Raw genomic sequence first — 56799 nt, forward strand, 5'->3', positions numbered from 1 at the left:
CCCGTCAGTGTTGTTTTGCCGACACCAATCATTCCTGCTGTAATAATCACCATAATGGCCCCTCTTTATTTTAGAATTAACAGCAACCATCATACTACAAAATATTGTGGATTCCCAATATTTTCTTTGCTAGATTTAGTAACAGTGAATAATTAAACTACTAAATTGTTGAGACTCTAACTCTTCAATAATAAAATGAAAGCTAGTATGTAATGGAAAGGGGGACTGTTAGTCATGGCAAAAATGACGGAGAATCAAATTAGAGAACAACTAGCTCTAGCTAAGCAACAGGGAACCTTGATTGAAGTTCATAATTTACCGGGGGATGATTATTTCAACGTTGGTTTCGTGGTCGGCTTAGATCCTACGTTTTGTATGCTGATTAGTATTGATTGGGACGGTAAAATTAATGGTTTAATCGTTGTCCGGGTGGCAAGTATTCTTTATACTGAACGACAGACAGATTACTTGGTGACCGTCTCTGAAAAGACAAAGGTGGCTCACCATTATCATTATTTTGATATTTGGCAAGTTCAGCGTTTCCTCGATAAGCATCCTCAAATAACGCAAGGAAACCTCTTAGGAAATGTATTACGTGATTCTTATGAACATGACCTACCAATTGTGGTTGGCACACGGAAGTATAAGGGAAATGATGACTTTATTGGACGCTTGGCTGCTCTGGACCGGGTCAAGCTGACTCTTCACTATTTTAACGAACATGATCTATCATCATTATGGGAATACTCAGTTTTACTTGCACAAGTTGATTATGTTCGAGTGCGGGGTTCACAAGTGGCAACCGGGAAACAAATTTTAAAGGATATTTTTCCTGAAGAGTGATTGAATCACAACGCCAAATATTATAGAGTTAAAAGAAACATAAAAGATTGGTGAGGTCGAAATGGGGAAAAAAGTAACAATTCGCGATATCGCTCGACTGGCTGGTGTTTCAGTAACGACGGTTTCGCAAATCTTAAATGGTAAGGGGGCCCGTTTTAGCAAGAAAACTCAACATCGGGTATTAAAATTGCGTGATCAGTACGGCTATGTTCCAGATTTTAATGCTCGGAGTTTAATCTTGCAGAAGTCATCTAGCATGATTGGGGTTTTGGTCCCAGATATTAGTAGTCCATTTTTTGGAACCTTTGTTAAGGGAGTCCAGCAAGTTGCCCAGCACGAGAAAATGGTTCCATTGATTTTTAGTGCAAACCGAGATCCAAAGCTAGAACAAGAGTATCTTTCTCAAATGATTGCTCGTTCCATTGATGGATTGATTATTGCTAGTGCAACGATGACGACCGATACCATTAGTCGCCTAATTGGATCCCGGGAAATTCCTTATATCCTATTTGATAAAAACTATGCCCAACACGGTACTCGAGTGTTGACCGATGATTACCGTGGGGGAACGTTGGCTGCCCAACACTTGGTTAATTTGGGGCACCAACGGGTGATTGCTTTAAAGCCTCGCCAGCAAAGTGAGAACTTTACCCAGCGAATGAAGGGCTTTTATGATACTTTGATCAAAAATAAAGTTAATTTTGATCAAAAGCGGGATGTGATCGTTGCCTCCTTGAGCCGTCCTGGTGGTTATGCGGCAACCGCGGCTGTTTTGGCCAGTGGTGCTACCGCCGTTTTCGCTGGGAACGATGATATGGCAATTGGGTTGCTACGGGGCCTAACAGAACGAAAGATTAGGGTTCCTGATCGTTTATCAATAATTGGTTATGATGACATTTACATGGATGAATATGTTTCACCACGTCTAACGACAATTCACCAGCCGATTCTTGATCTAGGCATCCAATCGGCAAAAATGTTGTTAAGTAAGATTCATGATGACCATTCTTCTGAACAAATTCGCCGTTTCCCGGTTAAATTAGTTATTCGACAGAGTACTGGTCAACCAAGACAAAATTAAGGCTATTAAGGGCGAGCGTAGGCAATAGCGTTACGTTTAACATACTGGATAAAAAATGGGGTTTTTCAATGAAAGCAGAATACCTAATTAAAATTATTCTTCCTACTTTTGTGATCTTTGCAATTCTCGTTTGGTTGACGATTATTCATTTAATCACTGGCTTTTGGTTATACTTACTTTGGATTCTGGGCTTTGTGGTTGCCAACCTCTGGGTAACCCATGTTACTGCTAGGCACAGTTATCATCGCTTAAAGAAGCGTCGCGAAGCAGAGAAGAAGGATCCGCATGCCTAAGTTGTCTAAATTGTTTAATTTTCTTTACCGGTGCGGGATCATGATGATCTTATTTTTGCTGATTCAAGTACCACCGGTTGCCATTAGCATTGCCAACCGTCACCCACATAATTTGATTCTGACGATTCTTTTAGTGGTTGCCTTTTTAGCGCTATTTTTCTTTATTATTAATTGGGCAAGGCAACTTTACCATCGTTATAATCAGTTACCAGTTCGTCATAATTTACGGTTGGAAATGATATTAGGTGGTTACTTAGTTTTATTAGCCGGAATGTTAATATTTGGACGATTGAATTTGATGTTTTTTCATCAGACCGAAACGGCAAATAATCAGGCAATTGCGGCTATGCTTAACCATAATCAGCTAGCAACCGTTATTTTTGTTATCTCTGCTTGTACATTGACACCGATTGCTGAAGAATTAATTTTCCGGGGCGTATTAACCAATCTTTTTTTGCAAAGTAATTACTTTTGGCCTAAAGTTGTTTTGTCCGGAATTGTCTTTTCTTGTGCCCACATTAGTTCAAATGTGATTAGCTTTTTAACCTATTGTTTTATGGGGATGGTCTTAGCTTATATTTATCGCCGCTCGGGTGATTTACGTAATTCCATTGCTCTCCATGCTTTGAATAATATGGTAGCAATTGCAATGTTGTTAAAAGTTTAAATAATCCTTGTAATCGCTTACACAAGGTGGTATATTAAAAGCGTGGAAGGAAAGATAGAAAGAGGCCATGATCCGTCATGGAATCCTCTCACTAGTTGAAGCGCCGAAGGAAGTTATGGAGTAGGCAAGCAGCAACGTAAGTGTGACCAGAAATATCAATTAAAGTTTTGAATTAAGTTCTATAATCAGGTCACCAGGGTGCACTTCAACGGTGGTTATAAGTGCGACTTTGCGGAAGTTTAGAATCAAAAAAATGTAATGTAATTAGTTCCAGTGCAAAGTGGCAAGATTCCTTCCGTGAGTTAAAAGGGAACACAGTCGGGTGGACTGGGTTCCCTTTTTGTTATAATTAAACTTAATCGTAGAGAGGGGAATTAAATGTTTTTATCAACTGAAGCATTTCCGCAGGCTCACCGGATCCTAGGAATTGTTAATGCAACCAGTCATCTAATGTTACCAAGTGAAGAGATTGATTCTTTTGAATCTTTTGATCAACTTTATAGCGATGTTGAAGAAAAGATGAAACAACGAGCAGCTGCTAAAAAAGCAGACGGAATTGTTAACGTGCGTTTTAATACTATGGTAGCAAATGTTCAAGTAGCGCCAAAATTTTTAGTAATAACGGGTTATGGCACTATGATTCAATTATTGAAGAATTAAAAATGAACTGGACAAAACTATCCATTAAAAAACAAAAAAACGTAGGATATTTATCCTACGTTAAAAAACAAAGCGGGTAACGAGAATCGAACTCGCGACGCAACCTTGGGAAGGTTGAGTTTTACCACTAAACTATACCCGCATTACTAGCCTAATTAACTTACTAAGCTAGTATATAACGTTTCTGACTATTTGTCAGCCTTTTTTGTTGATTTCTTAGTAGTTTTTTTCCTACTTGTTTTTGCCTTGGTTGCCCGCTTTTTAGTGGTTTTGGCTTTAGCAGTAGATTTCTTAGACCTACTTGTCCTTGTTCGTGTTCTTCTCGTCTTAGACTTTTTGCCCTTATCGTCTTCGTTTTCATCTTTTTCCTTACGGGGAACGGCCTTAATCATCTTTGTTTCTTTTTGTCGGAGAACGGCTCGTCCGTTTAATTCGTTGACACCACTCTTATCGGCAGGGTCAAAATCATGAATAGAAACCATGATTGAGTTATTATAAACTTTTTCAACAATTCCCGTAAAGTCATGATCCATTGGACCGAACTTTTTACCCTTTACAACGTCACCAATTTCAAAATCAGCCACTAAGTCTCACCTCATTATTAATTGTGGTCGTACGTAATACCGGACTAGTTTACACTCTTTGGCTATCATTTTCAAGTAATTAGTCATCTAGCCTTCAGAATAGAAGAATGCTAGAATAAATATTGGAAGTTATTGATAGGGGACTTCTTGATTTGAAAAAGCAAAAGGTGATTATGAGTTAAGCTTGTTTGCGTTGTAGTGGGAAAAGTTAGATTGTAGGCGAATATTATGTTGAGAATGATTGCAATTATTATGGTATTACTATTAATTATCGCTAACCATTTTGGAAGTCGGGCAAAGCAGGAGAAACATGTTAGTGACTGGCTTGTAATTGCACGGGTATGCTTTTTTGTTTTATTAACGGTAGTCATTATTCACCTTATTTTGACCTTTAAGGTATATTGGTGGCTCAAAACGCTTGGTATCATTTATTTGATCCTGGTAGATATTCTAATGGAAACAAATTTTCGTTTAAAAAGAGAAACCTTTGGGAATCCTAATCGTTCTTATGTTGTGACAGCAGCGTTAGTAGTAGCTTTGCTAACGATCATTGGTTGGTTCTAGGAATTAAAAAGGACTCTTGCAATTTTTGGTAAATTAGATATAATATGATTGTTGCTTAAATATGTAACTACAAGTTGCCCCAGTGGCGGAATTGGCAGACGCGCAACGTTCAGGTCGTTGTATGGGTTTCCATGTACAGGTTCGAATCCTGTTTGGGGCATAGAAATAAAATTTAGTTTTTAAGAAGTGCAGTTCCCAATAAAGGAGCTGCACTTCTTTTTAACTTATAATAATTAGAGTATGAAATTCCTCGGCAGTGTTAGTAATTCCCTGATCTTTTAATGAGCCAATTTACTTCGTCAATTTTATCCTCAAGGTCGGGTTTATCAATCAATTTTGACTTTATCTTTATCAGGTTGCCCAAGCCATCAACACCAAATCTCAAAATCACACTGTGCAAGAATGCTTCCACCAATGTTTAGCTTTACAGGTATATTGCACTTGATTTGATAATTTAAGTCATTAGGATTGCCTATAAAGGTCTTGCAATTATTGAAAATTAATATATAATAAAACGTGTTGCTTAAGTAAATAGCTAATTAAGCAAATTGCCCCAGTGGCGGAATTGGCAGACGCGCAACGTTCAGGTCGTTGTATGGGTTTCCATGTACAGGTTCGAATCCTGTTTGGGGCACTGGATAAGCCATCGAATGGAGTTCGGTGGCTTTTTGTGTAGTAAAGGGAGTGGTTCATCGAACCACTCCCTTTACTAGTTGATCAGTTAATCTTATTTAAAACAGCTTGCATTGCTGTTGCTGACTGTTGCATTTTAACCAGTTCATCAGCAGTTAATGGGTATTCGATTACCTGACCGATTCCTTGACTATTAATAACAGCTGGGGAACCCAGGTAGAGACCATGAATACCGTATTGTCCATCTAAGGGTGCTGAGATGGGCAAGACAACATTACGATTTTCAATGATAGCACTGGTAATGGTAGCCAAACATTTGGCAACTCCGTAAAAAGTAGCCCCTTTATTACTAATAATTTTGCCACCAGCTTGGTGAACAGCAATTTCAAGTTGATTTTTGTCTTTAGTATTAAGATGAAGCTGTTTTGTCAGTGGCTGTCCATTAATAGTAATTTCATTGAAAGCGGCGAAGGAAGTATCGCCGTGTTCGCCGAGTACCTGAGCATCGACCGCATTGACCGAAATATTGAGACGGTGAGCAAGCAAAACACGTAATCGCATTGAATCAAGTGATGTTCCAGTACCGATTATTCGTTTATGAGGGAAACCACTCAGGCGCTGGGTTAAGGTAGTTAAAATATCAACTGGATTGCTGGAAATAACGAAAACACCATTGAAACCACTAGCAACGATTGGGTTGATGATGGTTTTAAAAATTGCGACGTTTTTGTTTACCAGGTCTAGCCGTGATTCACCCGGTTGTCGTGCCACTCCAGCCGTAATTACAACAACGTCAGCGTTCGCGGCATCCGTATATTTACCGGCATGAATTCGTACCGGACTTGTCAGGGGGGTAATGTCAGCGAGGTCAAGTGCATCACCATTAGCTTTTTGCTGGTTACGATCCACGATCACTAATTCATCAATTTCGTGAGTCGACTGGAGTAATGAAAAGGCGAAGGCTGATCCAACTGCGCCATCACCGACCAGAACAACCTTATGGCTATAATTATCAAGCATTTGTTTTACCTTCTTTATTTTATGATTTATTCCGTCTTGAGAATTATATATAAACGTTCTTTTAGCCTTAGTGAAGTTTTAACACTAAGTTAATAATATGAGCTTGAATGACGATTGATGTCGGTTTTCCATTGATTCTTAACGATAATTTTAACATAATGCGGGATAATGATATTTCTTAGCTGAGATTTCTTGTATTTAGATTAAAGTTTGTTATAATTAGTCAATGTAAATGCCGTTAATCAAGGAGTAGTAATGGTTAGACACTTATCAGCGACCCTTTATTAGTGAGAGAAAGGGACCTGTTGACTACGAAGGCGTGCCTTGTAGGTAGATAATTTGATAATTAAGAGTGGAATTTTCATTCAATTAGAGTGGTACCGCGGGTAAATAACTCGTCTCTAGTAAGCTTGATGCTTATTAGAGACGTTTTTTCATACTAAGGAGGAATATTATGGACGAAAAACAACAAGTCGCAAAAGCCCTTGCCACTGCCTTACCAGACATGGACGTGGCAGAGATTGAAGGAAAAATTGAACGGCCGAAAAATGCTCAAAACGGAGATTATGCTTTCCCAACGTTCTTTCTTGCTAAGACGCTTCACCAAGCGCCACAGCAAATTGCTAAAGATTTAGTTGCCAAGGTAGATCAAAAGGGCTTCAGTAAGGTGGTAGTGGCTGGCCCGTATATTAACTTTTTCCTTGACAAGGCAGTAGTTGGTTCCAATGTACTAAAAGAAATCTTAAACGATCCTGCTAATTATGGGAGTCAAGACCTGGGACACCAAGCTAATGTGACGATTGACTATTCATCACCAAATATTGCTAAGCCGATGGGGATGGGCCACCTGCGTTCCACAATGATTGGTGAAGCTGTTGCGCGGATCTTGGAAAAGGTTAATTATCACTTGATCCGGATTGACTACCTTGGTGACTGGGGTACTCAATTTGGTAAGATGATGGCTGCTTATAAGATGTGGGGCAACCAACCAGAAATTCAAAAGGGCCTGAAAGAAGATCCGATTGACACTTTGGTTAAGCTTTACGTTAAGATTAATACCGAAGCCGATGAACATCCAGAATACACCGATGATGGCCGTGCCTGGTTTGCCAAGTTGGAGCATGGTGATAAAGAAGCTTGGCGACTTTGGCACTGGTTCCGGGAGATGTCTTTACAGCGGTTCCAACGAGTTTATGACATGTTAAATGTTCACTTTGATTCTTTTAACGGTGAAGCCTTTAGTGCTCAAAAGATGGATGAACCAATTCAATTGCTGCGTGACAAAGGTTTACTGAAAAAGAGTCGGGGTGCTCAGATTGTTGACCTTGATAAGTATAAGTTGCCGCCATTGTTAATCATTAAGTCCAATGGAACCACAACTTATATCACCCGGGACCTAGCTACAGCCCTTTACCGGAAGCGAATGTATGGACACATTAAGTCACTATACGTTGTCGGTGCCGACCAGGATACCTATTTCCGTCAATTGCGGATGGGTCTAAAGGAAATGGGCTTTAACTGGTGGAACCAGATTATCCACATTTCGTTTGGGCTGATGAGTTTGAATGGTTCCAAGATGTCCACTCGGCGGGGGAATGTGGTTTCCCTAGAAGATGTGTTGAATGATTCCGTTGATTTGGCTCGAAAACAAATTGCCGAAAAGAATCCTGACCTAAAGAATGCCGATGAAGTTGCTAAGCAGGTTGGGGTTGGTGCCGTAATCTTCCATGACTTAAAGAATTACCGACGGAATGCCGTTAACTTTAAGTTGGATGAAGTGGTAAAGTTTGAAGGCGAAACTGGTCCGTATGTTCAATACGCTCGTGCTCGTGCTGAGAGTATCTTACGAAAAGGTGGCATTCGGGACTTTAGTGATGTTGACTTGACTAAGGTTGGTGATTCTGCTTGGGACCTGATTAGCTTCCTTGGACAGTATGGTGAAGCCATTCAGCGGGCTGCAGTTAACTATGATCCATCTGTAGTTGCCAAGTATGCACTGGAATTAGCTAAGAAATTTAACCAGTATTATGCTCATAACCGGATTCTCGACAAGGATGATAGTCAACCAGCCCGGTTAGCCCTGACTCAGGCAGTAAGCGATGTTTTAAAGTCTGCCCTGAATCTACTGGATATCCAGGCACCAGATGAGATGTAAGAATTAAATTTAAGATAAGGAAGGAACTAAAAGCCGACCTTGTTTAACATAAACCGGTCCACAGATAAGTTAAAAATCTGTGAACCGGTTTATTGTAACTATTGGTTATTTTTGGTAAACAGTGGGTTTTAATATTCCAATATAGGGAAGATTGCGATAAAGGTTGTTGTAATCAAGACCATAACCGACTAAAAATTCATCAGGGGTTTCAAAACCAATAAAATCGCCCTTGATGTCTACTTGACGACGAGCTGGTTTATCTAGTAATGCGCAGATTGCAATATTTTTGGCACCCCGTTTTTTAAGGAGTTTAACTAGAAAGTTCATGGTTAAACCGGTGTCAATAATATCTTCCATGATAATTACCGTTCGCCCTTGAACGTTTGATTTGAGATCCTGAATAAGCTTGACCCGACCGGTTGTATTAGTACCGGCATAGCTGGAAACGTCAACTAGGTCGAGGTTAAGTTTGAAATTTAATCGTTTTAACATATCACCGGTAAAAATCATGGCACCGGTTAATACTGAGACAACTAATGGGAACTGATCCTGATACTTAGTGGTTATTTCTGTTGCCATAGTGTCTAGCAGATCCTTAATTTGGTCTTGGGTAATTAAAACGCGTTCAATGTCGTTGTTCATAATGTTCTCCTCTTTTGCTTGGATTAGTATTATTAAATGCTTTTCCATGCTGATGCCCAAATTTTACCATAGAATAAGCTAAAATTTAAGACAAAAGCTAATTATAATTATAATTATCATACATAATGTTCGGATATTATAAAATGAAGAAAATGGTAAGGATTGTTAAAGCCCACTTAAATTTTATGGTGTTCGAACGGGATTATGCTAAAATTGCAATCAGTTAGTTAATGAACTGGAGAAATAAAAATGAAACGTGAACCACAAAATGTATCTTTTAAAGAAAAAGTGAAAACGTGGTTGAAGACAATGTGGGCGCGAATTTGGTCCGCCATTAAACAAATAGGACGACGGATGCGTAGTTGGGTGAAGCAATTTTGGCATCGCTTTCAATTGACAAGGTGGATTATTGTCATTTTCCTAGCTGCTTTCTTGGTGATGAGTATTCATTTGACCTTTGTTGCTAAGACGGCAGACGTTAGTAACCTTAAAAACCGTTTAGAGCGGTCCACTATTATCTATGATCGTAATAAACAATCGGCTGGTAGTCTTTATGCCCAAAAAGGAACCTATGTTGGTCTCAACCGAATTTCCAAAAACGTTCCCGACGCGGTCTTGTCTACAGAGGACCGTAACTTTTACCATGAACATGGATTTTCAATCAAAGGAATTGGTCGGGCTGGTTTCCTATTAATTAAGAATAAGCTTCTCCATCGCAATTATATTTCTGGTGGGGGTAGTACTTTAACTCAACAGTTGGTCAAGAACGCTTTTCTTACTCAGCAACAGACCTTTTCCCGCAAGGCTCGAGAAATTTTTATTGCTGTAGAAGTGGAGAATCAATACAGTAAGAATGATATCTTGACGATGTATCTCAACAATGCGTATTTTGGTCATGGTGTCTGGGGAGTACAAGATGCGGCCAAGCGTTACTTTGATGAAGATGCTACTGAATTGACGGTACCTCAGGCTGCAACCTTAGCGGGAATGTTAACCTCCCCGGGAATTTATGATCCGATTGACCACCCAGCTGCTACTAAGCAGCGGCGTAACCTTGTTCTTCAATTAATGGTCGAAAATCATAAGCTAACTCAGACACAAGCCGACCAGTACAAACAGGTGCCACTGGACGTTACAAATGGTTACGTGCCGAATGATACCTATAAGTATCCATACTTCTTTGATGCAGTGATTGCCGAAGCCGAGAGTAAGTATGGAATTTCTGAAAAAGACATTATGAACGATGGTTACAAGATTTACACAACCCTAGACCAAGGGCAGCAACGTTCGATGCAACAAACCTATGATGATGACGATAATTTCCCAGCTAATTCGTTTGATGGGACTAAGGTCCAGTCGGCTTCAATTGCCTTGGATCCGAAAACCGGTGGAGTAACGGCCGTTGTTGGTGGTCGAGGCAAACATGTCTTTCGGGGGTTTAATCGGGCTACCCAAATGCGGCGGCAGCCAGGTTCGACCATTAAACCGCTCGTGGTTTACACACCAGCCCTTGAACATGGCTACTTTTATGATTCAACCTTGCAAGATAAAAAACAATCGTATGGCACCAACAATTATACGCCGAAGAACTATGATGACACTTATAGTGGAACTGTTCCAATGTATAAGGCTCTTTATGAAAGCTTAAATGCGCCAGCGGTCTGGTTACTTAATAAGATCGGTGTTAACCAGGGCTATGCAATGGCTCAACGCTTTGACCTGCCAGTAGAAAAGAGTGATAAGAACTTAGCTTTGGCTCTTGGCGGGATGACTAAGGGAGTTTCACCGCAACAAATGGCGCGGGCCTACGCGACCTTTGATAATGAAGGACAAATGCCAACGGCTCATTACATTACTAAGATTGAAGATGCCTCTGGACGGGTAGTGGCACAAAATAAGGGTAATAAGACGAAACATGTCATTTCTGCCAAAACGGCTCGGGAAATGACCAGTATGTTGATCGGGGTTTATGATCATGGGACTGGTGAAACGGCCAAGCCAGCTGGTTATACCGTTGCCGGGAAAACCGGAACCACTAATTCTGGTGTTAAAGGTGATGAGTCGAATGACCGGGATAAGTGGATTGTTGGCTATACACCAGACGTGGTGGTGGCTACCTGGGAAGGATATGATGATACTAATAAGGAGCACGTCTTAAATGATATTTCTGAACATAGTATCAATGCCTTATTTAAAAATGAGTTGACCGGGATCCTAGATAATACACCAGGAACTAAATTTACGGTTAAGGATGCCCAAACACGGGCCACTAATAATACCGAAAACAGGTCGGGTGGTTGGAAAGCATTATTTAATAATAATAGTGATATGTTCAACCAGTTTAATCAATCTGTTAATAGTTTTGGCAACAAGGCTAAACAGTGGTGGAATAGCGTTAAAACCTTATTTTGATTAAAACTATAAACATGATACAATTTAACAAGATAGATAGTATAAAGGAGACTAATAATTATGGTTGTAAATATTTATGACACGGCAAATGAAATGAGTCGTCAACTGGTCAAGACTCAGGAGTTTGTGGGTTTGAAGAAGTCCTTTAATGCATTGAAGAAGGACAAGGATGCCTTTGATTCCTTCAAGAAGTTTCAGCAGATGCAAGCTGCAGCTCAACGTAAACAAATGAGTGGTCAAAATCCAAGTGATGACGAGATCAAGGCTATCCAAACTATAGCAAAAGAAATCAGTGGTAAGAAGGCTGTTCAAGACCTGATGAATCATGAACGTCAGGTTGACCAGATGCTCCAACAATTGAATAAGACGGTTACGAGCCCAATTCAAGACTTGTACAGCGAAATCATGCCACAAGCTCCAACAGATAAGGATAAAAAGTAATTAATAAAAACTAAGGTTGGTGGGGATTACCAACCTTAGCTTTTTTAATTTTTCGTGAAGATGCAGTTAACATTTCCTTGACAATACTGGATCAGATGGGGAAGTGTGGTATATTGGATGAGTGAAAGTTTTCGAAAAATTAATTCTAAGGGATGTGTTTTTGTGAAGTCCAAAAAATTATTAGCAATTGTTGCTGGAGTGGCACTAATGATGCCTTTAGCAGCCTGTGGCAATAAGGCAGTTGCCACAACCAGCGGCGGTAAGATTACCGAGAGTGAATATTACTCTAGCATGAAGCAGACTAGTCAGGGTAAGCAGGTCTTACAACAAATGATTCTGGATAAGGTTCTGCAGAAGCAATACGGTAAGCAAGTTTCAGACAAGCAGGTAAATGCCGAATACAACAGTTACAAGTCACAATATGGATCCCAATTTAATACGGTTCTTCAACAAAATGGCTTGACGGAAAAAACTCTTAAGCAACAGATTCGGTCTAACCTTTTGCTTCAGGCGGCGGTACGAGATTACTCTCATATTACTAACCAACAGATCAACAAGCAGTGGGCTAAATATCAGCCAAAGGTTCAGACAGCTGAAATCCTGGTTGGTTCTAAATCAGAAGCACAGAGTATTATTGATCAGCTAGACAGTTCTAGCAATAAGTACAAGACCTTCAAGAAACTAGCTAAGTCCAAGTCTACTGATAGTTCTAATAAGAACAATGGTGGACGGGTTCCTGCTTTTGACAATACTGATAATCAACTTGATTCAGCATATAAGAAAGCAGCCTTTAAGTTGAAAACCGGTGACTACACTTCCTCACCGGTTAAGACTGACGATGGTTACCAGGTTATTTACATGATCGAACACCCAGCTAAGGGTAAGAAGAGTCAACACATCAACGACTTACGTAACCAAATTGTTCAGGAGAATATGAATAATAGCACCTTCCTGCACAAGGTTGTCGCTAATGTTCTGAAGAAGGGGAACGTTTCCATCAAGGATAATGATGAAAAGAACATTCTGGATGATTATCTCAATTCCAACGGTACGACTAATGGTAATTTGGGAAATAATCCAACCTCTGCTTCTAACAATAATAACAATTGATTGGTTAGGTTATCGGTCTAATCTAAAAACATAAAATAGGTCTCCAAAGTTCGGTTAAACCAAGCTCTGGAGACCTATTTGTATACTATGTATCTTATATTTAATTCTGGTGAAAGGACTAGTACCACAGCCCTTTTATCTACCTATTTGAACAGCTATTATTACCGATTTAGTTTAGTCAGTCGCTGACTGATCTTTTGAATCCGTCCAATGCGGGGGCGACTTTTAAATTGCCACTTATCAAAGGCCCGGTTAACTCCGGTTACAAAATGATTAATACCGTTCATGGCATCTTGTAACTGTTGTAGGTTAGCTCTGAGAGCCTTAACTTGATTATTGAACTGTTGAATAGTAGTAGCTAAAGATCGTAATTTTTTTACCATTACTGATTATCTTCCATGTGGTCAATGATTGACTGCTGAATTTGCTTGTACTTAGCATCGTCGTACTTACTAGAATTATCCTTAAAAATCATCTTGAAGTCATCATGGTCGGAATAACGGGGAACCAAGTGAATATGAGAATGGAAAACGGATTGATAAGCAACCTTACCATTATTGTTGATAACGTTCATCCCTTTAATGGCCGGATTAGACGCCTTAATAGCCCGGGCAATCTTTGGTAACCGAGAAAAAACGGCTGCCGCTAGTTTATCATCATACGCGAAAAGATCGGGAACGTGTTTCTTAGGTACCACTAAGGTATGACCCGGCGTGCCCTGTGAAATATCGAGAAATGCTTTCACAACATCATCTTCATAGACCGTATAGCTTGGAATTTCACCGGCAATAATCTTACAAAAGATACAATCAGTCATTGTATCCCCTCCTTTGTTAATAGTTACCTCTAGTATAACTTATAATGAGACTTTCTTCATTGCTGAGGGTGATAAACCGGTATGTTATAATAAAAAGTCGAAAAACAAGAAAGTAAAAGAAGGGAAGATAATGGCACTCGAAATAAAGCACCTAGTTGGCGGCTATTCCCAAATTCCGGTTTTAAAAGACGTCAGTTTAGATGTTCAACCCGGCGAATTAGTGGGCTTAATTGGTCTCAATGGGGCTGGGAAATCTACAACCATAAATCATGTCATTGGAATTCTGCGGCCATTTTCTGGGGAAATTAGTCTTAATGGTCTGAATATTCAAGACAGTCCAGAAGAATATAAAAAGCAGATTGCCTATGTTCCGGAAACGCCAATTCTCTATGATGAATTAACATTACGCGAACATTTAGAATTGACAATGACTGCGTATGGCCTTAATCACCAACGAGCTTGGCAACGGGTCCACCAACTATTGAAGACTTTTCGCCTTGCCAATAAGTTGGACTGGTTTCCAGCTAATTTTTCCAAAGGGATGAAGCAAAAGGTGATGATCTGCTGCGCATTTATGACTAATGCTAAATTGTTAGTCATCGATGAACCCTTTTACGGCCTTGATCCGTTGGCTGTCCATGACCTTCTAGAATTGATTGAGAAGCGAAAAAAAGCCGGTGTGGCGGTCTTGATGTCAACTCATGTGTTAGACACTGCCCAAAAATATTGTGACCGTTTTGTCTTATTGGCTAATGGTAAGGTTCGGGCTCATGGTACTTTAAATGAACTACGCCAGCTTGGTGATCATTCGGGGGAATCCTTGGATGAAATTTATCTGCACCTAGCAAGGGATGATCATCATGAATAGGTTATTTGTACAACGGCGGCAACGTCACTTTATGTTGCTATTAAAGTACTGGCGATTGGTCTTTAATGATCATTTTGTCATTGCCCTTTTCTTCTTATTTGGAGCACTAGCTTATGGATATTCACAATGGCTTCCGCAATTGGGCCCTCATCTCTGGTGGAGTCGTTGGCTTTTGGCAATCTGGTTTACCTTGCTAGCCCAGTTGGGTCGTCTGGCAACCTTGCTTGAGCGTCCCGACCCGGTGTTCTTATTGCCACAGGTTAAAAGTATGCAGACTTATCTCCGACAGGCCAGTCAGTACAGTTTAGTTTTAGCACTGTTAATAACGGCAACCGGTACCTTTGTAGCCTTACCGTTTGCCCTGACGACTGAACGGTTAACGACGACTGAAATTGTCATGATCTTTTTAACCTTCTTAATAGTTAAGGCTAGTTGGTTGCGTTTGTCACAAGCCCGAATCAGTCAAGAGGGTCGTCGCCACCAACGATTACTGCGGACTTTACAGTGGTTATGGCCATTGGTGGTTGCCCTAGTAACTTGGTTAGGGACTCCCTTAATTGGTTTGATCCTGGCAGCAGTCTTTGAGGTTGGCGTAATGACTCATCACTTGAGCCTTGATTGGCGACTGGCCATTAATGCTGAAGCCGATCGAATGTACAGCGTTTACCGCTTCTTTAATCTCTTTACGGATGTGCCTGCAGTAGAGGGTAAGGTGAAACGCCGAACTTGGGCTAATGGCCTGCTCAAGCAGTTAACAATCGCTGGACATCCCTGGTCCTACCTCTATGCCCGGGGCTTTATTCGAAATGCCGATGTCAGTGGGATTGTTAGTCGGTTGACCCTATTGGCAATGGTCATCGTTTTCTTAGTGCCGGTCGTCTGGCTGAATAGTATTTTAGCAGTCCTGTTTATTTATCTAATTGCAACCCAACTGATGCCGCTGTTTGACCAGTATGATGGTAATGTCTTTACCCATCTTTACCCGGTTAGTTTTGCTCAGCGACAAGCCGACTTTCAATCATTGTTAGTTAAAGTGACGACCCTAATAGCAGGATTAATCGTCCTAGCTAGTCTAGGCTATCATCTGTCTTGGAGCCAGTTAGGAATTAATCTGGTGATTGCGGTTGTTGAAGTATTATTGTTGACCCGATTTTATTTTCGAGTACGAATTAAAAAATTAAGCGAGGAAAATTAATTATGCGTGTTAAAATAAAAAATGGGCGGAACCACTAATTGCAGCTCATCCGGAAATGATGGTAACTGATGCCGCTAATTGGAAGGGTAAATGGCAGCAACGTTTTGCCAAGCATCAGCCTATCCAGCTTGAAGTTGGGATGGGGAAAGGGCAGTTTATCATTGGAATGGCCAAGGCTCACCCGGAAATTAACTTTATTGGTCTAGAAATACAACGGACGGTAGCGGCGATTGCGTTAAAAAAGGCTCTTCAAGAAGATCGTCTCCCTAATCTTCAGCTAATCTGTGGGGATGGAAGTGCCCTTGATACCTTCTTTGAACCGCACGAAATCGATCGTCTATATTTGAATTTCTCTGATCCATGGCCCAAGAAGCGACATACCAAGCGGCGCCTTACTTATAAGACATTTTTGGCTAACTACCAGGATATCTTGAAACCCGGTGGTGCAATTGAACTTAAAACCGATAACATGGGCTTTTTCGAATTTTCTTTATGGAGCATGAATAATTACGGAATGAAATTTGATGGGGTTTGGCTCGATTTACACAATAGTGAAGAAAATGAACATAATATTGAGACAGAATATGAACAAAAGTTTGCGGCCAAGGGCCAACCAATTTATAAGTTAACTGCCCATTTTGAATGATTACCGTCAACTGACAAAAAATTAAAGAGGCCACGTGGCTACCCGATAAAGGCTACCACGTGGTCCCTTCTTAATTTTCAGTTCGTTTAAGTTCGAGCAGACTGCCAGTATAGGCATCCGCCAAGAAGTCATAATTAACGAGTTTATCGTCTTCACGGCGGGTCAGTCCTCCGCGATAGGCGTTGGTCTTAACGGCAAAGCGTTGGAAGGGGACCATATGGTGATCGATCCAGCTACCAGTGATTTGTCCTTCGCGTGCAAAATCGTTATGTACCATTTTAAGAATCCGACCAGCTGAAATTGGCCGATCTCCAAAAAGCTTACCGATGATAAAACCGACTATCCCAGAAGCTCCTAAAGTTAAAGGAATTATCCAGGGGTTAGCGGGAGTATTGGAATCGTTCATAAATTAAATTACTTCTTTCTAACGTATTTGGCGATCAGGTAATTTAAGATAACGCTCGTATTTTAACATATTACGATCACGAACATCAACTTAACCATTTTGCTTACTTTTAATAAGAAAAATGCTATAATAATAAAAACTAACTGATGGAGGAATCGTCAATGGAAGAGCTACCAGTGATAAAGGAAGATCAATTGCAAAAGAAAATCGCTAGAGGGAAGTACGTTCTCTTTTTTAGTGCGGATTGGTGTCCGGATTGTCATTTTATTGCGCCAGCGATGCCCGCAATTGAAAAGGATTTTAGTGACTATGCCTTTATCCACGTTGATCGTGACCAAAACATTGATCTAGCTGCCGAGTTAAATATCTTTGGTATTCCCAGCTTCGTGGTCTATGAAAATGGCCAGGAGATTGGTCGTTTGGTTAACAAGGAACGGAAAACAAAGCAACAAGTGGAAGACTTTTTAAATAATTTGAAGTAAAATGAAATGGCGGTAAGGGACCGTCATTTTTTGATGGTTCTTAAAATTCAAATTGTGGAAAGGAACATTCGATGTTAATTTCAAGTTACAATCCTAACGAGATGGGCGATATTCTTGTAGTAATCACTGCTCCCGATGAAAAGAGCCAGCGAACGGTGATTAGAGATGATGTTGCCCAAATTACTAGCCAGAAGGATAATAAACTACTCGGCTATAATTTTATGCACGCCAGCACTATTTTGCCGGAATTGCAAAAAGAAAATGGCCAGGTTTTCCTTAATAAGGCAGCCGTTGCTAAGTTAAATGCTAAACTAGCAGCGGCCGGCTTTGACCAGCAATTGACGGCGGACTTAACCCCTAAGTTTGTGGTTGGTTATGTGGAAGAGCTGAAGGATCATCCTAAGTCTGATCACTTGAAGATTACCCAGACACGGATTGGTCAGGACCAAACCGTTCAAATCGTTTGTGGTTCTCCTAATGTTAAGAAGGGGATTAAGGCGGTCGTCGCTCTTCCTGGTGCCATGATGCCTGATGGTAAAATCATTTGGCCGGGGGCCCTAATGGGGGTTAAAAGTGATGGTATGCTCTGTGGCTTTCGTGAATTAAAGATGAAGAATGCTCCAGATAAGAAGGGGCTTTGGATTATTCCGGATGACTGGCAAGCAGTTGGTGAAGCGGTTGACTTTAAGAAAGCTGATACCTTCTTCCCAGCAAATTAATGAATTATTAGTGAAAGCTATTGCCAAAATATTAGAATGCTTTATTATTATTGAGGGACCGGATTAACGGTCCCTCAATAATCTTTTAAATAGAATTAATGGTTGAAAGGAAACTGGACTGATGGAGAAGAAGACATATTATTTTGTTGGAATTAAGGGGACCGGAATGGCTTCCCTTGCTCGAATTTTACATGATAAGGGCAATACCGTTCTGGGATCGGATATTGAAAAAGAAACCTTTACCCAAGGCCCATTACTAAAAGCGGGCATTAAAATCTTGCCGTTTAATTCCGCCAATATTAAACCAGGAATGACGGTTATCCAGGGTAACGCCTTTGGTGACGACCAGCCCGAGATTAAACGGGCCCATGAATTAGGGCTAACGGTAATGTCCTATCCGGCAGCCGTGGAGCATGAGGTTACTAGCCATACCAGTATTGGCATTGCCGGGGCTCATGGTAAAACGAGTACAACCGCACTATTAGCCCACGTCCTTGATGCCGTCGAGCCGACCAGTTATTTGATTGGTGACGGGGTTGGCAAGGGTAGTGCTGATGATCGTTTCTTCGTTTTTGAAGCCGATGAATATCGTGATCATTTTCTAGCTTATCACCCGGATTACGCGATCATGACTAATATCGATTTTGACCACCCAGATTACTTCAAGAATATTGATGATGTTCGTCAATCATTCGAAACCTATGGTAAACAGGTCAAAAAGGCTATTTTCGCCTGGGGCGATGATAAAAACCTTCATCGGCTGAACGTCAATGTGCCGATTTATTACTATGGTACTGGAGACCAAGATGATTTCCGTGCCACCAACATTAAACGGACACCAGCTGGTTCAACTTATGATGCATACTTTCACGATCAGAAGTTAGGTACTTTTACTATTCATCTCTATGGGGAACACAGTATTCTCAATAGTTTAGCTGTTTTGGCCGTTGCCTACATGGAACATGTCAATATGGCTGAAATTAAGAAAGAGTTAGCTAATTTCAGGGGTGTTAAGCGGCGCTTCAGTGAAACGGATGTAGCTGACAATAAGATGATTGATGATTACGCTCACCACCCGAATGAGATTAAAGCGACGATTGATGCGGCACGGCAAAAATACCCGGACAAACAAATTGTGGCTGTCTTCCAGCCCCATACCTACTCTCGCTTAGCTGCCTATCTTGATGGCTTCGCTGCTTCCCTAAGCAAAGCGGACCAGGTTTATGTAACTCCTATTTTTGGTTCAATTCGTGAGAATAAAGGAAACATTTCTAGTGCTGACCTGGAAGCTAAGATCCCCCACAGTGAAGGAATTGACATGGATTCGATGGACAAATTAACTACGTACCACGATGCCGTAATTATCTTCATGGGTGCTGGCGATATCGAAAAGTACGAGGATAAGTATAAAGAAATTGTTAATAAATAATTGACTTAAGTAAAAATGGTAGTGGTTGCTACCATTTTTGTGTTATTTTTAAATTACTTTTAACATAATAATAGAAAGAGGGATTATCTATGGATAACTACTCAGGTGAATCTGGTCGACGAATAGTGACCAATACTAACGGTGTGAACCGTTTCTTAACTCGGATGTATGGCAACATGACCTTAGCAGTGCTGGTTTCCGCGTTAAGTGCTTACCTCACCATGACGGTTTTTGCCAATCAAGTGATGACATTCTTCAGTGCTCATCCAGCGATGGTATGGTTGATCTTACTCTTACCGATTGCCCTTTCCATGGGGGTCAGTTTTAGTGCCACTCGCAATCCAGTTGGTGGTTTCGTGATGTTAATGTTAATTTCTATTATCTACGGTGTTGAATTTGCCTTGATTGCGGGGGTCTACACCGGAACCGATATTGCGGCAGCCTTTGTTAGCTCGGCAGCGGTTTTTGCCACGATGACGATTTATGGAACGGTGACCAAACGAGATCTCAGCCGATTTGGTGCTCACGCGTTAGCAGCCTTGGTTGCCTTGATAATTGCCTGGATTATTAATATTTTCTTAAAGAGTCCGGCAATTACCTACATTTTTTCCTTCATTGCGGTAATTATTTTTACCGTTTTAACCGCCTGGGATGCGCAAAAGATGAAGCAGATTTACGTCAACTATAGTGATCAAAACTCCATGACTGGCTTGGCAATTGTGGGTGCTTTGCAACTCTATCTCGACTTTGTTAACCTTTTCATCTCGTTCTTGCAGATCTTCGGCATGAGCGATCGGAATTAATGATTTTAAGCCCGACTAGGAAATGTTTCCTAGCTGGGCTTTTTGTTAACTCAAAAATAAGCAGTCATCAAATTAACGTCGATGGGGAATCTTTGGTACAATTATTTTGAGAAATAGAAGGGCGGGAATTAAATGACTAAGCAATTATTATTGATTGATGGCAACAGCATTGTATTTCGAGCTTTTTTTGCCATGCACAACCAAATTGATAAGTTTACCAATAAAGATGGCCTTCATACGGCAGCAATTTATGGCTTTAAATTAATGCTGGACCACGTTTTGAACACCTTTCATCCAGATGCGGCCCTGGTGGCTTTTGATGCCGGTAAGGTAACCTTTCGAACGAAAATGTATAAAGACTACAAGGGTGGTCGTAACAAAACACCGGAGGAATTAACGGAACAACTGCCTTACGTCCGTCAATTAGTCAAAGCATCCGGCCTTCATAGTTACGAGTTACCAAACTATGAGGCTGATGACATTATTGGGACCTTTGCTAAGCAGGCCGATGATGCTGGCTATCAAACATTAATCGTTACTGGTGACCGAGACCTTACCCAGCTTGCCAGCGACCACACTACAGTAGCCGTAACGCATAAAGGGGTCACTGAGACTGAACATTATACTCCTGCCCATATCCAGGACAAACTAGGGATTACACCTACTCAAATCATTGACATGAAGGCCCTAATGGGTGATAGCTCTGATAATTATCCTGGTGTCACGAAGGTTGGCGAAAAGACAGCTATTAAACTAGTGAAACGCTTTGGCTCGGTCGAGTCCTTATATGATCATCTGGACGACCTTAAAAAGAGTAAGATGAAAGAACACCTGATTGCTGATGAACAGGTGGCCCGGGAAGATAAAACCTTAGCAACCATCTTGCGGGATGCTCCTATTAAGATTGGCTTGGCAGACATTGGTTATCAGGGTCCACAGAATGAAGAGTTAATTGATTTTTACCAACAAATGGGTTTTAAATCTTTTCTGAAGAAAATGAATGTCACTCCTGAGGATGATGAACAGCAGCTGCAGCCAATTCAATACCAACAATTAACAAAGGATAGAATGGGCTTGGTTGACCACCTGAAGGCGCCACTTAGCTTTTACCTGGAGCTACCCCTAGCTAATTACCACCTTTCGCCATTTGCCGGCTTTGTAATTGGTGATGGCTCCACCTGGTTAGTCAGTCGGAACGTTGAATTGCTTAAGCAGCCATCGTTGCAGCAATTATTAGAAGATCCCGCCATTAAGAAGGATGTCTTTAACGCTAAGGAACAGATTGTTGGCCTCCACCGATTAGGAGTTAATTTTCAAGGGGTTGATTTTGACCTTTTGCTGGCTTCTTACCTGTTGAATACCAATGATAATAGTAATGATTTAGGTAAGGTGGCCGCCGAGCATGATTATCATGATGTTCAGACTGATGAAGAAGTTTATGGTAAAGGTGTCAAACGGGCTATTCCAGATAATGACGACCTCTTCTTTACTCATCTGGCTAACAAGGCGCGGGCAATTGCTAAATTAAAGCAGCCACTTTTTGCTGAATTAAAAGATAACCAACAATTGCCACTCTATACTAAAATTGAATTGCCATTGACCCGGGTCCTAGCAAAAATGGAGATTACTGGAGTGCATGTTGACGCTCAAACGCTAAAAAATATGGGCAGTAAACTTAAGGAACGTCTTAGTGAAATTGAAAGCCAAATCTATCAGGAGGCCGGTGAGAAGTTCAACATTAATTCCACTAAGCAGCTCGGTCATATTCTTTTTGAGAAGATGAAATTACCGGTGATTAAGAAGACCAAGACGGGGTATTCAACCGCCGTGGCGGTCTTAGAGAAACTATCTGACCGGGCACCAATCGTTGCTAAGATCCTCGAATACCGGCAGATTGCCAAACTTCAGTCAACTTATATTACTGGTCTCTTAAAGGTTATTCACTCTAGCGATCAAAAGATTCATACCCGTTACCTGCAGACGCTGACACAAACCGGCCGTCTTTCTTCAGTTGATCCTAATTTGCAAAATATTCCGGTTCGTTTACCAGAAGGACGCCGGATTCGTCGGGCCTTCGTGCCAAGCCATGCTGGTTGGCAGATCTTTTCTTCGGATTACTCTCAGGTGGAACTACGAGTACTAGCTCACATTACTGGTGACCAAAACTTGCAGAATGACTTTAAGCATGGTGAGGATATTCATGCCAGCACTGCCCGACGGATCTTTCACTTAGCACCAGATGCTCCGGTGGATCCAAATATGCGGCGCCGGGCTAAGGCGGTTAACTTTGGAATTGTTTATGGTATTAGTGACTATGGGCTAGCCCAACGAATCCACGTTAGTCGTGCTCAGGCTCATGAGTTTATTCAGAATTACTTCCATGAATTTCCAGGGGTTAAGGACTATATTACCAACACGGTTGAATATGCCCGTGAACATGGTTATGTGGAGACGATTACCCACCGGCGGCGTTATTTACCAGATATTAATGCCAAAAGCTTTAGCCGACGTTCCTTTGCTGAACGAACGGCAATGAATACACCAATCCAAGGAAGTGCAGCTGATATTATCAAAATTGCGATGATTCATATGCAAAATGAATTGGATCAGCGAAACCTTAAAGCTAAAATGTTACTGCAAATCCATGACGAATTGGTCTTTGAGGCTCCCAAGGATGAAATCCCAATTCTTCAGAAATTGGTGCCACGGGTGATGGATTCTGCGGTTAAGCTTGATGTGCCGCTTAAGGTTGATAGTAAATTCGGTGATACCTGGTATGACCTTAAAAAGTAAGGAAGGATAAGTTTTGCCAGAATTACCAGAAGTGGAAACGGTTCGACGAGGATTACTAAGGATCGCGAAGGGCCGCAAGATTAACGCAATTGATGTTTACTATGGAAAGATTATTACGAACGATGTTGAGAAATTTCGACAGGCCTTAATTGGCCAGACAATTGAAGATGTTAACCGTCGGGGCAAGTACCTGCTTTTTAGGTTTACCAACCAATTGACAATGGTTTCCCACCTGCGAATGGAGGGCCAGTATTTCAGTCAACCGATTGGTGGACCAATTGATAAACATACCCACGTTGTTTTTCAATTTACTGATGGAACCGAACTTTGCTACCATGATACCCGTAAATTCGGCCGGATGACTCTCGTGAAGACAGGAAATGAAATGCAAGTTGGTGGCTTGAAAACGATCGGTCCGGAACCAACCCCAGAGGATTTTACGGTTGCTTTTTTTAAGCATGAGCTCAACCGAAGCCGGGGGAAAATCAAACCATTTTTGCTTAACCAACGCCATGTGGCAGGACTTGGTAATATTTATGCTGATGAAGTACTTTGGATGAGTAAGATTAATCCAGAACAACCGGCTAATACTTTGACAGATAACCAGATTCAACTCCTCCATGACAACATAATTGAGGAGCTGGCTAGGGCCATTCAATACAAGGGAACCACGGTTCATACCTTTGCGGATGCCTTTGGAGATGCCGGGGGATTCCAAAATCAATTAAATGCTTATGGCCGTGGCGGTGAACAGTGTCCTCGTTGTGGTACCAAGATGGTTAAAATCAAGGTAGCCCAGCGGGGGACCACTTTCTGTCCACATTGTCAACCATTGCGGGAGGCTCATTGATGACTAGGATTATTGGTTTGACGGGTGGAATTGCCAGTGGCAAGTCCACCGTCAGTGATTTATTAGGTCAGGCTGGTTGGCCGATTGTAGATGCTGATCAGGTTAGCCGGCAGGTTCAGCGTCCCGGTTCATTGGGATTGAGCCGACTCGTAGCAACGTTTGGTTCCCAAATTCTTTTACCGAATGGTCAATTGGACCGTGCCACATTGGGCCGGCGGGTTTTTGGTGATGATAATGCCCGTCAACAGCTCAATGCGATTATGCAGCCATTAATTTGGGACGCAATTTGGCAGAAAGTGGCGAGCCTTAAGCAGGCAAAAGTTCCGGATGTTATTTTGGATGTTCCATTGCTTTTTGAACAGCATTATGATCAGGATTGTGACCTAATAATTGTCGTGGCGGTTAGTCAGAAGGTCGAATTACACCGCCTGATGCAACGCAATGGTTATCCTAAATCGGTCGCTCAGGCCCGGATCAAGGCCCAGTTGCCTTTAGCAAAGAAGGTTCAACAGGCAGACTTTGTTATTGATAACAATGGCAGTCTAAAAGCGACTCGTCGACAGGTAGCCCAATTAGTTGAAGACCTTCGACGCACGCGGTAAAATAAAGTATTATCTTACTGAAGGAGGGGAACGCTTTGCGATGCCCACACTGTCATAAAAATGGTTCGCGGGTTGTTGATAGCCGACCGAGTGAGGATGGTACTTTTATTCGGCGACGACGAGAATGCATTCATTGTGGTTTTCGCTTTACGACCTTTGAACGTTATGAACAGACGCCATTACTTGTGATTAAAAAAGATGGAACCCGACAAGAATTTAGCCGTCAAAAAATCTTAAATGGTATTGTCCGTTCAGCGGAAAAACGACCGGTGAGCATAGAACGTTTAACCAAGTTAACGGATAAGGTCGAACGAGAGGTTCGTGGCTTAGGTGAAAATGAAGTTTCTAGCCAAGTGATTGGCAAGTTTGTAATGAATGAACTCAAAAATGTTGATGAAGTAGCCTATATTCGCTTTGCCAGTGTTTACCGGCAATTTAAGGATGTGGATGCTTTTATGAACGAATTGGAAACGATGATTAAGGATGATCATAACAAGAAAAAGCAGGGGGATTAAATGGTAGTAAGGAGACCACGTTTCGACCCACAGGCAGGTTATGTGGTAACGGCAGCGAATGATTTCGTTAATTTTAACGAGCAAACTTTCGTTAATTTCTACCAACCTATTTTAGGATCGGTAGCGTTTGGCCTTTTTTATGCTCTCCGTTCCCGAATGTTGGATTCACCGACTTTGTCTGAGCGACGATTACAGTCAGAGTTATTAGTGGCAGTTAATGCTGGTCAAAAGATGGTTGGCGAGGCTCTGCAGCGTTTAGAAGGGACCGGGATGGTGCAGACCTACTATCGCCATGATAGGCAGGGTGATGTTTACGTTTATCAGCTGCAATCGACTTTAACGCCAGAACAGTTCATTAGTGACAACCTGTTAAGTGTCTTACTCCTGGAAGCAATTGGCGAATCCCGTTTTAATCGGCTTGTTAAGTATTCACGCCGTCATCAACTGGCAACCGATAATGTACATTTAAAAAATATCAGTCATCACTTTTTGGAAACTTATCAGGTTGACCAGCGTGAATTGGTTGAGGTACCTGCCGTGATTAAACAAGCCCAACGAAGTGCTCAAAAGAAAAATGAGGTTAAGATTGTACCAACTAGCAGTGATTTTGATTGGCCAACGCTGTTACAGTTACTGCATAGCCAACCGATAATTAAAGATGATTTAACCCATCACCGAGAGTTAATTGAGGTTGAGCATCGTCTTTATGGCATTGATGAGCCTACAATGGCCCGGCTGATCCAGAGTGCGACGGACCTTGCTTCTAATCATTTTGATACCCATAAATTTAAGCAAATTGTTGCTAGCCATTATCACCATGTGAAGGCATCATCAACTAGTCAGCCCAAGGCGGTTCAGCAAGTATCAACATCAAAAGATTTAACTTCTAAGGATCGCTTGCTACTAAAGAGTACGGCCGATTATGCACCGGTTGAATTTCTTCAAGCCCTAAAAGAACAGACAGGTGGTTATGTGACGGCAGGGGAGCGGAACGTTTTGACCCGCCTGGTTAAAGATGGCAAATTGCCTAGTTCAGTCATCAATGTGCTGGTTTGGTATGTGATTGGTGACCTGGGCAATGCAACTTTAAAAGGTAACTTTGTCGATGCAATTGCTAATGATTGGTTACGGGCCGGTGTTCATGATGGTGCTGGTGCCTTATTACAGTTAAAAAAGTTTAACCGGGCTAAACAAACCGGTAAAAAACAGAGTACTGGCCATCGTTATTATCGTCGACTTCAAGTCCGAGAAAAAATGCCTGAATGGAGCAAGCAAAGCAAGGAGCAACGTAATAAGAAGGCTTCTGCTCAAGCGTTGGCCCAAGCTCGTGCTTACCTGCACAATAAGCATTAAGGGGGGTGAACTGTTTGCAATCGTTAAGCCAAACAATTCAAAAGATGATGCAAGGAAAGAGCCTTGCGGCAAATATGCACCAAATGATGAAGGTTGTTTATGCTGATCCGGAAGTAAAAACATTCTTAAATCAGCATCGTCACCAATTAACTAAAGAGATAATTCAGCGGGGGCGGTCAAAACTATATGAGTTTTACCACGAGAAACAACTGATCAGGGCTGGAAAGGCAACGGTGGCTCCTGGTTATTCACCGCAATTAGAATTAGTAGCAGGACAGATTGATGTTACCTATGTTCCAACTAAGCAGCTATTGGAACGACGACAACAGGAACACCTGCGGCAACTAGTTAATTCTATCAATATGCCAAAATTTATTCGCCGGGCAAGTTTTGATGATTATTACATGGATGATCAAAACGCAACGGCGGGTCGGGTGGCAGCTTTTAACGCGGCTAACGAGTTTGTAAAAAATTATACCCCTAATCATTTTCAGCCAGGGCTTTACCTAACCGGTAGTTTTGGAGTTGGCAAAACCTATTTGTTGGCGGCAACGGCAAATTCGCTGGCCAAAAGGGAAGTGGCAACTACCCTTGTACATTTCCCGAGTTTTGCGGTAGAAATGAAGAATTCACTGCATGATGGTTCAGCTGGTGAAAAGATTGCCGCGGTCAAAAAATCGCCTGTCTTGATGTTAGACGACATTGGTGCTGATGCAATGTCGACTTGGGTTCGGGATGATGTTTTAGGAATCATCTTGGAATATCGGATGCAAGAAGAATTACCAACTTTCTTTAGCTCTAATTTTTCAATGGCTGAGTTAGAAAAACAGCATTTGGCCATTAATAACCAAGGCGTAGTAGAACCGGTTAAAGCCGCTCGAATTATGGAGCGGATTAAGTTCTTATCACGAGAAATTTTGATGAATGGGAAAAACTTACGTCAAAAGGGCTAAAGTCCTTGACATTTAAGTAGTAATTTTGTAATCTAGTAAGCGTTGAAAGAAAAAGCAGAAGCACCCGCTTCTCGCCTGGGTGACAAGGGTTGCCGGGCTGATGAGATGAAATTGAGCAGACGAGAGAGGTCTGTTCCTATTGAGCGGGGCGTTATGCGCCTCGCTTTTTTTGCTTGATCTTTCGCTAATAAAATTGGAGGTGCGTTGCCATAGCACAAGATATGATTGTCAATAACGGTATTCGTGCACGTGAGGTGCGCCTAATTGATCAAAATGGAAAGCAATTAGGAATCAAGCCAAAACGAGAAGCGCTTCGCTTGGCAGAAGATGCCAATCTGGATTTGGTGTTAGTTGCACCAAAGGCACGGCCAGCTGTTGCCCGCATTATGGATTACGGTAAGTACCGTTTCGAGATGCAAAAGAAAGAGCGTGAAGCTCGCAAAAAACAGAAGACAGTAACCGTTAAGGAAATTCGTTTGAGCCCATCGATTGACACTAATGACTTTAATGTTAAATTGAAGCGAGTTCGTAAGTTTATCGCTAAGGGTGATAAGGTACGAGTTTCATTACGTTTTCGTGGTCGTGCCATTACGCACAAGGATATCGGTCGTGACATGATTGAACGGATGGCTAATGAAACGTCCGACATTGCTACTGTTGTTCAACGTCCAAAGATGGAAGGGCGGAGCATTTTCTTAACGCTCGCCCCAGCTGCTGATAAAGCGAAAAAATAATTAAGAAGGTAGGAATAAGTTATGCCAAAGATGAAGACTAACCGCGCTGCTGCAAAGCGTTTTAAGCGTACTGCAAAGGGTGGATTCAAGAGTGGTAATTCACGTACTGATCACCGTTTCCACGGTAAGACTAAGAAGGAACGTCGTCAATTACGTGGCTTGAGCATGATGGACAAGTCCAACGTAAAGCGTTACAAGAAGTTATTACCATATAAGTAAACTTCGATTAATTAATAAACAGATACGTAGGAGGATTTCAACATGCGAGTTAAAGGTGGAACTGTTACGCGCGCACGTCGTAAGCGCATTATGAAGTTAGCAAAGGGTTACCGTGGTTCTAAGCACCGTTTATTTAAGACGGCTAAGGATCAGGTAATGAAGAGTTACGTTTATGCTTTCCGTGATCGGAAGGTCAACAAGCGTAAATTCCGTGAACTCTGGATTGCCCGAATTAATGCTGGTGCCCGAATGAACGACATTAGTTACAGTAAGTTAATGCATGGCTTAAAGCTGGCTAACGTTGACATTAACCGGAAGATGTTGGCTGACTTGGCCGTTAACGATCCTAAGGCATTTACTGCTGTTGTTGATAAAGCCAAAAAGGCTCTCAACTAAGTTTAATTTTTAGCCACCCATCCTCTTATTTCGATGGGTGGCTTTTTTAATGCATGACGAACGGGTTTGATTGATTGAAACCCCATTGAACAATCGTTATAATTAATCTAATAATGCATAATGAGGTGCAATTGTGTTAGCAAAGTTTAAACCAACCTGGATGGTGAAGAGTATTTATGCTATTTCACCCCAGCAACTAAAACGGCATGGCATTCGGGCGGTCTTTAGCGACCTAGATAATACCCTGATTGCCTGGAATAATCCTGCTGGTACACCAGAACTTCATCACTGGATGGTGGAACTCAACCGAGCAGGAATTCCCTTGATTGTAATTTCTAATAATAGTAAAGAACGGGTTGCAAAAGCGGTCGTACGTCTGAAGTTACCTTTTATTGCTCGATCAATGAAGCCGTTTAGTTTTGGTATTACTCATGCTCGTAAAAAATTAGGCCTTAAGCAGCACGAGGTAGTCATGGTAGGAGACCAGCTGATGACCGACGTAATTGCTGCTAATCAGGCCGGTGTTTACAGCATTTTGGTCAAGCCGCTAATCGATACCGACAAGTGGGTAACCATACCTAACCGTTTGTTAAGCCGAGTTGTTTGGCGAATGCTGAAGGGAAAATACCCAGATCTAAAATGGCGGGAGGAATTATAACGGATGAGTGAACAACAAACAGATGATGAACTACGCTGTATTGGTTGTGGTGCCGTGATTCAATCTGACGATCCAAGCCGCCCCGGCTATACACCTCAATCAGCGGTTAAAAAGGGCTTGGCAACTAATGAATTATATTGCCAACGGTGTTTTCGTCTACGGCATTACAATGAAATTGCCCCAGTTTCTCTGGCCGATGATGATTTCCTTAAACTGCTGAGTCAGATTGGGCAGACTAAGGCATTGATCGTTTATGTGGTAGACGTTTTTGACTTCAATGGTAGCCTAATTCCGGGCTTGCACCGTTTTGTCGGTAAGAATCCAATCTTGCTAGTTGGCAATAAGGAGGATTTACTACCACGATCATTGCGGCGTTCTAAGCTCCGTGATTGGATCCGTCAACAAGCCAATATGGCTGGGTTGCGGCCAGTAGAGACGATGTTGGTTTCTGCTAAGAAGAATCGACAGATTGATTTGCTATTAGAGAAAATTGAAAAGTACCGTCAGGGCCGGGACGTGTACGTAGTCGGCGTAACGAACGTCGGTAAATCTACTTTAATTAACCAAATTATTAAACAGCGGACCGGGGTTCAGGACCTAATTACTACCTCGCGTTTCCCTGGGACGACTTTAGATAAGATTGAAATTCCGTTGACTGATGGCCATCTGCTAATTGATACCCCCGGAATCATCCATGCTCACCAAATGGCCCATGTATTATCACCACAAGCCTTAAAGTTAGTGGCTCCTCAAAAGGAGATTAAACCGCGAACTTATCAATTAAATCCGGAACAAACCCTTTTCCTGGGGGGAATTGCCCGCTTTGATTATTTGAAGGGTCAGCGAATTGGAATTGTTGCTTATTTTGATAATAATTTATTAATTCACCGGACCAAATTAGCTAATGCTGATAATTTCTATCAAAAACACGTTGGTGAACTGTTAACGCCGCCAACTAAGGACGAACTAACAAACTTTCCAGCATTAGAACAGGAAGAATTTCACGTCCACGAGAAGAGTGACATTGTTTTTGAAGGCCTAGGGTGGATCGCTGTTCCTGCAGGGGTGACAGTTGCCGCCTGGGTTCCCAAAGGTGTTGGTGCCTTGGTACGACGAGCAATGATTTAAATTAAGGAGATTGTTATTTTGAAGTTACGAGGGAAACAAAAACGTTATTTACGCGCCCGGGCTAATCACCTACAACCAATTTTTGCAGTAGGCAAGGGTGGCCTTACCCAGAGTTGGCTGAATCAACTAGCTGGTGCCCTGGATCGGCGTGAATTAATTAAGGTTAATATCTTACAAAACGCTGATGTTGATACTGCTGAATTAAAAGCATTTATTGAAAATCATACCGATATTCAGGTCATTCAGACGATTGGTCGGGTATTAGTTTTGTTTAAGGTTTCCGCAAACAAGGATTTACGGGAACTTTCGAATCGTGTTGCGCGAATTTAAGGGAGTGTGCTTATGCAGCGTTGTCGAGTCTTTGCGAATCCCCAACCACGGGTTCAACCGGAAACGGTGACGATGAGTAAACGTCGCCGGGTTGGTATTTATGGGGGGACTTTTAATCCTGTTCATAATGCTCATTTATTAGTAGCAGATCAGGTCGGTCATTCCTTATCTCTTGACCGGGTTTACTTCATGCCGGATGCTAATCCACCCCATGTTGACCATAAGACGACAATTGATGCTAAATTACGGTTAGCAATGCTTCAGTTAGCAACTAAGGGTAATCCACTTTTTGCTATTGAAACTAGTGAACTGCAACGTGGCGGGGTTAGTTATACCTATAATACAATGAAGCAATTGATTGAGCAGCATCCCACAACCGACTACTATTTCATTATTGGTGGTGACATGGTTGATTATCTAGATAAGTGGCACCGGATTGATGAACTAGTTCGCTTGCCACGATTTCATTTTGTCGGCGTTCGGCGTCCAGGAGCTAAAAATGAATCTAAATATCCAGTAATTTGGGTGGATGTACCACCAGTTGGCTTTAGTTCAACGGATATTCGTAATCGAGTTCGCCGGGGACAATCAATTCGTTATATGGTTCCACAAGCTGTTGCTAAGTATATAAAGGAGCACCATTTATATCATGACTAAGGAAATTGTTGAATATCGTCATCATTATGTTCCAATGAATCGTGACCAGCTGGTTGACCGACTTCGCCACGCCTTAAAGGAAAAACGATTCAACCATGTTTTACGAGTTGAGCAAACAGCTATTCAGCTTGCTAAAAATAATGGAGTTGACATTGAAAAAGCTAGTATTGCTGGTCTATGTCATGACTATGCTAAACAGCGCCCTGACCAAGACTTTATTGATGAGATTCACCAAAAAGGACTCGACCCAGACCTCTTGAACTATGGGAATGCCATTTGGCACGGTATTGTTGGCGCCGAAATGCTGAAGGATGAACTGGGCATCTGGGATGAAGACATCTTAAATGCGGTTCGTCATCATACCACCGGAGCAGCCGTGATGACTAAGTTAGAGCAAGTTGTTTATATGGCTGACTATATTGAACCAGCACGTGATTTTGCGGGGGTGGATACCGCTCGTCAAATCACTGCGCAAGACTTGGGCGCTGGAGTTGCTTACCAAACCAAGCATACTTTAGAATATTTAATTGAAAATGACAAACCTGTGTATCCTAAGACAATTGAAACTTATAATGCCTGGGTACCAGCTTACGAAGGGAAGATAAACTAGATGGAAAGCAAACAATTATTGGAAATGGTTGTTAAGGCTGCTGATGGACGGCGAGCTGAAGATATCGTTGCACTAAAGGTTGATCAAATCAGTCCAATGGCTGATTACTTTGTGATCATGACTGGTGGTTCCAACCGTCAGGTGCAGGCAATTGCTAATGCTATTATTGAAAAGGCACATGAAAATCAAGTCAATATTGGTAGCGTTGAGGGTAAGAATCACGCTCATTGGATATTGATCGACCTTGGTGACGTAGTGGTTCACGTCTTTCGTGAGGACACTCGCCATTTCTACAACTTGGAAAAGCTGTGGTCTGATGCACCGCTGGTTAATGTCAACCAATGGGTTAAGAATTAATGATTTACCATACTTTTGCCCAATTATACGACCAGCTCTTTGATCCAGCACTTTATCAAAAGTGGGCTGATTATACCATAGAAAATAGTAGCTCAGCGACGACGACCATTCTTGACCTAGCAGGTGGTGCTGGGCGGTTGGCCGTTTTGTTAGCTCAACGGGGCTATGATGTTACGGATGTTGACTTTTCTGCTGATATGCTTTCACTGGCGACTCAGCATGCTGAAGAAGTAGGAGTTGATCTGAATTTACTGCAAGCTGATATGCGTGACCTTACGGGACTACCAGTATATGACATGGTGACTTGTTACGTGGATTCATTTTGCTACTTGCCTAACTTGGCAGATGTACAAAAGAGTTTTCGGCAGGCCTATGATCATTTGCGAACAGGTGGCCAGTTGCTTTTTGATGTGATCACTCCTTACCAAACGGATGTTGTTTATCCTGGCTATATGTATAATTATGAGGATGATGATCATCGGCATGCGTTTATGTGGCGCAGTTACCAGAACGATGAAGTCAAACACGGAGTAATTCACGACCTCGTTTTTTTTAACCGTCTAGCTAACGGTCAGTACGAACGATTAGGTGAGACTCACTTTGAACGGGCTTACCCGTTGAAGACATTGGAGGATGCTTTGAACCAAGTCGGTTTTACTGATATTCGTGTGAGTGCTCATTTTGGTCAAGCGCGTCCGGATGAAGAGACAACCCGTTGGTTCTTTGCCTGCCAAAAATAAGGGGATGATCAAGGTGCAAGCAGTCGGGATGGTGGTCGAATACAATCCATTCCATAATGGCCACCGTTATTTGTTACACCAGGCATGCCAGAAAACTGGTGCTGATGTAACAGTCGCTGTTATGAGTGGTAATTTTACTCAGCGGGGTGAACCAACGATTGTTGATAAATGGACCCGTACCCATGCAGCACTTGAGAATGGTGTTGACCTGGTGGTGGAATTGCCAATTTTTTCCGCTGTCCAACCAGCGCACCGGTTTGCGGCTGGAGCTCTTGCCATTTTGAATGCTCTTCAGGTTCGACAGGTTGCCTTTGGTGCTGAACACCCAGACTGGGACTTTACCAAACTGGTGACAGCCGAACGGCATTTTGACCAAGCAGAATTTAACCAGTATAACGCTACCTATGCCACCCAATTTAATGCCCAATTGAAAGCCCAAACAGGAGTAACATTGCGAGAGCCAAATGATATTTTAGCTTTTTCCTATACTAAAGAAGTTTTACAGCATCACTATCCAATTCAACTGGTGCCAATTCAGCGCCGGGGTAGTGAATATCATGACCAACAGATTCATGGGCGGCTCGCCAGTGCTAGCGCAATTCGTCATGCCGTGGCTAATGGGAAAAACCTTGGAAAAACTGTTCCGTGGGCGATGGCAATTGTACTCAACCAAGTTAAAGTAGTGCCATCATGGGATCAGCTTTTTCCACTGCTTCGTAATCAGTTGATTCAGGCGTCGACAACCAGGCTAGCACGAACTTACCAAATGGCCGAGGGACTTGAAAACCGAATGAAGGAAGTGGCGCAACAGACACTGACATTTGATGATTTTATTCATTGCCTGAAGACGAAACGTTATACCTATGCCCATTTGTTGCGGATGTGCCTATATGTCGTTCTCCAAATATCAGAGGAGGAAATGGCCATTCGTATTCGGCATCCTTATATTCATATTTTAGGCTTTAATAACCGGGGGCGGGCTTATCTCCACCAGGTAAAGAAACAGGTATCGATGCCAATCTTTACCAAGGTCAGTCAACAGATGCGGGATCATTTATACAATCTCGATTACCGGGCCGGCAAACTTTATCAGAATTTTACAACAGTAGAGCAGGATCTTAGTCATCCTCCGGTAATGATTTTGAAACCATGAATTGATCTTTGAGACTGTCAAGGAAAAAACATTGACAAGCATTGTGGGGACTAGTATAATTGCAGACGTTGCATTAGGAGGTTAGTACGATGAAATGGTCGATAGCTGAGTTACATCGTTACCAAGATGAACCACTTCATATTCAAAGTACTTTTGATCTGAACGCATCATTAACTAAGTTGTTCCCGGACACTATCTTAGCCGTTGAACCGGTAAGGGTAGATGGGTACGTATCTTACGACGATGGGGACGTTACCATTAGTGCTAATGTCAAAACAACGCTGACGGTACCCTCTAGTCGATCGCTAACACCCGTTCAGCTACCACTTGACTTTGATTTTACGGAGACGTATATTGATGATCGTGACCATCTCTCCCGTTACGAGGATGATGATGTTGTCTTCTTGTTGAAAGAACGAGAATTAATCGATTTCGATACCGCCCTTGCAGAAAACATTGTTGAACAGGTACCATTACGGGTTCTTTCTGCTGATGAGAAGGCTGGTAAACCAATGCCAAAGGGAAATGACTGGAATGTTATTTCTGAGGATGATTATCAGGCCAGTAAGCAGAACACTAAAAAAGTTGATCCACGTTTCGCGAAACTGAAAAAATTATTTCCTGATCAGGATGATAAAAAGTAGCGAACGGTTAAAAACCATTTGTGGATAATTTAAATCCTAGGAGGTGTCAAACATGGCTGTTCCAGCACGGAAGACTTCAAAGTCTAAGAAAAATATGCGTCGGGCTCACATTAAGTTGAATGTTCCTGGCTTAACTCCTTGCCCAAATTGTGGTGAACTGCGTAAGTCCCACATGGTATGCCCTAATTGTGGCTACTACAACGGCAAGCAAGTTATCAACACTAACAACTAATTTGACCTACTAAAAACCACCCATGAGGCGCCGGACCTGGGGTGGTTTTTTATTTTTAAAATTTAATAATTATATATGACTAGACCGGCATTTGGGAAAGAATTCTTAATTTTACTTGCCTAAGACTGGGGTTTATTAGAAAACTGTGATAAAATTATTTTGTTTTATTAATACAAACGTTTTAAATTGATTATTTTAGCAGGTGAAAACAATGAGTCGAATCTTGATTATTGAAGATGAAGAAAATTTAGCTAAGTTTGTTGATATGGAACTTAAACATGAAGGCTACGAGACGGATGTTGAGCTTGATGGTCGAGCTGGCTTGGATGCGGCCTTAAATCAAGACTTTGATGTGATTTTATTGGATTTGATGTTACCTGAATTAAACGGAATCGAAGTTGCTCGCCGGGTTCGGGAAGTTAAGGATACACCGATTATTATTATGACCGCCCGCGATTCCGTAATTGACCGGGTTTCTGGCTTGGACCATGGGGCCGATGACTATATTGTCAAGCCCTTTGCCATTGAAGAGCTTTTGGCGCGGGTCCGGGCACTGTTGCGGCGGATTAGCATTGAAGATGGCAATAATAAAGAACACCAAACGACCGTTAATTATAAGGACCTAACAATTGAAAAAGAGAATCGGGTCGTCCGGCGTGGTGATGAAGTCATTAACCTGACTAAACGAGAATATGAATTATTATTGATCTTGATGGAAAACATCAATGTGGTGATGTCCCGAAAGGAATTGCTCAGTAAGGTTTGGGGATATGACTCCAAGGTTGAGACGAACGTGGTTGACGTTTATATTCGTTATTTGCGGAACAAGATTGACCGGCCAGGAGAAAAAAGTTACATTCAAACTGTTCGTGGGACCGGTTATGTTATCCGTTCCTAAGGTTTGTGGTTAACAATGGGTGAAAAAACATCGGGTCGCCGATTTGTTTCCTTAAAATTAAAATGGGCTATTGGAACGGCAGTTGGTTCACTGCTTATCTTCCTGATTGTTGCCATGGCGATGTTTTCGTCCTTTACCCAACGCCTCTTTGATGAGGAACGAGGGTTGCTTAATCAGGGAATGGTTACTATTTCTCGACAACTCGGCCAAATAAATCAGCCGTTAACTAAGCACAATGTCCAAGCCGCATTGGTTCAGCATGTTACGGGTGCGGCTCAGTATCAACGACCAATTATCCAGGACCTTAGTGATGGACACATGGTCGTAAGAATATATAATCAACAGCGTCAACCAGTATTGAGTACGGGTCATCACTTAGTTCCCGTTGCTTTAACTAATCATCGCCGGATTCGTTTAGTGAAGGGTCCCAATCATAAGGTGATTGTTGGGCAAATGCCGGTTTATGCGCGGCATAATCACCGATTGATTGGCTATTTGCAAGTAGAGAATAGGTTGAATGCCTACTATCGGAACTATCGACAATTACGGTTAGTAATGATTCTGGCACTCTGCTTGGTTGTTCTGGCTAGTGGAATTTTGGGCTACCTTCTGTCAATGCTTTTCTTGCGTCCATTAAATGATGTTCATGATACGGTTAAGGTTATCAGTAAGGATCCAACTAAGGATGTTCGGGTTCCAGTACCTAACCATAACGATGAAATGACGGAATTGGCAACAATGTTTAATGAGATGTTGGACCAAACCCAACGTTACATTAAGCAGCAGTCTCAATTTGTCAACGACGTTAGTCATGAATTACGGACGCCGATTGCAATTATTCAGGGACACCTTGATATGCTTCAACGATGGGGGAAGGATGATCCAAAAGTCTTGAATGATTCGATCAATGCTTCATTAGTAGAGACCGAACGAATGAAAAACTTGGTACAAGAGATGCTTGACCTTAGCCGGGCGGAGCAGGTTGATATTAACTTCCGCAACCAAAAGACGGTGGTTAATGATGTTGTTCACCAGGTTTATAATAATTTTAAGGAACTATATCCGGATTTTGTTTTTATTTTGGATGATGATCTTGACGAGCCAATTATGGCTAATATCTATCGTGACCACCTTGAACAGGTGCTGGTGATTCTTTGTGATAATGCTGTTAAGTATTCAACCGATCGCAAAGAGGTACACCTTTCCTTGTCTCGGGGAATGAATACTGTTGAGATTGGTATTCAGGACTTTGGGGTTGGAATCCCACCTGAAGATATTGATCGAGTCTTTGACCGTTTTTACCGGGTTGATAAGGCTCGTAGTCGTAAAAAGGGTGGTAACGGACTGGGACTTTCAATTGCTAAGCGCTTGGTTGAAGGTTACCATGGCTCAATTACCCTAGAAAGTTCTGTTGGTGCTGGATCAATTTTCCGGATTATTTTACCAATCGTTGGTGATCCAGAAGCTATTAATTAAATATAAAAGAATCAACAAGAGCTATGATGCTGGTGTATCATGGCTCCTGTTTTGTTAAAAATTGTGATTAGGTTCGGTTTAATGGTTTACGCGGATTATGGAAATTAGGAATAAAATAAAATGCCTTTCTCGACTTTTACCGAGGAAGGTATTTTTGTTACGTTCATTTATTAAATTGTTTAATGTGTTGGTAGATAAGAATACTGGCAATGAAAGTGACTAGTGCTTCGGTGACCGGAACGGCTGCCCAGACTCCGTTAATTCCGACAAGAGCAGTGAGTATTAAGATTGCTGGTAAAAGAATTAAATAACCCCGCAGAAGTGAGAGGGTAAATGATGCGCGGGCGGCATTGATCGCCGTTAAGAAGAGAATAAATAGCAGGTTAAGCGCGCTAAAGAAGGTGCTGGTAAAGTAAATCGGCAGACCAACTAGGGCATAGCTAACCAGCTGAGCAGAGTGGGAGGTATTAAAGATTTCAATGATTGGTAGCTTAAAGGTGATCAATATTATGAAACTAATGGTAGCTAAAATGAGGGTGATAATGGTTCCCATTTTTAGTGCCCTCCGCACTTGACTATAGTGTTGTTCACCATATTCCCGACTAGCAATTGGTTGGACACCGAGCGCCACCCCGTTGGCAAGTGCTAGGGTGACAATTGCAATGTTAGAGATGACACCGTAAGCGGCAACAGCATAGTTATTTGCTAATTGCAGAAGAACATGGTTAAAAAAGTAGATGCTAACTCCAGTGCTAAGTTCGTTTAACGCCGCAGCTACGCCTAATTTAGCGCAATGACCAATTGTCGTGAGGTGTGGTCGACACCAATAAAGCCGCAGTTGACGTTTAGAAAAATGACGGTGACGGGTAAGAACTAGCAGGCTGATTAAAGGTGAAAAAAGTACGGCTAAGGCAGCTCCCTCCATTTTTAAACCACATTCGAAGATGAAGAACCAGTCGATGACGATTACCGAAAGCGTTTCGGTTAAGGTAGCCTTCATGGTCAGGGTTGGATTGCCATCATTACGTACGAAATTGATGGAAATGTAATTGCACATGTAGAGCGGGCCACTCCAGGCAACGATTCTTAGGTAGATAATTGCCATTTGCCGAGTTTGATTATCGGCTCCCAAAAAGTTGACGACCGGGATGGCAAAGATATTTAGTAGGATTGCCATCATGATTCCAAGGCCAGCTGCAAAGATGATTAACTGACTATAAAGACCTGCTACCCGGTCAGGATGTAAAATTTTATTGAGTGAAAAAATAGTGGCTCCCCCAACCCCTAACAAAAGCCCGGTTCCATTGAACACGTTGAATAGGGGCAAGACAAGGTTGAGGGTAGTTAATCCTAAAGCCCCGGCCGCAATTGAGATAAATAAGGTATCGATGATGACGTAGAGTGACATTCCTAAAGTGGCAATAACGTTTCTAACAACGTAATGACGAACTTCACCGGTAATTGATTGCATATTCTTTCCTCCGTTGTTTTCCTCCCCCATATTTAAATGGACGCCTGTTGGAAAACAGTAGATTATGTTGCAAAACCCGGCGATCTTGCGGTCCCTATTTTTATCTTATATCTTAGCAGTTTTTAGTTAATCTTGCAGTAACACCTTAGATGAGTATCCCATTGCAATGATCGATTTCATGTTGGACAATTTCAGCGGCTAAGTCGGTTAAGGTGAGGGACTGTTTTTGCCATGCCCGATTTAAAAACTGGACCGTAATCTGATGATAACGTTTAGCGAACCGTTCGCCTGGAAGTGAAAGGCAACCCTCCTTGGTTTGATAAGGGTGGGATTGACTAATAATTTGTGGGTTAAACATAACAACCGGTAGTGGACCAAGCTGGGCAATGATTACCCGCTTATTTTCGCCAATCATATTGGCAGCCATTCCGATGCAGTGTTTCCGGTGGGCGGCAAGGGTATCCTGCAAGTCCTGGCCGATGAAAAGGTCAGCACGGGTGGCTGGCAAAGAAGGTCGACTAAGTTTTTGTAAATTCGTATTAATTGGTTTAATCATATTTCCCTCCGAAAAGAAAGAACTGAAGATTATTTCTCCAGTTCTTAAATGGTAATTGTTAATTAATTCTTTTTATTCTTATGGTGATGCTGCTTGCCAGCATTCCGACGACGGTTACGCTGAGCCATTTGTTTGGCCGGGCTCGGTTGCTTCAATTGGTTAATAGCCTCAGCAGTGGCATTAGCTGAACCAGGCTGTGGGGTAAGTGGCGCAGTGGGCTTCTTAATTGGATGCTTTTTGGCTTCAGCTGCGATTTGTTTGCGAATTCGCGGCCGATAAGCGTTGACCATCAGGGTTTGTAAGATAGCAAAGAGACCACCAATGAAGAAGTACAGTCCTAATCCGGCGGAAGCAGTCAGAGAAATGAAGAAGGTCATTACTGGACTCATCCAAATGGCCATTTTCATTTGCTTACGTTGGGCTTCAGGTACCCCAACCAATCCGAGATAGCTTTGTACAGCATAAGCGATGAAGGACAGAATGGCAAAGAGCAGGCTCGGCTTCCCAAGTGCAACTCCAAAGAAAGTAGCGTGGTAAAGGTCAGGTGAGTAACGAATAGCAGCATACAAGGCGGCAAAGACTGGCAACTGAATTAACAATGGCAGACAACCAATCCCGCCAGTCAAGCTGATATGATTATCCCGGTAAAGGGCCATCATTTGTTGGCTAACGGCGGCTTGTTCTTCAGGTGTTTTAGCAGCTTTTTGCTTTGCCGACAATTTCTTGATCATCGGCTGGATGCGGGCCATCTTTTCCTGGGTGATCGTTGATTTTTTCATTTGTGAGAACATGACCGGTAATAGAATTGTCCGAACAATAACCACGATGACAATGATGGCCCATCCATAATTGTTGCCAAGGTGACTGGCTAACCATTCCATTAAATGTTGCATGGGTTTAGCCATGTAGTCGTAAACAAAGCCATAGGGTCGGCCGCTCTTAGTAGTTCGGACACAACCACTAAGTAAGAAGAGCATAGTGGTCATCAAGCCGACAATGGTGAGTCGTTTATGTTTCATGCTAAAAATAACGCTCCCTTATTAATTCATTTTTATTTTGCTTAGTTAAACAGTACATATCTTACCCTAAAGCAAGTTAAAAAGCCAGTTTAACGGCGAACGGTAAAACGTCCCTGATAGTCTTGAAGGTCACCGTTCTTTTGCTTGATCTTAGTAACGCTGGCGTAGGGGGTTGGCCCCCTTTGCAGGCGTTTGACAAAAATTTGGACGATCTTAACTGACCCCTGAACTTCAACGTAAACATCACCATTGATAAGGTTTTTGACGAAGCCAGCTAGTCCCATTCTTTGTGCTAATTGGACGGTTGACCAGCGGAAGCCGACTCCTTGAACACGTCCACTGATGATTAAATGTAGGTTAATCAAATTTTCACCTCCTTAAGTAAAATTTAGGGAAACTCGCCATTAGTTATAGATATTGTACACCTTAGAACATGGTATAATTATCATAGAAGAAGGGTAGTTTTACTTATGGAAGAATTAACATCTGTTCATAATCAACACGTTAAAGATTGGAAGAAATTAGCAACTAAAAAGTTTCGTAGACAAAGTGGCCTTTACTTGCTGGATGGGTGGCACTTAGTCAACGAAGCTGTTAAAGCGGGAATTGCTATTGTTCAGTTGATCGGGACAGCTGACCAATTAGAGCAACACCAGGAATTGTTTAGTCATGCTGAGAATATTTATAGTGTGACCGAAGAGATCATGAAGCATATCACTGAGACGGTGACTCCCCAAGGAATTGCTGCCGTGGTAGCATTGCCAGATGCTCATCGCCTTCCCCAACAACCATTGAACGGTGCCTGGCTTCTTTTGGATCGGGTTCAGGATCCAGGTAATGTTGGAACAATGGTGCGGACGGCTGATGCCGCTGGCTTTGCTGGGGTCGTTGTGGGTAACCGCAGTGCTGACCTTTATGGCCCCAAAGTTGTTCGTTCCATGCAGGGGAGCCAATTTCACTTGCAACTTTTTGAGGGTGATTTGCGTAAATGGATTGACGATTTTAAGCAAGTGGGAGCACCAGTTTATGGGACTCAGTTAAATCCACAGGCACAAAATTTCCGTGATGTTCATCCTGGTAAAACGTTTGCTTTGATTATGGGTAATGAAGGCCAGGGAATGAGTGACCAACTATTAAAAGAAACAACGACTAATCTTTATATTCCAATGCGGGGCGAAGCTGAATCACTGAATGTGGCTGTTTCTGCCGGAATTTTGATGTTCCAATTGAACCAATAGTTACTTACTTTTGATAAGACAGAATAATTTATTTTTAACTTTTCATCGTGTATGATAAGTTTAGCCAATAGAAAAGGGGTATTCTATGAAATCAAAGAATGAATGGCGCAACGATCCGGAATATGTTGCGATTGTTCAGGATTTGCTGGCCCAACCGGCAGTAAAGAAACTGGCCCATTATACCCAGCATCATTACTCCAATCGTTTACAACATTCAATTGCGGTTTCTTATGATAGTTACCGGATTGCCAAGCGTTGGCACTTGGATTACCGAAGTGTGGCGCGAGCCGGATTGCTACATGACCTGTTTTATTATGATTGGCGGACAACTAAATTTGATCTCGGTACCCATGCCTTTATTCATCCCCGGGTTGCCTTGCGAAACGCGGAGAAGATCACACCATTAAACAAAAAGGAAAAAGATATTATCCTAAAGCATATGTTTGGTGCAACTTTAGCTGTTCCTCGGTACCCAGAGAGTTTGATTGTTTCATTGGTTGATGATTTCGAAGCTGAGCACGAATTCTTTGGTCCGTTACGGGCAAAGCTTCGGCGCCGGATTAAGAAACGGCGAATGCGTACAACTTGGTAGGAAGGAGACGTCAAATGCAAGAAGAAGCTAGTACACCGGTTGCTGATGGGGCCTGTAAATTATGCCCACGATTTACTAAGACCTTTATGATGTTAGGCAAGAAATGGAATGGATTGATTATCGAAACCTTACTGAAAAAAGATACCCTGCGGTTTAAGGATATTGCCAATAGTGTTAGCAAATGCAGCGACCGGGTTCTCTGTGAACGTTTGAAGGAATTAGAGGATGACCAAATTATTGTCCGTAACACTTATCCAGGCACTAGCCGGGTTGATTATTCATTGACTACCCGTGGCCGTGAATTAGCACCTGTAATGACTGCTGTTCACACCTGGAGTGATAAATGGTGTTAATTTTACCCTTGACCAACATCGGTGAAATGACTAGAATACTTTATATAGTTAAAGGCAATGACGGAAATTAGTAATCAGGAGCGCCTGTCAGAGAGCTGTTGAGTATTCTGAAATCAACAGTCAAGAGCAAGTGATGAATTTCATTTCTTGAGCTGGTATGCAATGATATTCCGGTGGATCGCCGTTATTGATCGTTGAGTGTATAGATTGATTTCTATAAACTAGGGTGGTACCGCGAAGCTTCGTCCCTATTAGGGATGGAGCTTTTTTGTTTTATAAAAAGGAGTGAAAGTATGGGATTGAAAGAAAAACTTGCTGATCTGCGTCAACAAGGATTACAAGAAATTAAAAATTCTAAAGACCTGAAACATATTAATGAAGTCCGGGTCAAAATGTTGGGTAAAAAAGGTCCGATTACAAGTGTGCTACGAGGGATGCGCGACCTCAGTGCTGAAGAACGGCCTAAAGTTGGCCGGTTTGCTAACAAGGTTCGTGACGACTTGACTACCGCAATTGAAGATAAGCGAGCAACTTTGGAACAGGCAGCCCTGAATGCGCAACTGCAAGCCGAAACGATTGATGTAACCTTGCCTGGTAGTCCGGTTGCCCAGGGCCAGCCCCACGTAGTTCAACAAATCATCGACCAAGTGGTTGATCTTTTCGTTTCGATGGGCTATGAAGTAGCTGTTGGTGACGAAGTGGAACAGGAAGTTTATAACTTTGAAAAGTTGAACCTTCCGAAAGATCACCCCGCACGGGACATGCAGGATACCTTTTATGTGACGCCAAGCGTTTTAATGCGAACACAAACCTCGCCAATGCAGGCCCGGATGCTAGAAAAACATGACTTTAGTCAGGGCCCGCTAAAGATGATCTCTCCAGGTAAGGTTTACCGACGGGATACCGATGATGCTACCCACAGTCACCAATTTAACCAAATCGAAGGGATGGTTGTTGGTAAGCACATCACCATGGCTGATCTGAAAGGGACTTTAAAAGTGGTTGCTCGCTACCTCTTTGGTGACAAGCTAGATGTTCGTTTGCGGCCAAGTTATTTCCCATTTACGGAACCATCAGTCGAAGCTGATATTACCTGCTTTAATTGTATGGGGAAGGGTTGCCCTATCTGTAAACACACTGGTTGGATCGAAGTCCTCGGTGCCGGGATGGTGCATCCGAATGTTCTTAAGATGTCCGGAGTTGATCCTGAAGAATATGGTGGGTTTGCCTTTGGCTTAGGCCCAGACCGGTTTGCTATGCTGAAATACGGTGTCAATGACATTCGGAATTTCTACCAGAATGATGTCCGCTTCCTGAATCAATTTGACGAGAAAGGATAAGATAAATGAAAGTATCATACCAATGGTTAAAAGAATACCTTGATTTGGACGTTCAACCACGGGATCTGGCTGAAAAAATTGCCCGGACGTCCGTCGATATTAACGATATTTATTCCTTAAGTGATGGCTTAAAGAAAATCGTGGTGGGAAAAATTATTGCCATGAAAGATCACCCCAATTCTGACCACCTTCACATTTGCCAGGTTGATGTTGGTGCGGATAAGCCGCTTCAAATAGTTTGTGGTGCACCAAACGTTCAGGTTGGCAAGAAAGTTATCACAGCCCTGAACGGTGCCCGGATTGGTGGCAATGTTAAGATTAAGCGTGGTAAGATTCGGGGTGAAGAATCTGAGGGGATGCTTTGTGCACTCCAGGAAATTGGCTTTAGCGATTCTATTGCCCCGAAGGCTTATGATGAAGGAATTTATTTCTTGCCTGACGACGCTAAACCGGGTGATGCTGTTTTCCCGTATCTGGGAATGGATGACACAATTATTGATACCGATGTTACGCCTAATCGTGGAGATATGTTGAGTATTTACGGCAACGTGAATGATATTGCCGCTTTCTATGGCTTGGAACCCCACTTTAAGGAAATCCCAGTAAAAGAAAACAGTACCACCGCGACAAGTGACTTAGTCAAGGTTAAAATTGCTAACGAAAAGGAAGCACCAACCTATAAGTTACGAGTCATCAAGGGGGTTAAGATTGCTGATAGCCCGCTTTGGCTACAGATTCGGCTTTGGAATTCCGGTATCCGACCAATTAATAATGTAGTGGACGTCACTAACTATATCTTACTGAAGTATGGACAACCACTGCACAGTTATGATTATGATAAGTTGCCGGGCCATGATTTCGGTGTCCGTCATGCGCATGAAGGCGAGAAGTTTACTACTTTGGATGGGGATAAACAGACCCTGAAGGCCAACGACTTGGTAGTAACGGTGAACGATCAACCGGTTGCCCTGGCTGGAACCATGGGTGGTGAAGGAACCGCTGTTTCTGACACAACCACCACGGTTGCCCTGGAAGCCGCAATTTTTGATCCAGTGATGGTCCGGAAGCAGGCCCGTCGTCTTGACCTTCACAGTGAATCTTCAATGCGGTTTGAACGGGGAATCAATCCCGCTACTGTGGAGACTGCCTTAGATGAAGCGGCGGAACTAATTAAGCGGTTGGCCGGTGGCGAGATTACAACGGGAATCGTTACCGGAAGTGAAAAGCCGGCTGTTAATAAGCAGATCACACTCTCACTTAAGAAGGTTAATGCCGTCTTGGGGACCAGCCTATCGATGGCGGAAGTGGTAGATACTTTTAAACGACTTCACTTTGGCTACCAAATCTCGGGTGATGACCAATTAGTAGTAACCGTGCCAGCGCGGCGTTGGGACATCTTTATTGCTGCCGACCTGTATGAGGAAATTGCTCGTATTTATGGCTACGATAAGTTGCCAGCTACTTTGCCAGTAATGACCCGTAATCGGGGCGGTCTGACACCACGACAACGGTTTATCCGTGCTAGTCGTCATGACCTAGAAGGTATGGGGCTGACCCAGGCAATTTCTTATTCCCTAACAACGGTTAAGCGGGCTAAGCAGTTCCAGATTGATCCACTTGCTGAACCGATGAAGCTTGACTTCCCAATGAGTACTGATCACGTTGCCACCCGGATGAGCATTGTTAGTGGCCTTCTCTTGGACATTGCTTATAACATTGCTCATGGGGTCGATAATGTGGCTCTGTACGAGGAAGGACGGGTCTTCCTGCCAAAGGGCGGTGAACGTCCGGAAGAACAGGAACACCTAGCAGGGGCGATTACTGGTCAGCTTTTGGCTAATGATTGGCACCACCAGGATCGTCCGGTTGATTTTTATCAAGTAAAGGGAATCATTGAACGTTACCTTCATAATATTGGACTTGCTGGTAAAGTTACCTATGTTGCTGATCAATCCCGACCGGAATTACATCCTGGCCGAACGGCTAACATTTTGTTAGGTAACCAACTGATTGGCTTCCTCGGTCAGGTTCATCCAAAGACGGCTAAAGCTTATAAGATTCCAGAAACTTATGTCTTTGAGCTGAACTTGGAAGCATTGATTGCTGCTCCTAAGGTTGCTGATGTTTACCACCCAATCAGTAAGTATCCGGCAATTACTCGGGATATCGCGCTGTTAGTCGCTAATGACGTCACTAATAAGATGGTAATGGATGTTATCAATAAGAAGGGTGGTGCCTTTCTTAAGCACGTTCATCTCTTTGATGTTTACAGTGGTTTGCACCTGCCAAAGGGGAAGAAATCCTTAGCTTATACCCTAACTTATCAGGATGACCATGGTACCTTGAAGGAAGAGCAGGTTAATACTGCCTTCAAGAAGGTAACCAAGGCATTAGAAAGTCAGCTGGCCGCTGAGATTCGTTAAAGTGGTGAGTAATAATGTGAGACTGTTAGGAAGTCTCACATTATTTGCGTTTTATGAGGAATCATTAAGTGAGCGAAGAAAAATTACGACGGCAAAACCGAGTAGTTATAATTCTAGTCATCTTGTTGATCATTGCTGGATTAACTATCCACCAATACTTTAACTATGCATTGCGTCCCGCCAATTATGATGACCACCAAAGGGTAACAATAATAATTCCACGCGGTGCTACAGATCACAGAGTTGCTACGATTATGAAGAAGCATGGCTTGGTGCGGAGCAAGTTTGTTTTTGATTATTATTTACAAACACATAAAATGAATGGAATTAAGGCGGGTCGGTTTCACTTAGAGCGATCATCTTCGGTTCCAGAATTAGTTACCACTCTGCAGGAAAGTCGAGCCGCTAAAAAATAATAGAGGATTGCCGTAAATGCGATAGTGCTATATACTGTTGAAGACTAATTTTTTAGAGGAGTATAAAGAAATAAGTATGAGCATATCAAAACGACCAATTATCATCGGGGTTACTGGTGGTTCTGGGAGTGGAAAAACTACTGTCAGCAAAGCCATCTATAATCAATTGCATGGCCAAGCAATTCAAATTATTACCCAGGATACTTATTATAATGATCAATCGGACATGACGATGGTCCAACGGAAAGCGGTCAATTATGACCACCCATTAGCCTTCGATACCGACTTGTTGATTAAACAATTATCTGACCTACGTAATAATAAAGCGATTGAGATGCCGGTTTATGATTATAAACAGTATACCCGGTCTAAGGAAACCGTTCATGTTGAGCCCCAAGATGTTATTATTTTGGAGGGCATTCTAATCTTGGATGATGAGCGGTTGCGCGATTTAATGGATATTAAGGTTTATGTTGATACTGATGATGATATTCGGATTATTCGACGGATCAAACGTGATATGGCCGAACGGGGACGATCCTTGGATTCGGTAATTAATCAATATCTAGCAACTGTTAAGCCAATGTATCACCAATTTGTGGAACCAACTAAGCGTTATGCTGACATTATTGTTCCAGAAGGTGGTGAAAATCACGTAGCTATTGACCTTTTAACTACTAAGGTACGTGATATTTTGGTTAAGCGTGGTCATACCTTACAATAAAGTTTACATTTTGTAGCAGGAATGGTAATGTAGCCACTGGACAAAATATGAGGAGTGAATTTTTGAATGGCTGAAGAAAAACAATTTCCAATGACCCTTGAAGGGAAAAAGAAACTAGAAGAACAACTGGAAGATTACAAGATGAAACGGCGTCCAGAAGTTATTAAGCGGATTAAGATTGCCCGGAGTTATGGAGACCTCTCTGAAAACTCTGAATATGAATCTGCTAAAGATGAACAAGCAATGGTTGAGAGCAAGATTTCCCAAATTGAAAATATGCTTCAATATGCTGTCATCATTGATAATGAGAATGTTGACAAGGATGAAGTTTCGATGGGGCGGAAAGTCACCTTTAAGGAATTACCAGATGAAGAACCTGAAACCTACGCAATCGTGGGTGAATCTGAATCTGATCCACTGAATGGTAAAATTTCTAATGAATCACCAATGGCGAAGGGCTTACTTGGCCACAAAATTGGGGACGAGGTTAGTATTAATATCCCAAATGGTACGATGAAGGTTAAGATTTTAGACGTTAAGTAAAATAAGCAAAAAGGGTCACTGATTCCACTTGAATCAGTGACCCTTTTTAATGGACCGGGTGAATTCTTTGTCCTAAGTATTAAAAGGTGGTACATTAATTGTTATGAAAGTGCTATCATTAAATTAGTTTAGTGGATAAAGGGGTTTTAAAAAATGAAGTTAATCATTACTGATGCGGCTAGTAAGTGGTTCCGTAATGAAATGGGCCTCAAGCCTGGTGATGGCATCAAGCTTTATGGAAAGGTGTATGGTCGGACCGAAGTTCATCATGGTTTCTCTCAGGCCTTCGCTAAGAATAACCATCCGATTGACCCAGTGATGGAAGTTAAAAAAGATGGAATTCTTTATTACGTTAATGAAGTTGATGAGTGGTTCTTTACCCGTTTGATTACAACGGTGGATGCTAATGATGCTGGCCCTGTTTTTCATTTTCAACACGAGGACGGTGACACCCCTGATGTTGCCGGACTCAGTGATGATAGTGCCGATGCTTCAACGGGCCCTTCACAACACGCAACCGACGCTTCAACTGGTGCTTCACAGCACTAAAAAATGCACATATATAAAACGACGAACTTCGTATTTAAATATGCGAAGTTCGTCGTTTTGTTTACGTTAGCTTGATTTTGTTAATCGACGGTGCCAAAGCCACCAAATACTGAGGCTGGCTAGGCTAACAAAAATGCCAAGAATTAAAAATGGCGGCCGATAATGAAAGCGGACTTGGTGGCTACCCGTAGTAATTGGAATGGCCATAAAGGTGTTAATAACTGTTCGTGGTGTTACAGGATGGCCATCAATTTGGACATGCCAGCCTTTTGCTGCTGGAATAGTGGTCATTAAAACTGACTGGCCATGATGAATGTGAACTTGACCGCTAATGGTTGTTGGTGATTGGTGGTCAATACGGAGTGGTGACTGGTGAAGTGTCTTCAAGCCAGCATTGAATGGCCGTTGGTTAAGCCGGTAGACACTGACGTTTTGCATCCAAACACTCATCTTCTTTAGTCGGAAAGTGATGATGACTGGTTTTCCTTTTTGGTGGTGGGCTAAGTTGATAACAACTGTATCCCGATAAGTATTGTATTGATTAAAATCCCGTTTGTTGAGGTTAACTGTAGCGTTATCTTTAACAGCTGGCCCCAAAGTCAGGTAGTAAGAATCATTGGTTGGTGGAACAAATTTAAGGCGAATCGATGCTGGTTTAAGAAGATTTTGCTTTCTGAAAGTTGTTCCGGTGATTTGGGTGGCTGATTGAACGTTAAAGTATTTAACCGCGGTAAAGTTTTGAACAGTAAAAAGTGGTTGGTCGACCGACCGCCCTGCCAAAGCCTGAAAAATCTGTGACTGGTAGCTAAGCGGGTCTAAAGTAGCTTTGCCAAGTTGGAAAATCTTTGAACTAGCACCAAAGGCAATCGGCAACGCTTGAGGATTTTGCCTGATGGTGATCATTTTGGTTTGACCGCGCCGTGTTTGCTGTTGCCAGTCGGGACGGTACCCTGACAATGGCATAATCTGATTGCCGTTTAGGATACCGTGGTGGCGAGCAGTTAAGGTATACTTGAAGCCGAGCAGGTCATCAGTAAGTTGAGTGCCGTTAGCATAGCTGATAAAGCCATCCCCCGCGGGCTGTCCAATTGCCCCCATGAAATTAGGTTGGACTGGTTCCAGGGTTGAGCCAAAGTGATCGCCGGAATAGAAGTCACTTTGCATCGGGTCATCTTTTGTTCGCATGAAGGTTTTAGCGACCCGATAACAGCTCTGATCGCGTTCCCTTAAATCATGACTGGCTTGGTTAAGTTGAGTAGTGTACTGACCAAATTCGGCTTGTGGAACGTAGGCAATTTTGTTAAGACTAGTAAAAGCACTGGTGGCCACATCACAAGTGACGACTAGAATAAGCAGGAGATCGTATAGTTGGGGAGCGTTTTGCCGCGCAATCATTAGGGTCGCCAATGAAATAGCAGCAAAGCCCAAGCCGATTAGGCGCTGACTAATAGACAGGTAGGAAAGCTTTAAGTGACCGGTTGCCCACCAGATCAGCAGACAGAGGATTAAAATGGCGAGGGTCCCCCACCATTTTAATTGGTAGTTGGGTTGAATAGTCTTGGCAGCCAGGAGAATACACCAAAAGCTGAAAAGAAAGGAGAAACGGTAGGGATACCAGACTGGAAATTGGCCAGCATGCCATAGTAAATCCAATGGTTCATAACAAAACGAGATGACAAAGAAAATAGTGATTATTAAGGCAGTGATACGCTGGGCTTTTTTTATTCGTGGATTAAAGAAGTAAAGTAGGGCACCAATAATCAATAGCATTCCAATGTAGAAATTAGGTTGACCACTTGGCATCTGATTGAAATTGAAGGATCCGGGGACCAGTTTACCAAGCATCTTAAGGGGATTATATTCTAATTTACTGTTGATAAACGTTTGGGTATAGGTGCCTTTGCTAGTAGTCAAGGCATAGGCGGTTGGCAAAAGGGTGATTGCTGCAACTCCAATACTGAGGAGGGAACTGGTTAGGTAAGTGGCAATGGCTTGCCAGCGCTTTCGCCAGGTGGTAATCACTGGTAATTGCCAAAAAACTAATAAAATGGTGAAAATGCAGACCATCCAAGCCATATAATAGTTGTCGATCAGCATTACTGCTAGCCAGGCAATATAGGTTCCCGGTTTACGATGATGAATCAGTTTTAGTAATCCCCAGGTGATTGGGGGTAAGATAATCAACGCGTCAAGCCAAATGAGGTTTAATTGGTTAGCAATCATCCAGCCATTAAGGGCATAAGCGGTGCTAAAAGCCCAAATTCGGGGGCCCGCTTGTAAATGGGTACGCTGAATCAACCAGGCCATGCTAAGCCCCGCCAAGCCGTAGCGGATTAAAGTTAGTACCATCACCCCACTAGTTAGCCATCGGCCAGGAAAAGGCAAAAGTACCAGGTTAAGGGGGCTAAATAGGTAGTAAGCATTAGTACCGAACATTTCGCCACCTAATCCCTTACTAAATGAATAGAAAAGTGATCCTGGATGGTGAAGAAGAAGGTTGCGAAAGTAAGCAAAAAAATCGATATATTGTTGGCCAAGATCAACCGTTAAAAGACTGCTAGTGCCAAAAGGTGCCATTTGACGGTAAGCAAAATAGGTTCCCATAAGGAGAAGCGGAATCAAAAAGGCGCCGGTGAGGATAACTCGTTTATTGTTTTTCCATTTATCTTTATCTCTTATCACGACAAAATTCCTTTCCAATCTTATGCTGTTGCCATTATATAACGGTAAATACGGTTAAATAATGATTTAACAATTAAAATTAATTAAATCATTAGGCGTTAGAGTTCATTTTTATCGAAATTAAGAGTATTATTTTACGTTAGCAGTGGAAGTGATCTGCAACCAAGTTAAAAATTTGGTAGAATAGTAATCACTATCATGAAGGAGAAATTCTCGTGAAATTTTTTGATCGCATTAAGAACAGGTTGAATTCTCGGAGCAGGAAGAACCGTAGTGCCCAATCGGTGATCCCGTTTCGGCTGAATTTATTGCTATGGATTGTTGGTATCCTACTGCTTGCGTTAACAATACGGCTATTTTATTTGCAAGTATTAAATGGTAACGCCTATAAAGCCGAGGTTAAGCGTTCTGATACCTCAATTCAGACCAATAATGTTCAGCGGGGAATGATTTATGATTCCCAAGGTAGGGTTTTGGTTGGTAACCAGACTCACCAAGCTATTACATATACAAAGGGACAAGACGTTACTACTGATGACCTTTACAAGATTGCTAATCGATTAGGGCGGTATGTAACGGTAACTAATAAGGATAGTCGGCTGACGAATCGGAACGAGGAGGACTACTATTTAGCCGACCAGGGACGGCTTAAGTCAGTCCTTAAACATGTTAAGACTACCAGCACCATGACCGATAATGCTAAATATAATAAGGCCCTTGATTATCTTAATAGTCATCCAGCAATTTGGCATTTGACTCACCAGCAGAAGAATAATGCCCGCATTTATGCTGCAATGAGTGGGGCTTATTCATTGTCTACCACCTACATTAAAGAAACTGGGGTTACAGCTAAGGAGCTGGCAGCTGTCGGGGAACACCTTAACGAAATGCCAGGGGTTAAGATAGGTACTGCTTGGACACGGAATTACCCACAAGGTAAGGATATCCAGTCCCTCGTTGGAACCATGTCGACAACAGGGTTGCCTAGCGATGAAGTTAATAGTCTCTTGTCCGAAGGTTATTCACGAAATGATAGTGTTGGTCAGAGTTATCTCGAAAAACAATATCAAGCAACCTTAGCGGGTTCTAAGTCACAGACTCAGGTTACTACCAACGGTAAAAATGTTACTAAGGAAATAGTAAAGTATCGTGGCAAAAAGGGTGATAACCTGGTCTTAACCATTAACTCCAAGTTGCAGAATCAGGTTCAGAATATCTTGAAGAACAACTATTCTGCAGCCGGTAACTCTTATTCTTCCGGTGTCTATGCCGTGGTAATGGACCCGTATACAGGAGCAGTTCTGGCAATGGGCGGAATTGACCGTAATCCAAAGACGGGAAAAGAAACCGTCGATCAAATTGGTGCGATCAACCATCCAATTACTATGGGTTCCGTTGTGAAGCCGGCCACCGTTATGGGTGGTTTAATGAGTGGAGTTATTACCCCTACTAATAATACGCTTACTGATAAGCCAATTAAGGTTCAGGGGATCTCTGCCAAGAGTTCTTGGTTTAACCATGGTGGTAGTGCTGATATGGCGGTCGATGCACCAACAGCATTGGAAGTTTCTTCTAACTCTTACATGATGCAGGTAATCATGAAAGAGGGGGGAATGAATTACCAGGATAATGGGCCAATGACCTTGAAACCCAGCATTTTTGCGAAGGAACGCTACTACTTCAACATGTTTGGCCTAGGTCAAAAGACTGGAATCGACTTACCTGGTGAGACCGCTGGTTATGAAGGACCGGCTGATCAGAAGCATATTGGTTCGGCACTGGATATGGCCTATGGAAACTATGATGGTTATACCGTCATGCAATTAGCCCAGTACATGTCAACCATTGCCAATGGTGGGCGTCGGATGCGACCATATGTTGTGAAAGCCATCCGGGGTACTCAGAGCAATGGCCAGTTAGGACCGGTTGAAGATACAACTCAGCCACAAGTGCAACAGGTTATTCCGGCACCAAAGTCTTACTTTGACCTTGTTAAGCAGGGATTGTACGAGGTGACCCACGGGACGAATGCATACGTCACTGGAAAGACACTCTCAAATGTTAAGCCATCAATTTCTGCTAAGACTGGGACAGCCGAAACGGTTTCTGAAGGACACAAGACTACAACCCTGAGTTTCGCTGGCTTTGCTCCATCTAATCATCCGCGAGTAGTAGTTGCCTTGGCAATCCCAGGCTCAACTAACGATGATGGTGAAGCTAACCTAACAATGGCCAAACAGATCTTCAATGCTTATTGGAAGACGGTTCAATCTTCGAAGGATGAGAATGGTGATTAAGGGCTGTCAAGGAAATTTCCTTAACAAACTTTATCAAATCACTAGCCAAATCAGTTAATAAATGATATAGTTGTACGAGTTAGGGTTACGATAGATAACCAATTAAGATTAATTAATGTTTGGAGGTTACAACTCATGCGTGTCAACATTACCCTTGAATGCACTTCATGCCACGAGCGGACTTACTTAACTAGTAAGAACCGTCGTCACAATCCCGACCGGCTTGAATTAAAGAAATACTGCCCACGGGAGCGTAAGGTGACATTACACCGTGAAACTAAGTAATCTTAGTTTCAATATTGAAGAACACCAGTCATTTGATGATTGGTGTTTTTTTTATGGGATATATCACCCATGAATAAAAATTTAAGCGTGTATTAACTTTGTGAATGAAAAAACGCTTGCAAAAAAAAGATGGACCTGTAATAATGTATTCTTGTAACCGTTTATCATTCTGTGAAGAGAGGCTTAAGAATAATGACGTATCCTAAAAAAGGATTGCGGCAGGCATACATTGCTCGCTTGCAGCAATTAGATCTTAATACACGTCTTAGTGAAGAAAAACGATTAGCATCATTGCTCTATGACCAACCAGAATGGATGAGCGCTAAGACGGTTGCCCTGACTTTGAGTCAGTCGTTTGAAATCGATACGGCACCCATCCTACTTCACGCCCGTCATGAAGGACGAACGGTTGTAGTTCCACGAACGTTGCCTAAACGACAAATGGAATTTGTGGAAATTAATGAGGAAACTAGTTTTGATGAATCAAGTTTTGGTATCTTGGAGCCTCATGATGGTCGAGTTTATTCACCAACTGAAATTGATCTCATGGTAGTTCCTGGTGTTGCCTTTACAACAACCGGGCGCCGCCTTGGTTTTGGTGGTGGCTATTATGACCGTTATCTGAGTAAGTATCCGGGCAAAACAATTGCACTGGCCTTGCCAACTCAATTAGCGGAAGATGGCGAGTGGGTACCAGATCCTCATGACCAAAATGTTGATCGTGTTCTTTACCTAGCGGAGAGCTGATTGATGCAGTCACGTAAATGGGCAGTTGCACCGGTTACTATTACCTTAATCGTTATTCAAGTATTGGTTTATCTAGCAATGAGTTTGTCTGGTGGATCAACTAATACTGCGGTACTGATTCGCTTTGGTGCGCTTTCACCACAATTACTGGCGGCTGGTCAGTGGTGGCGATTGATTACCCCTGTTTTTATTCATATTGGTTTTACACATCTCCTAATTAACAGTTTGACACTGTATTTTATTGGAATGTATATTGAACAATTATTTGGCCATTGGCGAATGGTGGTACTGTATTTTGGTAGTGCGGTTACCGGTAATTTACTTAGTGCTTATTGTTTACATGGTGGTTTATCTGCTGGTGCCAGTACAGCGATCTTTGGCCTCTTTGGGGCTTTCCTAATGTTAGGTGAATCTTTTCGCGATAATCAGGCATTACGTTTGCTGAGTCGACAATTTCTGATTCTAGTGGTATTGAATATTGTAACGGATCTATTAATACCGGGAATTGACCTGGCCGGCCATCTGGGGGGCCTTATTGGGGGCTTCTTGATTGCTTACTTGGTTGGTGCTCCACGGCTTGGACGGGTTGCCCCAATGAAACGAATCTTGAGTGCCATCGTCTTAGTTGTGGGGGTACTTGGATTATTTTGGGAAGTGAGCTGATTAAATGCACGCACACACACGAATTCCACGGGAATACCGAACCTTGTATGATGTTCAGCAGCTATTGAAGGCCTTTGATATCTTTGTGTATGTTGGTAAACGTCTGTACGATATTGAATTAATGGCAATTGAACTTGACAATCTTTATCAGGCTGGTGTAATTGAACGTGATACTTATTTGAAGGCAAAGATTGTGTTACGGCATGAGCATCGTGAAGAACTAAGAAGAAATAAAACGGGACGCCTTTATTGAAACTTTGGAAAAGAAGGGAATTATTATGGCTAAAAAATTATTTGGTGTTGATCTTGGTGGTACGACCATCAAGTTTGCAATTTTAACTGAAAATGGTGAGATTCAACAAAAATGGTCAATTCGGACTAACATTTTGGATGAAGGTTCCCACATTGTTCCAGATATTATTGAATCGATTAATCATCACCTAGACCTTTATAAGATGGATAAGGATCAATTTATCGGAATTGGTATGGGAACACCTGGTACGATTAATCGTGAAAAAGGAACGGTTGTCGGTGCCTATAACTTGAACTGGAAGAAGACGCAGCATGTTAAGGATGCTATCGAAAAGGGAACGGGAATGAAGTTTGCCCTCGATAACGATGCCAACGTTGCTGGCCTTGGTGAACGTTGGAAAGGTGCTGGTAATGAAGGTGACGACGTGGCCTTTATCACGCTGGGCACCGGTGTTGGTGGTGGAATTATCTCCAACGGTAAGTTAGTTCACGGCTTGGGTGCCGGTGGTGAAGTCGGCCACATGATCGTAAAGCCAAATGGTTACCTGTGTACCTGTGGTAATCGTGGTTGCCTGGAACAGTATGCTTCCGCGACTGGGGTTGTTCATATTGCCCAGGATAAGGCTGAAGAATATGAGGGTGACAGTCGCTTGAAGGCTATGATTGACAATGGTGACGAGATCACTTCTAAGATTGTCTTTGACCTGGCTAAGGAAAATGACTACTTAGCTAATAAGGTCGTTGACGAAGTTGCCTACTATCTAGGCCTCGCTTGTGCTAACCTCAGTGATGTTTTGAATCCTGAATATGTGGTAATCGGTGGCGGGGTTTCTGCCGCTGGTGATTTCCTGCTTAAGCGGGTTCAGGCTAATTTTGAGAAG

At 42.3% G+C, this 56799-nt stretch carries 64 protein-coding genes, 3 tRNA genes and 1 other annotated feature (1 of these 68 only partly in view); of the genes, 55 read left to right on the plus strand and 12 right to left on the minus strand.

The features are described 5' to 3' along the window. Positions 1–234: 234 nt before the first annotated feature. From ACEYV4_RS00005 to ACEYV4_RS00025, 5 genes are all read left to right on the plus strand, one after another. Entirely contained in the window at positions 235–843 is a 609-nt protein-coding gene (locus ACEYV4_RS00005; RefSeq protein WP_373841411.1) for a hypothetical protein, read from the plus strand. A gap of 61 nt (positions 844–904) precedes the next feature. After that, positions 905–1924, plus strand: coding sequence for a ribose utilization transcriptional repressor RbsR (gene rbsR, locus ACEYV4_RS00010; protein WP_373841412.1), 1020 nt, complete (start codon positions 905–907; stop codon positions 1922–1924). 68 nt (positions 1925–1992) lie between these two features. Further along, a complete protein-coding gene (locus tag ACEYV4_RS00015; protein ID WP_373841413.1) occupies positions 1993–2217 on the plus strand; it encodes a hypothetical protein in 225 nt (74 codons plus the stop codon). Beyond that, positions 2210–2884, plus strand: a complete 675-nt coding sequence (locus ACEYV4_RS00020; RefSeq protein WP_373841414.1) for a lysostaphin resistance A-like protein — start codon at positions 2210–2212, stop codon at positions 2882–2884. The genes ACEYV4_RS00015 and ACEYV4_RS00020 overlap by 8 nt, the downstream gene beginning before the upstream one ends. 378 nt (positions 2885–3262) lie before the next feature. Then, positions 3263–3544 carry a hypothetical protein gene (locus ACEYV4_RS00025; RefSeq protein WP_373841415.1) on the plus strand — a complete coding sequence of 94 codons (282 nt, stop codon included), beginning with the start codon at positions 3263–3265 and terminating at the stop codon, positions 3542–3544. A gap of 71 nt (positions 3545–3615) precedes the next feature. Here ACEYV4_RS00025 and ACEYV4_RS00030 read toward each other — a convergent pair. Both ACEYV4_RS00030 and ACEYV4_RS00035 read right to left on the minus strand, forming a co-directional pair. Beyond that, positions 3616–3686, minus strand: a tRNA-Gly gene (locus tag ACEYV4_RS00030). Between the two features lie 46 nt (positions 3687–3732). Next, complete coding sequence (locus tag ACEYV4_RS00035) at positions 3733–4128, minus strand: hypothetical protein (RefSeq protein WP_373841416.1); 396 nt, start codon at positions 4126–4128, stop codon at positions 3733–3735. A gap of 228 nt (positions 4129–4356) precedes the next feature. On the opposite strand from ACEYV4_RS00035, the gene ACEYV4_RS00040 reads away from it, so the two are divergent. The 3 genes from ACEYV4_RS00040 to ACEYV4_RS00050 all read left to right on the plus strand — a co-directional run bounded on the left by ACEYV4_RS00040 (position 4357) and on the right by ACEYV4_RS00050 (position 5326). Next, entirely contained in the window at positions 4357–4692 is a 336-nt protein-coding gene (locus ACEYV4_RS00040) for a hypothetical protein (RefSeq protein ID WP_373841417.1), read from the plus strand. Between the two features lie 76 nt (positions 4693–4768). Then, positions 4769–4852: transfer RNA gene (locus ACEYV4_RS00045), tRNA-Leu, on the plus strand. A 390-nt stretch (positions 4853–5242) separates the two neighbouring features. Further along, positions 5243–5326, plus strand: a tRNA-Leu gene (locus tag ACEYV4_RS00050). An 83-nt stretch (positions 5327–5409) separates the two neighbouring features. Here the strand turns inward: ACEYV4_RS00050 and ACEYV4_RS00055 are convergent. Beyond that, entirely contained in the window at positions 5410–6345 is a 936-nt protein-coding gene (locus ACEYV4_RS00055) for an L-lactate dehydrogenase (protein ID WP_373841418.1), read from the minus strand. Positions 6346–6799: 454 nt separating this feature from the next. Here ACEYV4_RS00055 and argS point away from each other — a divergent pair, with 454 nt between their 5' ends. Then, positions 6800–8500 (plus strand): arginine--tRNA ligase, encoded by a 1701-nt coding sequence (gene argS / locus ACEYV4_RS00060; protein ID WP_373841419.1) that lies wholly within the window; start codon positions 6800–6802, stop codon positions 8498–8500. Positions 8501–8605: 105 nt separating this feature from the next. On the opposite strand, the gene hpt is transcribed toward argS, so the two are convergent. Next, on the minus strand, positions 8606–9142 hold the full coding sequence (hpt, locus tag ACEYV4_RS00065; protein ID WP_373841420.1) for a hypoxanthine phosphoribosyltransferase: 537 nt from the start codon (positions 9140–9142) through the stop codon (positions 8606–8608). Positions 9143–9391: 249 nt separating this feature from the next. On the opposite strand from hpt, the gene ACEYV4_RS00070 reads away from it, so the two are divergent. The 3 genes from ACEYV4_RS00070 to ACEYV4_RS00080 all read left to right on the plus strand — a co-directional run bounded on the left by ACEYV4_RS00070 (position 9392) and on the right by ACEYV4_RS00080 (position 13105). Continuing rightward, positions 9392–11554: a PBP1A family penicillin-binding protein gene (locus ACEYV4_RS00070; RefSeq protein WP_373841421.1), complete on the plus strand. Its 2163-nt coding sequence runs from the start codon at positions 9392–9394 to the stop codon at positions 11552–11554. 60 nt (positions 11555–11614) lie between these two features. Then, positions 11615–11995: a YlbF family regulator gene (locus tag ACEYV4_RS00075; RefSeq protein WP_373841422.1), complete on the plus strand. Its 381-nt coding sequence runs from the start codon at positions 11615–11617 to the stop codon at positions 11993–11995. 162 nt (positions 11996–12157) lie between these two features. Next, on the plus strand, positions 12158–13105 hold the full coding sequence (locus ACEYV4_RS00080) for a peptidylprolyl isomerase (protein ID WP_373841423.1): 948 nt from the start codon (positions 12158–12160) through the stop codon (positions 13103–13105). 161 nt (positions 13106–13266) lie between these two features. Here the strand turns inward: ACEYV4_RS00080 and ACEYV4_RS00085 are convergent, their stop codons facing one another. After that, positions 13267–13488: a hypothetical protein gene (locus ACEYV4_RS00085; RefSeq protein ID WP_373841424.1), complete on the minus strand. Its 222-nt coding sequence runs from the start codon at positions 13486–13488 to the stop codon at positions 13267–13269. After that, a complete protein-coding gene (locus ACEYV4_RS00090) occupies positions 13488–13922 on the minus strand; it encodes an HIT family protein (RefSeq protein ID WP_373841425.1) in 435 nt (144 codons plus the stop codon). The genes ACEYV4_RS00085 and ACEYV4_RS00090 overlap by 1 nt, the downstream gene beginning before the upstream one ends. 130 nt (positions 13923–14052) lie before the next feature. On the opposite strand from ACEYV4_RS00090, the gene ACEYV4_RS00095 reads away from it, so the two are divergent. From ACEYV4_RS00095 to trmB, 3 genes are read left to right on the plus strand one after another with little or no spacing between them, the layout of a single operon-like run. Further along, positions 14053–14790 carry an ABC transporter ATP-binding protein gene (locus ACEYV4_RS00095; protein ID WP_373841426.1) on the plus strand — a complete coding sequence of 246 codons (738 nt, stop codon included), beginning with the start codon at positions 14053–14055 and terminating at the stop codon, positions 14788–14790. Next, positions 14783–15985: an ABC transporter permease gene (locus ACEYV4_RS00100; protein ID WP_373841427.1), complete on the plus strand. Its 1203-nt coding sequence runs from the start codon at positions 14783–14785 to the stop codon at positions 15983–15985. The genes ACEYV4_RS00095 and ACEYV4_RS00100 overlap by 8 nt, the downstream gene beginning before the upstream one ends. Before the next feature lie 55 nt (positions 15986–16040). Continuing rightward, positions 16041–16631 carry a tRNA (guanosine(46)-N7)-methyltransferase TrmB gene (gene trmB / locus ACEYV4_RS00105; protein ID WP_373841428.1) on the plus strand — a complete coding sequence of 197 codons (591 nt, stop codon included), beginning with the start codon at positions 16041–16043 and terminating at the stop codon, positions 16629–16631. A gap of 70 nt (positions 16632–16701) precedes the next feature. On the opposite strand, the gene ACEYV4_RS00110 is transcribed toward trmB, so the two are convergent. Then, entirely contained in the window at positions 16702–17037 is a 336-nt protein-coding gene (locus tag ACEYV4_RS00110) for a hypothetical protein (RefSeq protein ID WP_373841429.1), read from the minus strand. Between the two features lie 161 nt (positions 17038–17198). Here ACEYV4_RS00110 and ACEYV4_RS00115 point away from each other — a divergent pair, with 161 nt between their 5' ends. From ACEYV4_RS00115 to ACEYV4_RS00235, 25 genes are all read left to right on the plus strand, one after another. Continuing rightward, positions 17199–17519, plus strand: coding sequence for a thioredoxin family protein (locus tag ACEYV4_RS00115; RefSeq protein ID WP_373841430.1), 321 nt, complete (start codon positions 17199–17201; stop codon positions 17517–17519). A 71-nt stretch (positions 17520–17590) separates the two neighbouring features. Further along, a complete protein-coding gene (gene ytpR, locus ACEYV4_RS00120) occupies positions 17591–18238 on the plus strand; it encodes a YtpR family tRNA-binding protein (protein ID WP_373841431.1) in 648 nt (215 codons plus the stop codon). A 121-nt stretch (positions 18239–18359) separates the two neighbouring features. Next, entirely contained in the window at positions 18360–19667 is a 1308-nt protein-coding gene (murC, locus tag ACEYV4_RS00125; protein WP_373841432.1) for a UDP-N-acetylmuramate--L-alanine ligase, read from the plus strand. An 89-nt stretch (positions 19668–19756) separates the two neighbouring features. After that, positions 19757–20470, plus strand: a complete 714-nt coding sequence (locus ACEYV4_RS00130; RefSeq protein WP_373841433.1) for a Bax inhibitor-1 family protein — start codon at positions 19757–19759, stop codon at positions 20468–20470. 132 nt (positions 20471–20602) lie between these two features. Then, on the plus strand, positions 20603–23263 hold the full coding sequence (gene polA / locus ACEYV4_RS00135) for a DNA polymerase I (RefSeq protein WP_373841434.1): 2661 nt from the start codon (positions 20603–20605) through the stop codon (positions 23261–23263). Positions 23264–23276: 13 nt separating this feature from the next. Beyond that, on the plus strand, positions 23277–24113 hold the full coding sequence (mutM, locus tag ACEYV4_RS00140) for a DNA-formamidopyrimidine glycosylase (protein ID WP_373841435.1): 837 nt from the start codon (positions 23277–23279) through the stop codon (positions 24111–24113). Next, positions 24113–24715: a dephospho-CoA kinase gene (gene coaE / locus ACEYV4_RS00145; protein ID WP_373841436.1), complete on the plus strand. Its 603-nt coding sequence runs from the start codon at positions 24113–24115 to the stop codon at positions 24713–24715. Before mutM ends, coaE begins: the two co-directional genes overlap by 1 nt. Positions 24716–24750: 35 nt before the next feature. Beyond that, the gene (gene nrdR, locus ACEYV4_RS00150) at positions 24751–25230 is read left to right on the plus strand and encodes a transcriptional regulator NrdR (RefSeq protein WP_373841437.1); all 480 of its coding nucleotides are present in this window, start codon (positions 24751–24753) and stop codon (positions 25228–25230) included. Next, positions 25231–26583, plus strand: a complete 1353-nt coding sequence (locus ACEYV4_RS00155) for a replication initiation and membrane attachment family protein (protein ID WP_373841438.1) — start codon at positions 25231–25233, stop codon at positions 26581–26583. Between the two features lie 14 nt (positions 26584–26597). Further along, on the plus strand, positions 26598–27536 hold the full coding sequence (dnaI, locus tag ACEYV4_RS00160; RefSeq protein ID WP_373841439.1) for a primosomal protein DnaI: 939 nt from the start codon (positions 26598–26600) through the stop codon (positions 27534–27536). Positions 27537–27582: 46 nt separating this feature from the next. Next, positions 27583–27714 (plus strand) — a sequence feature (ribosomal protein L20 leader region). Positions 27715–27757: 43 nt separating this feature from the next. Further along, positions 27758–28270, plus strand: a complete 513-nt coding sequence (infC, locus tag ACEYV4_RS00165; protein ID WP_373841440.1) for a translation initiation factor IF-3 — start codon at positions 27758–27760, stop codon at positions 28268–28270. Positions 28271–28291: 21 nt separating this feature from the next. Beyond that, a complete protein-coding gene (gene rpmI / locus ACEYV4_RS00170; protein ID WP_373841441.1) occupies positions 28292–28489 on the plus strand; it encodes a 50S ribosomal protein L35 in 198 nt (65 codons plus the stop codon). A gap of 42 nt (positions 28490–28531) precedes the next feature. After that, the gene (gene rplT / locus ACEYV4_RS00175; RefSeq protein ID WP_373841442.1) at positions 28532–28885 is read left to right on the plus strand and encodes a 50S ribosomal protein L20; all 354 of its coding nucleotides are present in this window, start codon (positions 28532–28534) and stop codon (positions 28883–28885) included. A 133-nt stretch (positions 28886–29018) separates the two neighbouring features. Then, the gene (locus ACEYV4_RS00180; protein WP_373841443.1) at positions 29019–29543 is read left to right on the plus strand and encodes a YqeG family HAD IIIA-type phosphatase; all 525 of its coding nucleotides are present in this window, start codon (positions 29019–29021) and stop codon (positions 29541–29543) included. A 3-nt stretch (positions 29544–29546) separates the two neighbouring features. Then, a complete protein-coding gene (gene yqeH / locus ACEYV4_RS00185) occupies positions 29547–30671 on the plus strand; it encodes a ribosome biogenesis GTPase YqeH (protein ID WP_373841444.1) in 1125 nt (374 codons plus the stop codon). A gap of 18 nt (positions 30672–30689) precedes the next feature. Further along, positions 30690–31001 (plus strand): ribosome assembly RNA-binding protein YhbY, encoded by a 312-nt coding sequence (gene yhbY, locus ACEYV4_RS00190; protein ID WP_373841445.1) that lies wholly within the window; start codon positions 30690–30692, stop codon positions 30999–31001. 12 nt (positions 31002–31013) lie between these two features. Beyond that, positions 31014–31658, plus strand: a complete 645-nt coding sequence (locus tag ACEYV4_RS00195; RefSeq protein ID WP_373841446.1) for a nicotinate-nucleotide adenylyltransferase — start codon at positions 31014–31016, stop codon at positions 31656–31658. Continuing rightward, complete coding sequence (gene yqeK / locus ACEYV4_RS00200; protein WP_373841447.1) at positions 31651–32268, plus strand: bis(5'-nucleosyl)-tetraphosphatase (symmetrical) YqeK; 618 nt, start codon at positions 31651–31653, stop codon at positions 32266–32268. Before ACEYV4_RS00195 ends, yqeK begins: the two co-directional genes overlap by 8 nt. After that, complete coding sequence (gene rsfS, locus ACEYV4_RS00205) at positions 32269–32625, plus strand: ribosome silencing factor (RefSeq protein WP_373841448.1); 357 nt, start codon at positions 32269–32271, stop codon at positions 32623–32625. It begins immediately after the preceding gene. Further along, the gene (locus tag ACEYV4_RS00210) at positions 32625–33365 is read left to right on the plus strand and encodes a class I SAM-dependent methyltransferase (RefSeq protein ID WP_373841449.1); all 741 of its coding nucleotides are present in this window, start codon (positions 32625–32627) and stop codon (positions 33363–33365) included. The genes rsfS and ACEYV4_RS00210 overlap by 1 nt, the downstream gene beginning before the upstream one ends. 13 nt (positions 33366–33378) lie before the next feature. Continuing rightward, on the plus strand, positions 33379–34518 hold the full coding sequence (locus tag ACEYV4_RS00215; protein WP_373841508.1) for a nucleotidyltransferase: 1140 nt from the start codon (positions 33379–33381) through the stop codon (positions 34516–34518). Between the two features lie 89 nt (positions 34519–34607). After that, positions 34608–35162, plus strand: coding sequence for a DUF177 domain-containing protein (locus ACEYV4_RS00220; protein WP_373841450.1), 555 nt, complete (start codon positions 34608–34610; stop codon positions 35160–35162). 52 nt (positions 35163–35214) lie between these two features. Further along, complete coding sequence (gene rpmF / locus ACEYV4_RS00225) at positions 35215–35394, plus strand: 50S ribosomal protein L32 (protein WP_373841451.1); 180 nt, start codon at positions 35215–35217, stop codon at positions 35392–35394. Positions 35395–35605: 211 nt separating this feature from the next. Beyond that, the gene (locus ACEYV4_RS00230; RefSeq protein WP_373841452.1) at positions 35606–36292 is read left to right on the plus strand and encodes a response regulator transcription factor; all 687 of its coding nucleotides are present in this window, start codon (positions 35606–35608) and stop codon (positions 36290–36292) included. 15 nt (positions 36293–36307) lie between these two features. Next, complete coding sequence (locus tag ACEYV4_RS00235; RefSeq protein ID WP_373841453.1) at positions 36308–37768, plus strand: ATP-binding protein; 1461 nt, start codon at positions 36308–36310, stop codon at positions 37766–37768. Between the two features lie 163 nt (positions 37769–37931). On the opposite strand, the gene ACEYV4_RS00240 is transcribed toward ACEYV4_RS00235, so the two are convergent. From ACEYV4_RS00240 to ACEYV4_RS00255, 4 genes are all read right to left on the minus strand, one after another. After that, positions 37932–39239: an MATE family efflux transporter gene (locus ACEYV4_RS00240; RefSeq protein ID WP_373841454.1), complete on the minus strand. Its 1308-nt coding sequence runs from the start codon at positions 39237–39239 to the stop codon at positions 37932–37934. Between the two features lie 145 nt (positions 39240–39384). Then, positions 39385–39795 carry a peptide deformylase gene (locus ACEYV4_RS00245; RefSeq protein WP_373841455.1) on the minus strand — a complete coding sequence of 137 codons (411 nt, stop codon included), beginning with the start codon at positions 39793–39795 and terminating at the stop codon, positions 39385–39387. Between the two features lie 62 nt (positions 39796–39857). Beyond that, positions 39858–40814, minus strand: a complete 957-nt coding sequence (gene yidC, locus ACEYV4_RS00250; RefSeq protein ID WP_373841456.1) for a membrane protein insertase YidC — start codon at positions 40812–40814, stop codon at positions 39858–39860. An 89-nt stretch (positions 40815–40903) separates the two neighbouring features. Continuing rightward, positions 40904–41179, minus strand: a complete 276-nt coding sequence (locus ACEYV4_RS00255) for an acylphosphatase (protein ID WP_373841457.1) — start codon at positions 41177–41179, stop codon at positions 40904–40906. 105 nt (positions 41180–41284) lie between these two features. Here ACEYV4_RS00255 and ACEYV4_RS00260 point away from each other — a divergent pair, with 105 nt between their 5' ends. From ACEYV4_RS00260 to ACEYV4_RS00300, 9 genes are all read left to right on the plus strand, one after another. Beyond that, on the plus strand, positions 41285–42052 hold the full coding sequence (locus ACEYV4_RS00260) for a TrmH family RNA methyltransferase (RefSeq protein WP_373841458.1): 768 nt from the start codon (positions 41285–41287) through the stop codon (positions 42050–42052). Between the two features lie 85 nt (positions 42053–42137). Beyond that, positions 42138–42644, plus strand: coding sequence for an HD domain-containing protein (locus ACEYV4_RS00265; protein WP_373841459.1), 507 nt, complete (start codon positions 42138–42140; stop codon positions 42642–42644). 14 nt (positions 42645–42658) lie between these two features. Then, positions 42659–42997 (plus strand): winged helix-turn-helix transcriptional regulator, encoded by a 339-nt coding sequence (locus ACEYV4_RS00270; protein WP_373841460.1) that lies wholly within the window; start codon positions 42659–42661, stop codon positions 42995–42997. A 293-nt stretch (positions 42998–43290) separates the two neighbouring features. Beyond that, on the plus strand, positions 43291–44337 hold the full coding sequence (locus ACEYV4_RS00275; RefSeq protein WP_373841461.1) for a phenylalanine--tRNA ligase subunit alpha: 1047 nt from the start codon (positions 43291–43293) through the stop codon (positions 44335–44337). 5 nt (positions 44338–44342) lie between these two features. Next, on the plus strand, positions 44343–46760 hold the full coding sequence (gene pheT, locus ACEYV4_RS00280) for a phenylalanine--tRNA ligase subunit beta (protein WP_373841462.1): 2418 nt from the start codon (positions 44343–44345) through the stop codon (positions 46758–46760). 68 nt (positions 46761–46828) lie between these two features. Further along, the gene (locus tag ACEYV4_RS00285; protein ID WP_373841463.1) at positions 46829–47176 is read left to right on the plus strand and encodes an endolytic transglycosylase MltG; all 348 of its coding nucleotides are present in this window, start codon (positions 46829–46831) and stop codon (positions 47174–47176) included. Between the two features lie 76 nt (positions 47177–47252). Beyond that, a complete protein-coding gene (gene udk, locus ACEYV4_RS00290) occupies positions 47253–47900 on the plus strand; it encodes a uridine kinase (protein WP_373841464.1) in 648 nt (215 codons plus the stop codon). Positions 47901–47966: 66 nt separating this feature from the next. Continuing rightward, a complete protein-coding gene (gene greA, locus ACEYV4_RS00295; protein WP_373841465.1) occupies positions 47967–48443 on the plus strand; it encodes a transcription elongation factor GreA in 477 nt (158 codons plus the stop codon). Positions 48444–48596: 153 nt separating this feature from the next. Beyond that, positions 48597–48992: a HesB/YadR/YfhF family protein gene (locus ACEYV4_RS00300; RefSeq protein WP_373841466.1), complete on the plus strand. Its 396-nt coding sequence runs from the start codon at positions 48597–48599 to the stop codon at positions 48990–48992. A gap of 66 nt (positions 48993–49058) precedes the next feature. On the opposite strand, the gene ACEYV4_RS00305 is transcribed toward ACEYV4_RS00300, so the two are convergent. Next, the gene (locus ACEYV4_RS00305) at positions 49059–51674 is read right to left on the minus strand and encodes a YfhO family protein (protein ID WP_373841467.1); all 2616 of its coding nucleotides are present in this window, start codon (positions 51672–51674) and stop codon (positions 49059–49061) included. A gap of 215 nt (positions 51675–51889) precedes the next feature. On the opposite strand from ACEYV4_RS00305, the gene ACEYV4_RS00310 reads away from it, so the two are divergent. From ACEYV4_RS00310 to ACEYV4_RS00335, 6 genes are all read left to right on the plus strand, one after another. Next, complete coding sequence (locus ACEYV4_RS00310; RefSeq protein WP_373841468.1) at positions 51890–53971, plus strand: peptidoglycan D,D-transpeptidase FtsI family protein; 2082 nt, start codon at positions 51890–51892, stop codon at positions 53969–53971. Between the two features lie 135 nt (positions 53972–54106). Next, the gene (gene rpmG / locus ACEYV4_RS00315; protein ID WP_104688004.1) at positions 54107–54256 is read left to right on the plus strand and encodes a 50S ribosomal protein L33; all 150 of its coding nucleotides are present in this window, start codon (positions 54107–54109) and stop codon (positions 54254–54256) included. Positions 54257–54448: 192 nt separating this feature from the next. Next, positions 54449–55003: a 5-formyltetrahydrofolate cyclo-ligase gene (locus ACEYV4_RS00320; RefSeq protein ID WP_373841469.1), complete on the plus strand. Its 555-nt coding sequence runs from the start codon at positions 54449–54451 to the stop codon at positions 55001–55003. Between the two features lie 3 nt (positions 55004–55006). Next, positions 55007–55666: a rhomboid family intramembrane serine protease gene (locus ACEYV4_RS00325; RefSeq protein WP_373841470.1), complete on the plus strand. Its 660-nt coding sequence runs from the start codon at positions 55007–55009 to the stop codon at positions 55664–55666. Positions 55667–55670: 4 nt separating this feature from the next. Continuing rightward, the gene (locus tag ACEYV4_RS00330) at positions 55671–55919 is read left to right on the plus strand and encodes a YqgQ family protein (protein ID WP_373841471.1); all 249 of its coding nucleotides are present in this window, start codon (positions 55671–55673) and stop codon (positions 55917–55919) included. A 25-nt stretch (positions 55920–55944) separates the two neighbouring features. Then, positions 55945–56799, plus strand: the 5' portion of a protein-coding gene (locus ACEYV4_RS00335) for an ROK family glucokinase (RefSeq protein ID WP_373841472.1). It continues 117 nt past the right edge of the window; only the first 855 of its 972 coding nucleotides appear in the window; its start codon is at positions 55945–55947; its stop codon lies off the right edge, out of view.

Source organism: Limosilactobacillus sp. (assembly GCF_041859915.1).
Classification (GTDB): Bacteria; Bacillota; Bacilli; order Lactobacillales; family Lactobacillaceae; genus Limosilactobacillus.

Bases quoted from the DNA above. Each gene is read 5' to 3' on its own strand.
- ACEYV4_RS00110 (WP_373841429.1), bottom strand. From the start codon at position 17,037: ATGAACGATTCCAATACTCCCGCTAACCCCTGGATAATTCCTTTAACT.
- ACEYV4_RS00245 (WP_373841455.1), bottom strand. From the start codon at position 39,795: ATGATTAAACCAATTAATACGAATTTACAAAAACTTAGTCGACCTTCT.
- rsfS (WP_373841448.1), top strand. From the start codon at position 32,269: ATGGAAAGCAAACAATTATTGGAAATGGTTGTTAAGGCTGCTGATGGA.
- ACEYV4_RS00325 (WP_373841470.1), top strand. From the start codon at position 55,007: ATGCAGTCACGTAAATGGGCAGTTGCACCGGTTACTATTACCTTAATC.
- ACEYV4_RS00100 (WP_373841427.1), top strand. From the start codon at position 14,783: ATGAATAGGTTATTTGTACAACGGCGGCAACGTCACTTTATGTTGCTA.
- yidC (WP_373841456.1), bottom strand. From the start codon at position 40,814: ATGAAACATAAACGACTCACCATTGTCGGCTTGATGACCACTATGCTC.
- rplT (WP_373841442.1), top strand. From the start codon at position 28,532: ATGCGAGTTAAAGGTGGAACTGTTACGCGCGCACGTCGTAAGCGCATT.
- ACEYV4_RS00260 (WP_373841458.1), top strand. From the start codon at position 41,285: ATGGAAGAATTAACATCTGTTCATAATCAACACGTTAAAGATTGGAAG.
- udk (WP_373841464.1), top strand. From the start codon at position 47,253: ATGAGCATATCAAAACGACCAATTATCATCGGGGTTACTGGTGGTTCT.
- ACEYV4_RS00130 (WP_373841433.1), top strand. From the start codon at position 19,757: ATGGATAACTACTCAGGTGAATCTGGTCGACGAATAGTGACCAATACT.
- ACEYV4_RS00115 (WP_373841430.1), top strand. From the start codon at position 17,199: ATGGAAGAGCTACCAGTGATAAAGGAAGATCAATTGCAAAAGAAAATC.
- murC (WP_373841432.1), top strand. From the start codon at position 18,360: ATGGAGAAGAAGACATATTATTTTGTTGGAATTAAGGGGACCGGAATG.
- ACEYV4_RS00040 (WP_373841417.1), top strand. From the start codon at position 4,357: ATGTTGAGAATGATTGCAATTATTATGGTATTACTATTAATTATCGCT.
- ACEYV4_RS00095 (WP_373841426.1), top strand. From the start codon at position 14,053: ATGGCACTCGAAATAAAGCACCTAGTTGGCGGCTATTCCCAAATTCCG.
- ACEYV4_RS00075 (WP_373841422.1), top strand. From the start codon at position 11,615: ATGGTTGTAAATATTTATGACACGGCAAATGAAATGAGTCGTCAACTG.
- ACEYV4_RS00320 (WP_373841469.1), top strand. From the start codon at position 54,449: ATGACGTATCCTAAAAAAGGATTGCGGCAGGCATACATTGCTCGCTTG.
- ACEYV4_RS00265 (WP_373841459.1), top strand. From the start codon at position 42,138: ATGAAATCAAAGAATGAATGGCGCAACGATCCGGAATATGTTGCGATT.
- ACEYV4_RS00195 (WP_373841446.1), top strand. From the start codon at position 31,014: ATGCAGCGTTGTCGAGTCTTTGCGAATCCCCAACCACGGGTTCAACCG.
- ACEYV4_RS00055 (WP_373841418.1), bottom strand. From the start codon at position 6,345: ATGCTTGATAATTATAGCCATAAGGTTGTTCTGGTCGGTGATGGCGCA.
- ACEYV4_RS00235 (WP_373841453.1), top strand. From the start codon at position 36,308: ATGGGTGAAAAAACATCGGGTCGCCGATTTGTTTCCTTAAAATTAAAA.
- polA (WP_373841434.1), top strand. From the start codon at position 20,603: ATGACTAAGCAATTATTATTGATTGATGGCAACAGCATTGTATTTCGA.
- ACEYV4_RS00025 (WP_373841415.1), top strand. From the start codon at position 3,263: ATGTTTTTATCAACTGAAGCATTTCCGCAGGCTCACCGGATCCTAGGA.
- greA (WP_373841465.1), top strand. From the start codon at position 47,967: ATGGCTGAAGAAAAACAATTTCCAATGACCCTTGAAGGGAAAAAGAAA.
- coaE (WP_373841436.1), top strand. From the start codon at position 24,113: ATGACTAGGATTATTGGTTTGACGGGTGGAATTGCCAGTGGCAAGTCC.
- rbsR (WP_373841412.1), top strand. From the start codon at position 905: ATGGGGAAAAAAGTAACAATTCGCGATATCGCTCGACTGGCTGGTGTT.
- hpt (WP_373841420.1), bottom strand. From the start codon at position 9,142: ATGAACAACGACATTGAACGCGTTTTAATTACCCAAGACCAAATTAAG.
- yqeH (WP_373841444.1), top strand. From the start codon at position 29,547: ATGAGTGAACAACAAACAGATGATGAACTACGCTGTATTGGTTGTGGT.
- ACEYV4_RS00005 (WP_373841411.1), top strand. From the start codon at position 235: ATGGCAAAAATGACGGAGAATCAAATTAGAGAACAACTAGCTCTAGCT.
- pheT (WP_373841462.1), top strand. From the start codon at position 44,343: ATGAAAGTATCATACCAATGGTTAAAAGAATACCTTGATTTGGACGTT.
- rpmF (WP_373841451.1), top strand. From the start codon at position 35,215: ATGGCTGTTCCAGCACGGAAGACTTCAAAGTCTAAGAAAAATATGCGT.
- ACEYV4_RS00070 (WP_373841421.1), top strand. From the start codon at position 9,392: ATGAAACGTGAACCACAAAATGTATCTTTTAAAGAAAAAGTGAAAACG.
- ytpR (WP_373841431.1), top strand. From the start codon at position 17,591: ATGTTAATTTCAAGTTACAATCCTAACGAGATGGGCGATATTCTTGTA.
- ACEYV4_RS00330 (WP_373841471.1), top strand. From the start codon at position 55,671: ATGCACGCACACACACGAATTCCACGGGAATACCGAACCTTGTATGAT.
- rpmG (WP_104688004.1), top strand. From the start codon at position 54,107: ATGCGTGTCAACATTACCCTTGAATGCACTTCATGCCACGAGCGGACT.
- ACEYV4_RS00220 (WP_373841450.1), top strand. From the start codon at position 34,608: ATGAAATGGTCGATAGCTGAGTTACATCGTTACCAAGATGAACCACTT.
- ACEYV4_RS00240 (WP_373841454.1), bottom strand. From the start codon at position 39,239: ATGCAATCAATTACCGGTGAAGTTCGTCATTACGTTGTTAGAAACGTT.
- ACEYV4_RS00230 (WP_373841452.1), top strand. From the start codon at position 35,606: ATGAGTCGAATCTTGATTATTGAAGATGAAGAAAATTTAGCTAAGTTT.
- ACEYV4_RS00155 (WP_373841438.1), top strand. From the start codon at position 25,231: ATGGTAGTAAGGAGACCACGTTTCGACCCACAGGCAGGTTATGTGGTA.
- rpmI (WP_373841441.1), top strand. From the start codon at position 28,292: ATGCCAAAGATGAAGACTAACCGCGCTGCTGCAAAGCGTTTTAAGCGT.
- ACEYV4_RS00015 (WP_373841413.1), top strand. From the start codon at position 1,993: ATGAAAGCAGAATACCTAATTAAAATTATTCTTCCTACTTTTGTGATC.
- yqeK (WP_373841447.1), top strand. From the start codon at position 31,651: ATGACTAAGGAAATTGTTGAATATCGTCATCATTATGTTCCAATGAAT.
- ACEYV4_RS00270 (WP_373841460.1), top strand. From the start codon at position 42,659: ATGCAAGAAGAAGCTAGTACACCGGTTGCTGATGGGGCCTGTAAATTA.
- infC (WP_373841440.1), top strand. From the start codon at position 27,758: ATGATTGTCAATAACGGTATTCGTGCACGTGAGGTGCGCCTAATTGAT.
- ACEYV4_RS00275 (WP_373841461.1), top strand. From the start codon at position 43,291: ATGGGATTGAAAGAAAAACTTGCTGATCTGCGTCAACAAGGATTACAA.
- argS (WP_373841419.1), top strand. From the start codon at position 6,800: ATGGACGAAAAACAACAAGTCGCAAAAGCCCTTGCCACTGCCTTACCA.
- trmB (WP_373841428.1), top strand. From the start codon at position 16,041: ATGATGGTAACTGATGCCGCTAATTGGAAGGGTAAATGGCAGCAACGT.
- ACEYV4_RS00085 (WP_373841424.1), bottom strand. From the start codon at position 13,488: ATGGTAAAAAAATTACGATCTTTAGCTACTACTATTCAACAGTTCAAT.
- ACEYV4_RS00090 (WP_373841425.1), bottom strand. From the start codon at position 13,922: ATGACTGATTGTATCTTTTGTAAGATTATTGCCGGTGAAATTCCAAGC.
- ACEYV4_RS00300 (WP_373841466.1), top strand. From the start codon at position 48,597: ATGAAGTTAATCATTACTGATGCGGCTAGTAAGTGGTTCCGTAATGAA.
- ACEYV4_RS00210 (WP_373841449.1), top strand. From the start codon at position 32,625: ATGATTTACCATACTTTTGCCCAATTATACGACCAGCTCTTTGATCCA.
- ACEYV4_RS00020 (WP_373841414.1), top strand. From the start codon at position 2,210: ATGCCTAAGTTGTCTAAATTGTTTAATTTTCTTTACCGGTGCGGGATC.